This is a genomic window from Shewanella sp. AS1, assembly GCF_021412565.1.
GTDB lineage: Bacteria > Pseudomonadota > Gammaproteobacteria > Enterobacterales > Shewanellaceae > Shewanella.
The window spans coordinates 57,672-115,342 of sequence record NZ_JAKCLJ010000004.1 but is presented as its reverse complement, the minus strand read 5'-3'; the positions used below and the strand labels follow the sequence as shown (position 1 = coordinate 115,342).

Annotated in this window: 50 protein-coding genes and 2 tRNA genes (2 of these 52 cut by a window edge); 5 read left to right on the top strand and 47 right to left on the bottom strand. The window is 49.8% G+C overall.

Going from position 1 to position 57,671, the window contains the following annotated elements; genetic code table 11:
* Positions 1–1,268, bottom strand: the 5' portion of a protein-coding gene (gene pnp / locus LZP69_RS07910; RefSeq protein ID WP_234199706.1) for a polyribonucleotide nucleotidyltransferase. It extends 835 nt beyond the left edge of the window; only the first 1,268 of its 2,103 coding nucleotides appear in the window; its start codon is at positions 1,266–1,268; its stop codon lies off the left edge, out of view.
* 194 nt (positions 1,269–1,462) lie between these two features.
* Between pnp and LZP69_RS07905 the strand changes: the two genes are divergently transcribed.
* Entirely contained in the window at positions 1,463–3,496 is a 2,034-nt protein-coding gene (locus LZP69_RS07905; protein ID WP_234199705.1) for a putative bifunctional diguanylate cyclase/phosphodiesterase, read from the top strand.
* An 81-nt stretch (positions 3,497–3,577) separates the two neighbouring features.
* Here LZP69_RS07905 and rpsO read toward each other — a convergent pair whose 3' ends face one another.
* The 14 genes from rpsO to rlmE all read right to left on the bottom strand — a co-directional run bounded on the left by rpsO (position 3,578) and on the right by rlmE (position 16,957).
* Positions 3,578–3,847 carry a 30S ribosomal protein S15 gene (gene rpsO, locus LZP69_RS07900; RefSeq protein WP_234199704.1) on the bottom strand — a complete coding sequence of 90 codons (270 nt, stop codon included), beginning with the start codon at positions 3,845–3,847 and terminating at the stop codon, positions 3,578–3,580.
* Between the two features lie 100 nt (positions 3,848–3,947).
* The gene (gene truB, locus LZP69_RS07895; RefSeq protein WP_234199703.1) at positions 3,948–4,889 is read right to left on the bottom strand and encodes a tRNA pseudouridine(55) synthase TruB; all 942 of its coding nucleotides are present in this window, start codon (positions 4,887–4,889) and stop codon (positions 3,948–3,950) included.
* The gene (rbfA, locus tag LZP69_RS07890; RefSeq protein WP_234199701.1) at positions 4,889–5,317 is read right to left on the bottom strand and encodes a 30S ribosome-binding factor RbfA; all 429 of its coding nucleotides are present in this window, start codon (positions 5,315–5,317) and stop codon (positions 4,889–4,891) included. The genes truB and rbfA overlap by 1 nt, the downstream gene beginning before the upstream one ends.
* 51 nt (positions 5,318–5,368) lie before the next feature.
* A complete protein-coding gene (infB, locus tag LZP69_RS07885; protein ID WP_234199699.1) occupies positions 5,369–8,047 on the bottom strand; it encodes a translation initiation factor IF-2 in 2,679 nt (892 codons plus the stop codon).
* 26 nt (positions 8,048–8,073) lie between these two features.
* Positions 8,074–9,573, bottom strand: coding sequence for a transcription termination factor NusA (gene nusA / locus LZP69_RS07880; RefSeq protein WP_234199697.1), 1,500 nt, complete (start codon positions 9,571–9,573; stop codon positions 8,074–8,076).
* A 26-nt stretch (positions 9,574–9,599) separates the two neighbouring features.
* On the bottom strand, positions 9,600–10,055 hold the full coding sequence (rimP, locus tag LZP69_RS07875) for a ribosome maturation factor RimP (protein ID WP_234199696.1): 456 nt from the start codon (positions 10,053–10,055) through the stop codon (positions 9,600–9,602).
* 156 nt (positions 10,056–10,211) lie between these two features.
* Positions 10,212–10,288: transfer RNA gene (locus tag LZP69_RS07870), tRNA-Met, on the bottom strand.
* Between the two features lie 104 nt (positions 10,289–10,392).
* Positions 10,393–10,478: transfer RNA gene (locus tag LZP69_RS07865), tRNA-Leu, on the bottom strand.
* A gap of 115 nt (positions 10,479–10,593) precedes the next feature.
* On the bottom strand, positions 10,594–10,938 hold the full coding sequence (gene secG, locus LZP69_RS07860) for a preprotein translocase subunit SecG (protein ID WP_234199695.1): 345 nt from the start codon (positions 10,936–10,938) through the stop codon (positions 10,594–10,596).
* A gap of 1 nt (position 10,939) precedes the next feature.
* The gene (gene tpiA / locus LZP69_RS07855; RefSeq protein WP_234199694.1) at positions 10,940–11,722 is read right to left on the bottom strand and encodes a triose-phosphate isomerase; all 783 of its coding nucleotides are present in this window, start codon (positions 11,720–11,722) and stop codon (positions 10,940–10,942) included.
* A 189-nt stretch (positions 11,723–11,911) separates the two neighbouring features.
* Positions 11,912–13,243, bottom strand: a complete 1,332-nt coding sequence (glmM, locus tag LZP69_RS07850; protein WP_326490254.1) for a phosphoglucosamine mutase — start codon at positions 13,241–13,243, stop codon at positions 11,912–11,914.
* Positions 13,244–13,319: 76 nt separating this feature from the next.
* Positions 13,320–14,105, bottom strand: coding sequence for a dihydropteroate synthase (folP, locus tag LZP69_RS07845; protein ID WP_234199900.1), 786 nt, complete (start codon positions 14,103–14,105; stop codon positions 13,320–13,322).
* A gap of 201 nt (positions 14,106–14,306) precedes the next feature.
* Complete coding sequence (gene ftsH, locus LZP69_RS07840; RefSeq protein WP_234199693.1) at positions 14,307–16,265, bottom strand: ATP-dependent zinc metalloprotease FtsH; 1,959 nt, start codon at positions 16,263–16,265, stop codon at positions 14,307–14,309.
* Positions 16,266–16,327: 62 nt separating this feature from the next.
* Positions 16,328–16,957 (bottom strand): 23S rRNA (uridine(2552)-2'-O)-methyltransferase RlmE, encoded by a 630-nt coding sequence (gene rlmE / locus LZP69_RS07835; protein WP_234199692.1) that lies wholly within the window; start codon positions 16,955–16,957, stop codon positions 16,328–16,330.
* A 91-nt stretch (positions 16,958–17,048) separates the two neighbouring features.
* On the opposite strand from rlmE, the gene yhbY reads away from it, so the two are divergent.
* The gene (gene yhbY, locus LZP69_RS07830) at positions 17,049–17,348 is read left to right on the top strand and encodes a ribosome assembly RNA-binding protein YhbY (protein WP_234199691.1); all 300 of its coding nucleotides are present in this window, start codon (positions 17,049–17,051) and stop codon (positions 17,346–17,348) included.
* Positions 17,349–17,412: 64 nt separating this feature from the next.
* On the opposite strand, the gene greA is transcribed toward yhbY, so the two are convergent.
* From greA to dnaK, 7 genes are all read right to left on the bottom strand, one after another.
* Positions 17,413–17,889, bottom strand: coding sequence for a transcription elongation factor GreA (greA, locus tag LZP69_RS07825; protein WP_234199689.1), 477 nt, complete (start codon positions 17,887–17,889; stop codon positions 17,413–17,415).
* Between the two features lie 327 nt (positions 17,890–18,216).
* On the bottom strand, positions 18,217–21,441 hold the full coding sequence (gene carB, locus LZP69_RS07820; protein WP_234199687.1) for a carbamoyl-phosphate synthase large subunit: 3,225 nt from the start codon (positions 21,439–21,441) through the stop codon (positions 18,217–18,219).
* A 20-nt stretch (positions 21,442–21,461) separates the two neighbouring features.
* The gene (carA, locus tag LZP69_RS07815) at positions 21,462–22,634 is read right to left on the bottom strand and encodes a glutamine-hydrolyzing carbamoyl-phosphate synthase small subunit (protein WP_234199685.1); all 1,173 of its coding nucleotides are present in this window, start codon (positions 22,632–22,634) and stop codon (positions 21,462–21,464) included.
* A gap of 160 nt (positions 22,635–22,794) precedes the next feature.
* The gene (gene dapB / locus LZP69_RS07810) at positions 22,795–23,610 is read right to left on the bottom strand and encodes a 4-hydroxy-tetrahydrodipicolinate reductase (RefSeq protein ID WP_234199684.1); all 816 of its coding nucleotides are present in this window, start codon (positions 23,608–23,610) and stop codon (positions 22,795–22,797) included.
* Between the two features lie 121 nt (positions 23,611–23,731).
* Entirely contained in the window at positions 23,732–24,349 is a 618-nt protein-coding gene (locus LZP69_RS07805; RefSeq protein WP_234199682.1) for an FKBP-type peptidyl-prolyl cis-trans isomerase, read from the bottom strand.
* A 277-nt stretch (positions 24,350–24,626) separates the two neighbouring features.
* Positions 24,627–25,757 carry a molecular chaperone DnaJ gene (gene dnaJ / locus LZP69_RS07800; RefSeq protein WP_234199680.1) on the bottom strand — a complete coding sequence of 377 codons (1,131 nt, stop codon included), beginning with the start codon at positions 25,755–25,757 and terminating at the stop codon, positions 24,627–24,629.
* Between the two features lie 368 nt (positions 25,758–26,125).
* Positions 26,126–28,039, bottom strand: a complete 1,914-nt coding sequence (gene dnaK / locus LZP69_RS07795) for a molecular chaperone DnaK (RefSeq protein WP_234199679.1) — start codon at positions 28,037–28,039, stop codon at positions 26,126–26,128.
* A gap of 360 nt (positions 28,040–28,399) precedes the next feature.
* On the opposite strand from dnaK, the gene LZP69_RS07790 reads away from it, so the two are divergent.
* A complete protein-coding gene (locus LZP69_RS07790) occupies positions 28,400–29,320 on the top strand; it encodes a DMT family transporter (RefSeq protein WP_234199678.1) in 921 nt (306 codons plus the stop codon).
* A 98-nt stretch (positions 29,321–29,418) separates the two neighbouring features.
* Here LZP69_RS07790 and LZP69_RS07785 read toward each other — a convergent pair whose 3' ends face one another.
* The 4 genes from LZP69_RS07785 to LZP69_RS07770 all read right to left on the bottom strand — a co-directional run bounded on the left by LZP69_RS07785 (position 29,419) and on the right by LZP69_RS07770 (position 35,907).
* A complete protein-coding gene (locus LZP69_RS07785) occupies positions 29,419–30,693 on the bottom strand; it encodes a glutamate-5-semialdehyde dehydrogenase (RefSeq protein WP_234199676.1) in 1,275 nt (424 codons plus the stop codon).
* A gap of 125 nt (positions 30,694–30,818) precedes the next feature.
* The gene (gene proB, locus LZP69_RS07780) at positions 30,819–31,937 is read right to left on the bottom strand and encodes a glutamate 5-kinase (RefSeq protein ID WP_234199675.1); all 1,119 of its coding nucleotides are present in this window, start codon (positions 31,935–31,937) and stop codon (positions 30,819–30,821) included.
* 272 nt (positions 31,938–32,209) lie between these two features.
* Complete coding sequence (locus LZP69_RS07775) at positions 32,210–33,499, bottom strand: NCS2 family permease (protein ID WP_234199674.1); 1,290 nt, start codon at positions 33,497–33,499, stop codon at positions 32,210–32,212.
* An 872-nt stretch (positions 33,500–34,371) separates the two neighbouring features.
* A complete protein-coding gene (locus LZP69_RS07770) occupies positions 34,372–35,907 on the bottom strand; it encodes a M17 family metallopeptidase (RefSeq protein ID WP_234199673.1) in 1,536 nt (511 codons plus the stop codon).
* A 226-nt stretch (positions 35,908–36,133) separates the two neighbouring features.
* Here LZP69_RS07770 and LZP69_RS07765 point away from each other — a divergent pair, with 226 nt between their 5' ends.
* Entirely contained in the window at positions 36,134–37,594 is a 1,461-nt protein-coding gene (locus LZP69_RS07765; protein WP_234199672.1) for an aminoacyl-histidine dipeptidase, read from the top strand.
* Between the two features lie 522 nt (positions 37,595–38,116).
* Here the strand turns inward: LZP69_RS07765 and LZP69_RS07760 are convergent.
* From LZP69_RS07760 to rpoE, 16 genes are all read right to left on the bottom strand, one after another.
* The gene (locus LZP69_RS07760) at positions 38,117–38,524 is read right to left on the bottom strand and encodes a hypothetical protein (RefSeq protein ID WP_234199671.1); all 408 of its coding nucleotides are present in this window, start codon (positions 38,522–38,524) and stop codon (positions 38,117–38,119) included.
* A gap of 522 nt (positions 38,525–39,046) precedes the next feature.
* The gene (gene dinB / locus LZP69_RS07755) at positions 39,047–40,126 is read right to left on the bottom strand and encodes a DNA polymerase IV (RefSeq protein WP_234199670.1); all 1,080 of its coding nucleotides are present in this window, start codon (positions 40,124–40,126) and stop codon (positions 39,047–39,049) included.
* A gap of 175 nt (positions 40,127–40,301) precedes the next feature.
* Positions 40,302–42,308, bottom strand: a complete 2,007-nt coding sequence (locus LZP69_RS07750; protein ID WP_234199669.1) for a methyl-accepting chemotaxis protein — start codon at positions 42,306–42,308, stop codon at positions 40,302–40,304.
* A gap of 227 nt (positions 42,309–42,535) precedes the next feature.
* Positions 42,536–43,003, bottom strand: coding sequence for a bacterioferritin (bfr, locus tag LZP69_RS07745; protein ID WP_234199668.1), 468 nt, complete (start codon positions 43,001–43,003; stop codon positions 42,536–42,538).
* 10 nt (positions 43,004–43,013) lie between these two features.
* Positions 43,014–43,487 (bottom strand): bacterioferritin, encoded by a 474-nt coding sequence (gene bfr / locus LZP69_RS07740; protein ID WP_234199666.1) that lies wholly within the window; start codon positions 43,485–43,487, stop codon positions 43,014–43,016.
* A gap of 363 nt (positions 43,488–43,850) precedes the next feature.
* Positions 43,851–44,249, bottom strand: a complete 399-nt coding sequence (acpS, locus tag LZP69_RS07735; RefSeq protein ID WP_234199664.1) for a holo-ACP synthase — start codon at positions 44,247–44,249, stop codon at positions 43,851–43,853.
* A gap of 33 nt (positions 44,250–44,282) precedes the next feature.
* Positions 44,283–45,020 (bottom strand): pyridoxine 5'-phosphate synthase, encoded by a 738-nt coding sequence (pdxJ, locus tag LZP69_RS07730; protein WP_234199663.1) that lies wholly within the window; start codon positions 45,018–45,020, stop codon positions 44,283–44,285.
* 150 nt (positions 45,021–45,170) lie between these two features.
* Complete coding sequence (gene recO, locus LZP69_RS07725; protein ID WP_234199662.1) at positions 45,171–45,860, bottom strand: DNA repair protein RecO; 690 nt, start codon at positions 45,858–45,860, stop codon at positions 45,171–45,173.
* A 118-nt stretch (positions 45,861–45,978) separates the two neighbouring features.
* Positions 45,979–46,962: a GTPase Era gene (gene era, locus LZP69_RS07720; RefSeq protein ID WP_234199661.1), complete on the bottom strand. Its 984-nt coding sequence runs from the start codon at positions 46,960–46,962 to the stop codon at positions 45,979–45,981.
* Positions 46,959–47,636: a ribonuclease III gene (gene rnc, locus LZP69_RS07715; protein WP_234199660.1), complete on the bottom strand. Its 678-nt coding sequence runs from the start codon at positions 47,634–47,636 to the stop codon at positions 46,959–46,961. The genes era and rnc overlap by 4 nt, the downstream gene beginning before the upstream one ends.
* Position 47,637: 1 nt before the next feature.
* Positions 47,638–48,558 (bottom strand): signal peptidase I, encoded by a 921-nt coding sequence (gene lepB / locus LZP69_RS07710; protein ID WP_234199659.1) that lies wholly within the window; start codon positions 48,556–48,558, stop codon positions 47,638–47,640.
* Positions 48,559–48,732: 174 nt separating this feature from the next.
* Positions 48,733–50,523, bottom strand: coding sequence for a translation elongation factor 4 (gene lepA / locus LZP69_RS07705; RefSeq protein ID WP_234199658.1), 1,791 nt, complete (start codon positions 50,521–50,523; stop codon positions 48,733–48,735).
* A 129-nt stretch (positions 50,524–50,652) separates the two neighbouring features.
* Positions 50,653–51,123 (bottom strand): SoxR reducing system RseC family protein, encoded by a 471-nt coding sequence (locus LZP69_RS07700; protein ID WP_234199656.1) that lies wholly within the window; start codon positions 51,121–51,123, stop codon positions 50,653–50,655.
* Between the two features lie 6 nt (positions 51,124–51,129).
* Positions 51,130–52,062, bottom strand: a complete 933-nt coding sequence (locus LZP69_RS07695; protein WP_234199654.1) for a MucB/RseB C-terminal domain-containing protein — start codon at positions 52,060–52,062, stop codon at positions 51,130–51,132.
* A 68-nt stretch (positions 52,063–52,130) separates the two neighbouring features.
* On the bottom strand, positions 52,131–52,733 hold the full coding sequence (locus LZP69_RS07690; protein WP_234199652.1) for a sigma-E factor negative regulatory protein: 603 nt from the start codon (positions 52,731–52,733) through the stop codon (positions 52,131–52,133).
* Positions 52,734–52,771: 38 nt separating this feature from the next.
* A complete protein-coding gene (rpoE, locus tag LZP69_RS07685) occupies positions 52,772–53,350 on the bottom strand; it encodes an RNA polymerase sigma factor RpoE (protein ID WP_234199650.1) in 579 nt (192 codons plus the stop codon).
* 198 nt (positions 53,351–53,548) lie between these two features.
* Here rpoE and nadB point away from each other — a divergent pair, with 198 nt between their 5' ends.
* Complete coding sequence (nadB, locus tag LZP69_RS07680; protein WP_234199649.1) at positions 53,549–55,159, top strand: L-aspartate oxidase; 1,611 nt, start codon at positions 53,549–53,551, stop codon at positions 55,157–55,159.
* A gap of 29 nt (positions 55,160–55,188) precedes the next feature.
* Here nadB and LZP69_RS07675 read toward each other — a convergent pair whose 3' ends face one another.
* The 5 genes from LZP69_RS07675 to nhaA form a co-directional block, all read right to left on the bottom strand.
* Positions 55,189–55,659, bottom strand: coding sequence for a protein YgfX (locus tag LZP69_RS07675; protein WP_326490253.1), 471 nt, complete (start codon positions 55,657–55,659; stop codon positions 55,189–55,191).
* On the bottom strand, positions 55,640–55,879 hold the full coding sequence (locus LZP69_RS07670) for an FAD assembly factor SdhE (RefSeq protein ID WP_234199898.1): 240 nt from the start codon (positions 55,877–55,879) through the stop codon (positions 55,640–55,642). The genes LZP69_RS07675 and LZP69_RS07670 overlap by 20 nt, the downstream gene beginning before the upstream one ends.
* Before the next feature lie 92 nt (positions 55,880–55,971).
* A complete protein-coding gene (nhaR, locus tag LZP69_RS07665) occupies positions 55,972–56,913 on the bottom strand; it encodes a transcriptional activator NhaR (RefSeq protein WP_234199647.1) in 942 nt (313 codons plus the stop codon).
* A 36-nt stretch (positions 56,914–56,949) separates the two neighbouring features.
* Positions 56,950–57,330, bottom strand: a complete 381-nt coding sequence (locus LZP69_RS07660) for a hypothetical protein (RefSeq protein ID WP_234199646.1) — start codon at positions 57,328–57,330, stop codon at positions 56,950–56,952.
* Positions 57,330–57,671: the final stretch of a Na+/H+ antiporter NhaA gene (gene nhaA / locus LZP69_RS07655; RefSeq protein WP_234199645.1), read on the bottom strand. The gene runs 834 nt beyond the window's last position; 342 of the gene's 1,176 nt are visible here — the last part of the coding sequence; the start codon falls outside the window, past its right edge; the stop codon is at positions 57,330–57,332. Before nhaA ends, LZP69_RS07660 begins: the two co-directional genes overlap by 1 nt.

Sequence of the window (57,671 nt, the reverse complement as noted above, 5' to 3'; positions counted from 1 at the left end):
CTGTATGGGAACTCTTCAGCCGTTGGCATAACAGCGTTAATACCACGCCATGCCAGCTTACCGTGACCGATTTCACGACGCTTAGGTGAGCCAACCATACCTGTTTCACCCACTGAGTAAGGTGGGAAGTTGTAATGCAGCATGAAGCGGCTGGTTTGCTCGCCCATGATGCTATCTATCTTCTGTGCATCACGCTCTGTACCTAAGGTACAGGTCACTAATGCCTGAGTTTCACCACGGGTGAACAAGGCACTGCCGTGAGTACGTGGCAGCACACCCGCCATCACGTTCAGGGCACGAACCATATCTGGTTCACGACCATCGATACGTGGGTTGCCGGCTATGATGCGGCTACGCACCACTTTCTTCTCCAGACTACCAAGTAGTCCATCAATTTCGCGTAGATCAGCATCTGGATTTTCAGCCACTAGTGCTTCTTTAGCCGCTGTTTTAACTACGTCTACTTGAGCGTAACGCTCTTGCTTAACTTGAATTTGATAGGCTTCTGTTAGACCAGCTTCGGCCAAATCTTTGATCTTAGCGACAAGCTCTTCGTTGGCTACTGGTGCAGTCCAATCCCATACGGGCTTGTTAACTTCAGCTTGCAGTTCTTTAATCGCCTGAATAACCACTTGCTGCTGTTCATGGCCATATACAACCGCACCAAGCATCACTTCTTCTGGCAATGCTTTTGCTTCAGACTCAACCATAAGTACCGCATTTTCAGTACCAGCAACAGATAACTCAAGTTCACTCTCTTTCAACTGAGAAACCGTTGGGTTAAGGATATATTCACCATCAACATAACCCACTTGAGCCGAGCCCAGTGGACCATTAAATGGAATACCTGAAATAGATAGTGCAGCCGAAGTACCAATCATGGAGATCACTTCTGGGCTGATCTCTGGATCGACAGAAACCACTGTGATGATCACTTGAACTTCGTTCTTAAAGCCATTAGGGAATAAAGGACGAATAGGACGATCGATCAAGCGGGCAGTAAGTGTTTCACCTTCTGAGGGACGACCTTCGCGCTTAAAGAATCCACCTGGGATCTTACCCGCAGCATAGGTTTTCTCTTGATAGTTAACCGTTAACGGGAAAAAATCACGACCCGGCTCTTCAGTTTTCTTACCGACAACAGTAACCAATACCGTTGTGTCACCCATGCTAGCCAGAACGGCGGCATCTGCTTGACGTGCAATCACACCTGTTTCTAGTGTGACTGTGTGTTGACCATATTCAAAACTCTTTACGATTGGATTCACTTGAACCATTCCTTAATTTAATAACCTTATTTTCGCGGCTAAGTATACTGCAACTCACATCAATAGATAAAGGCCGCATTTCAGTGACAAATGTTAATTTTGTGTTTACAGTGGTTGGCTATAAAAAACACCTTTCCTTTTTAGCTTTTTTCCTATGATTAAAAAGTGAAAATCACCATGGAAGAGAACGGAAAATGAGTGTCAAATTCAAATCCCTAACCTGGAAACAAACGACACTTGTCGTCATATCGGCGCTCTTTTTTGCTATCGCCATTTTTATCGTCGAAATTGCATTAGTCGGTACCTCGGCACGTAATCAACTCACGCTCTCACAACAAGAGCTGCTCGACTCTATCGAGCATCCTGCCGCCAACGCCGTCTGGGCATTAGATGACAGTTTAGCCAATCAAACCTTAACCGGCTTATTAAAAATGGAATATGTTGCCTCAGCCATCATTAAGCTCGATGACGGCAGCACCTTTGTTTCCATAGTTCACCCGGGGAACAACGACCCCTTAATCAAGAACATCAGCCAAAAACTCTTTGGCGATCTACAGCAAATCAGCCGCACCCTATACAGACCGTCCTCCTTTAACAATAACAATCAGACTCAGGTGATAGGTACGCTGAGTATCACTTACAATCTCCAGGCGCTGACCAATGCGCTTTTTTCCCAGCTAAGACTAAGCTTCATTGCAACGTTAGCCAGGGCGCTACTGATCACCTTAGTCTTGTCGATTTTATTCCACCGATTTTTAACTAAGCCCATAGCCCAGATCAGTGAAGCTATCGATAAAATTGACCCAGAATCACCCGATGAACACCTTCTCCCCGAGAGCCGATCCCATCAGGACGACGAACTTGGCTTGGTGACATCAAAATTCAATCAGATATTAATTCAATTTAGTCAGACTCAAGACAAGCTACGACGCATGGCCACCCGCGATCCACTGACCGGCCTACCCAACCGTACCCTGTTACTGGAAACCATTGCCGTTTCAATCCAAAAGGCCAAAGCCCACCACAACTCGTTTTACTTGCTATTTATCGATCTCGACCGTTTTAAAAATATCAATGACACCCTAGGGCATACTACGGGAGATCGCTATCTTCAGCGTATTGCACGTATCCTCGAGCGAGTCGTCGGGGATAACGGTACTGTGGCCCGTTTAGGGGGTGATGAATTTGTGATTTTAGCCGATGAGATACACTCGCCGCTCATGATCACCACTTTTGTCGATAAACTTTTACTGCAGCTCAATATGTCGCTGCAACTGAACGAACACAGTATTCATCCGGCGGCCTCAATCGGCATCTCCATCTATCCCGACGATGGACAAAGCGCCGAAGACCTTATCCGTCATGCCGATATCGCCATGTACAGCGCTAAAGCCTCTGGCTCAAATAAGTGGGCATTTTTCAAACAGCAGATGACAGAGAGGGCCGCCGTGCGCCTGCGTACCGAGGCATCACTGCATGACGCGCTAAAAAACAATGAGTTTCAGCTGCATTTTCAGCCCAAGTTTAATATCGAAACTGGAGAGCTTGTCTCCTGTGAAGCGCTAATTCGCTGGGAGAAAGAGGGGCGCCTAATCAGCCCTATGTCATTCATTTCTGTGGCTGAAGAAACAGGTATTATTATCGCCTTAGGTCGTTGGGTGATCGAAGCAGCCTGTAAGACATTAAAAGGTTGGCAAACTCAATATAATTTCAATCTACCAATCGCCGTCAATGTCGCTTCGCAGCAATTCAGTGATAACAGTATGGTGCCCGATATTAAGCAGCTCGCTTTACGTTATCAAATAGCCCCTCACCTGTTGGAAATAGAGATCACTGAAACCTCACTGATGAACGACATCGAGCTGGCAATAAGTAAACTTGAGCAGCTCAGAAGCGCGGGATTTGGTATCGCGGTCGATGATTTCGGCACAGGCTATTCATCACTCTCCTATTTACAACACCTTCCTATTACTACACTTAAAATCGATCGCTGCTTCGTAACAGATCTGCCCCATGACAGCGCCATCGCATCGACTATCCTGCTGTTAGGTAAACAGCTGGATCTGAATATCGTGGCAGAGGGAATAGAAAATGAACAACAGCTCAATTGGTTAAAAGAGAAGAAGTGTCAGGTTGGCCAGGGATTCTATTACAGCAAACCCCTAACTTCACAAGAGTTTGAAAACCTCTATATCAAGCCGAATAACGCCACTATTAAGCGAATTTAACAAGCGAATGTAAGCAGAAGAATGGCAATAAAAAAGGAGGCATATCGCCTCCTTTTCTATTTAACATTCGCTCGCGCAATATTAGCGACGTAGACCTAGCTTTTTGATCAGCTCTTGGTAACGGGCAACATCTTTGCGTTGAAGATAAGCTAAAAGCTTACGACGAGAGCTAACCATACGTAGCAGACCACGACGTGAGTGATGGTCATGGATGTGCTCTTTGAAGTGACCTTGCAGATGGTTAATCTGTGCAGTTAGCAGTGCTACCTGAACTTCAGTAGAACCAGTGTCGTTTTCACCACGGCCAAAATCAGCCAGGATTTGTGCTTTTACTTCTGTACTTAGTGACATTTTTTTCTCCAAAATAAAATAGATGCTTCAGCCGATCACTAACTCAGCCGAAGAGAGCGCGCTATATTACCCAGTTTCACTCTTGCTTGCAAGTAAGAGTTTACTCCTGATGTAGCACAACCAAGCGTTTTGGCGCTAATAAACCATCGTCATTCATGGCGCCGATACCGACAAACTGACGTGACTCACCCAAGGTGATACGTACCAACTCATCCACAGGCAGATTTGCCACCTGCACTGGATTACCATTCATCAGATAATGAGCCAGCTCTTGAGACACGTTGATCTCTTTAAAGTCGGCTACGGCCGTATCCATAGGCAGTAACAGTGGGTCGAGCAGTTCTTTAGGCGAACGCTCATTCTCTTGTGCCTGAGCCAAGAGCGCTCCGAGCTGCTCTAAAGTCACCATCTTCTCATAAGGGTAATGGGCTACTGCGGTGCGGCGCAGCATGATCACATGGGCGCCACAGCCTAACATCTCACCTAAATCGTCGATTATGGTACGAATATAGGTGCCTTTAGAACAGTGAATATCTAAAGTCAGCTCATCCCCTTCCAGCTTAATAAAATTAAGCTCATACACAGTAATGGGACGCGCCTCACGAGGCACCTCTTTCCCTTCACGAGCATATTTATACAGAGGCTGGCCCTGATATTTAAGCGCCGAATACATGGACGGTACTTGTAAGGTATCGCCTCTAAAATGCTCTAAACACTGTTCAAGCTGTTCTTGAGTAAAGGTCAGAGGCCGCGTCTGTACCACTTCACCGTCCGAGTCGCTGGTATCTGTGCGCTCACCTAACTTGGCCGTGACCAGATAACGCTTATCGGCATCAAGCAGATGCTGAGAAAACTTGGTCGCCTCCCCAAGACAGATAGGCAACATGCCGGTCGCCAAGGGATCCAGTGCCCCTGTGTGACCCGCTTTTGCCGCGTTATAGATACGCTTCACCCGCTGCAGCGCAAAATTGGAACTCATGCCCGTGTCTTTATCGAGCAGCACTATACCATCGACAAAGCGCCCCTTAGGTTTACGCGCCATTACTTCTCATCCTGATCGATGTCTTGCTCATCAGCGGGCGTTTCATCTGTGCCATGTTGACGGGCTTTTGCCTTATCGTTGCTGATCACCTGGCTCACCAGGTTAGACATACGCATCCCTTCCACCAGAGAAGCATCGTAAATAAAACGAAGCTCTGGCATCACCCGCAGTTTCATGCGGCCGGCCACTAAAGAGCGGATATAACCCGATGCGCTTTCCAGTGCAGCTAATTTGCCTTCGACCACCTTAGTATCTTCATCAAAAAAGGTGACATACACCTTGGCGTAACTGAGATCACGGGATACGTCGACATCATTCACTGTCACCATACCGACACGGGGATCTTTGATATCACGCTGTAAAACCTGGGCCAACTCCTGCTGTAGTTGCTGACCGATACGACGAGTACGACTAAATTCTTTTGCCATAATAGTGTCATCTCTTAACTAAAAAAGGCGGCTGACGCCGCCTTTTTCGAATTACAATGTTCGTGCGACTTCCACAGTTTCGAAGACCTCAATCTGATCGCCAACTCTGACGTCATTATAGTTCTTCACCCCGATACCACACTCCATACCGTTACGGACTTCGTTAACGTCATCTTTAAAGCGGCGCAGTGATTCCAGCTCGCCTTCATAGATAACCACGTTGTCACGTAGAACACGGATAGGTGCGCTGCGCTTGATAGTACCTTCTGTCACCATACAACCGGCAATCGCGCCAAGCTTAGGTGACTTAAATACATCACGAACTTCTGCAAGACCAATGATCTCTTGCTTAAATTCTGGTGCTAACATGCCGCCCATTGCCGCCTTAACTTCATCGATAAGGTGGTAGATCACGCTGTAGTAGCGTAGATCGACGCTTTCGCTCTCGATTGTCTTACGGGCCTGTGCATCGGCACGCACGTTAAAGCCAACCATGATGGCATTAGAAGCTGCTGCAAGTGACGCATCGGTTTCAGTCAATCCACCTACGCCGCTGGCGATAATGTTCACTTTAACTTCGTCGGTAGACAGCTTGTTCAATGAATCTGAAATCGCTTCCAGTGAGCCTTGTACATCGGCCTTAAGCACTATATTCAGCTCCTGCACTTCACCTTCGGTCATGTTAGCGAACATGTTCTCTAACTTAGACTTCTGCTGACGCGCCAGCTTCACATCACGGAACTTACCTTGACGGTAAAGCGCCACTTCACGGGCCTTACGTTCGTCACGAACAACTGTCGCTTCATCACCGGCTGATGGCACACCAGAAAGACCTAAGATCTCAACAGGGATCGATGGACCGGCTTCGGTGATCGATTTACCGTTCTCATCTTTCATCGCACGAACTTTACCGTACTCAAGACCACAAAGTACGATATCACCTTGCTTAAGCGTGCCTTCCTGAACCAGGATAGTTGCCACAGGACCACGGCCCTTATCCAGCTTAGATTCAACCACAACACCGGCCGCCATGCCTTCACGTACCGCTTTAAGCTCGAGAACTTCGGCTTCAAGCAAGATACCTTCTAGCAGCTCATCAATGCCTTCTCCTGACTTAGCAGAAACATGACAGAACATGTTGCTTCCGCCCCAATCTTCAGACATTACGCCATGCTGAGACAGCTCAGACTTAACGCGATCGGGATCGGCTTCAGGCTTATCCATCTTGTTAACCGCAACAATCAGAGGTACACCACCGGCTTTAGCGTGTTGAATCGCCTCAATGGTTTGTGGCATTACGCCGTCATCGGCAGCAACAACCAAGATAACAATATCGGTCGCCTTCGCACCACGGGCACGCATAGCGGTAAACGCCGCGTGACCTGGAGTATCTAGGAAGGTGATCATGCCGTTTTCGGTTTCAACATGGTACGCACCAATATGCTGGGTAATACCACCGGCCTCACCAGAGGCAACCTTAGCGCGGCGAATGTAATCAAGTAGTGACGTCTTACCGTGGTCAACGTGACCCATGATGGTCACAACTGGCGCACGAGGCTCCACTTTGACGTTACCGTCACGGTCTGCAAGTACTTGATGCTCAAGTTCGTTTTCACGCGTCAGCACCACTTTGTGGCCCATCTCTTCAGCAACCAGTTGCGCAGTTTCCTGATCCAGTACCTGGTTGATGGTGACCATAGAGCCCATCTTCATCATCTGCTTGATGATTTCAGTGGCTTTAACGGCCATCTTCTGTGCCAGTTCGGCAACGGTAACTGTTTCACCAATGCTCACATCACGTGTCACTGCTGCGGCAGGCTTGTTGAAGCCATGGGCCATAGACTCAGGGGCATTGCGCTTGCTGCGACGATCACGACCGCCGCGCTCTTCACGGCCATTGCGTTCTTCACGGCCACCACCGCGTTTCTTGCCGCCCGCCTCTTTTCTGCCAGTACCGGCTGGTTTACGCTGACGACGACCACGTCGCTCATCGTTCATATCCGCGGTATCTTCTGCAGCACGCGCCGCTGAAGAGGTCGTCATATGATGATCGGCGGTTTCAGATTCTTTGCGCTGACGCTCCTCTTCGGCCCAACGCTTTTCATTTTCTTCGGCTAAACGACGCGCCTTCTCGGCAGCCGCTTTGGCTTCTTCATCGGCTTTTTGCTTTGCAGCCGCTTCTTTTGCCGCGAGCAGGCGAGCCTCTTCTATCTTGGCCGCTTTCTCTTCTTCTGTCTCTGGGACAGCAGGTTTGGCTTCGGCCGCTTTTTTGGCTTTTGCCTTGGCTTCTGCTTCTGCCTTGGCTTTCGCTTCAGCTTTAGCCTGAGCTTCTGCTTTCGCCTTCGCTTCAGCTTCGGCCTTCAGCTTAGCTTCTGCTTCAGCCTGAGCTTTCGCTTCTGCCTCAGCTTTTGCCTTGGCTTCTGCTTCTGCCGCTGGGTCGCGCTTTACGAAGGTACGCTTCTTACGCACTTCGACTTTAATGTCTTTAGATTGACCACCGCTGCCTGAGACGCTTAAGGTCGAAACCGACTTGCGTTGCAGTGTCATCTTGGTTGGCGTTGAGTCGCCACCATGTTGTTTCTTCAGGAATTCGAGCAACTGCTGCTTCTCTTGCTCTGACACTGTGTCAGTTTTGCTCTTCTTAATTCCCGCTTCAGAAAATTGCTCAACCAAGCGATCAGCACTTTTTCCTACTTCTTCGGCCAGTTTTGCTACTGTTGTATCTGCCATCTGTAAACTCCCCTCTGTTGATCGACTTATGCTTCTTCGCCAAACCAACAGATATTGCGGGCTGCCATGATGAGCTCACCTGCCTTTTCTTCTGTTAATTCTTCAATCTCGATCAAATCATCAATGCCTTGTTCGGCTAAATCTTCAAGCGTAATTACGCCTTTACTTGCCAACACATACGCCAAATGACGCTCTAAACCTTCAAGGGCAAGTAAATCTTCGCTCGGCTCAGCACCATCCAGTGCTTCTTCGGACGCCAGAGCCCGTGTAGAGATAGCGGCTTTAGCGCGCTCTCTCAATGCAGCAACGATATCTTCATCGAAGCCGTCGATTTCCAACAGCTCAGACTCAGGAACATAAGCCACCTCTTCTAATGAAGTGAAACCTTCATCGGCAAGAACCTGAGCAAAGTCTTCATCGACATCCAGTGCATTAACAAACAAGGTAACCACTTTGGCACTTTCTGCCTGGTGCTTAGCCTGCATATCTTCCACTGTCATCACGTTTAGCTCCCATCCCGATAACTGGGTCGCTAGACGTACGTTCTGGCCATTACGGCCAATGGCTTGCGCCAGTGAGTCGGCTTCAACGGCGATATCCATAGAGTGGTTATCTTCATCGACAACAATTGAAGCCACGTCGGCAGGCGCCATCGCGTTGATAACGAACTGAGCTGGATTATCATCCCACAGCACGATATCAACTCGCTCACCGCCAAGTTCGTTCGAGACTGCCTGAACACGCGCGCCGCGCATGCCCACACAGGCACCGATAGGATCGATACGACGATCATTTGACTTAACCGCAATTTTCGCACGCGAACCTGGATCCCTTGCTGCGCCCATGATTTCGATCATTTCATCAGCAATTTCAGGCACTTCAACTCGGAAAAGCTCAATAAGCATATCAGGCTTGGTACGAGTTAAAAACAGCTGCGCACCACGAGCTTCAGGGCGAACGGCATAAAGCAGCGCACGCACACGGTCACCTGGGCGGAAACTTTCACGCGAGATAAGATCTTCTTTAAAAAGCACTGCATCGGCGTTGTTGCCTAGGTCGACAACCACGCTTTCACGGTTACTCTTCTTCACCACACCCGTGATCAATTCACCCTCTTTTTCGATAAACTGATCGACAATCTGTGCCCGCTCGGCTTCACGTACTTTCTGCACGATAACTTGCTTGGCAGTTTGAGTAGTGATGCGGTCGAAAACCACTGACTCGATCTCGTCTTCGATGTAATCACCCACTTGAATCTCTGGGTTCTCGAAACGAGCCGCTTCTAGGGTGATCTCGCGGAATGGGTTTTCTAAGGCTTCGCCCTGATCCTCAACCACCATCCAGCGACGGAAAGTATCATACTCACCTGTCTTACGGTCGATAGCGACACGCACTTCGATATCGCCTTCATATTTTTTCTTGGTCGCAGTAGCCAGCGCGATCTCTAATGCTTCAAAAATCTTTTCACGTGGTACAGCTTTCTCGTTTGAAACCGCCTCAGCGACTAGCAGAATCTCTTTATTCATTCTCTTGCCTCTTCACCTTGAATCCATCAAAACTTAGCGATTAAGTTGCCTTTGCGGATGTTATCCAAGGCAATAATCAGTTCGTTGCCATCAACGGTAAGAGTCAGCATCTGCCCCTCTACGCCAGTGACGGTACCTTTTAAATTGCGACTACCCGCAACAGGCATAGTCAGTTGCACCTTTACGGTTTCGCCTATGTATTGCGCGTATTGCGCCGCCGTGAATAACGGTCTGTCTACACCGGGCGAAGAAACTTCTAATGTGTATTCGGTTGAAATGGGATCTTCAACATCAAGCACGGCACTGATCTGGCGACTGACGTCGGCACAATCTTCGATAAAAATGCCGTTCTCATTATCTATATATACGCGCAAAACAGAATGCTTGCCTGCATGCACGAACTCAATGCCCCAAAGACTGTGGCCTAATGCTTCAACTGGTGCAATCAGCATCTGTTCCAGTTTACTTTCTAAAGTTGCCAAAATGACCCCCCGAAAAACAAAAAAGGGCTTAAAGCCCCAGTAAGACATCGTCGATGACGATATTTCAAAAGTCCAGATAACAAAAAACCCCGTAATCACGAGGTCATAATCTTCAGAACCTGTAACAGAAATGAACCGAGTTCATCACTGGGAAGTTGGTTGCGGGGGCCGGATTTGAACCGACGACCTTCGGGTTATGAGCCCGACGAGCTACCAAGCTGCTCCACCCCGCGTCAACTGCTGCAATTATATGGATAACGACCCAAATTTGCAATAACAAAGCCAGCTTACAGCAGACTTTATTCGCTCAGTGTTACCCTAGAGTCAACACTGAAATTGGTGCGGATGGAGGGACTTGAACCCTCACGAGCTAGGCTCACCACCCCCTCAAGATGGCGTGTCTACCAATTCCACCACATCCGCATCATTTTGCTTTATTGCTAAAACTTAGAAGAAATAATTGAGGTGTTATTTCAGTTTTAACAAAAGGTCATAGCTTACATATTCACTATCACCTTACCCAAACAGAGTTTGAGTATTAGTCAGGGATCTTATCTTCTGACTTTTGGGCTTCTTTTGCTGCGTCGGTAGCAGGTTGTGTTACCGTTGCAGCATCAGCGCCTAAATCTTTCCAGGTATCTTCCTGTTTGGTGTGGTTCGCACTCAAGTTACCTATGGTAAGACTCAAGGCAAAAAAACCAATCGCTAAAATCGCAGTCGTGCGAGTTAAGAAATTACCTGAACCTGATGATCCAAATAATGTCGCTGAAGCACCGGCGCCAAAAGAGGCTCCCATGTCAGCACCTTTACCTTGCTGGATAAGGATCAGGCCGATTAAAGCCAATGCTACCAACAAGTAAACAACCATTAGAACTTCGTACATATTATGCGCTCATTGCTATCGAACATAAACTTAAAAACTCGGTAGAGTTTAAGCTTGCACCGCCTATCAGTCCACCATCAACATCAGGCTGAGCAAATAGATCTGCTGCATTACTCGGCGTTACGCTGCCACCGTACAAAATCCTGATATTCTCTCCAATAAAGGGAGATACTTCAGAGAGACGCTTGCGTATAAACGCGTGTACTTCTTGCGCCTGCTCCGGCGTAGCGCTCTTACCTGTCCCTACAGCCCACAAGGGTTCGTAGGCGATAATTGCGTTATCAAAAGCCATGGTGCCATTTTTCTCAATGACCACATCCAACTCTTCGGCGATCACCTCGAAGGTACGACGCGCTTCACGAGCTGGGCCAGACTCACCTACACATAAGATAGGGGTTAGACCATGCTTTTGTGCTGCAGCGAATTTCTCCGCTACAATATCACTGGTTTCGCCGTACATGCGACGACGTTCGGAGTGGCCGATAATCACATATCGACATCCTGAATCTTTTAACATCTGTCCAGACACTTCGCCTGTGTAGGCACCAAAGTCATGCTGACTTAAGTTTTGGGCACCCATTCTAACAAGACAGCCATTTAAGGCTTCTTTGTTAGCATCAAGCTGCTGACGGACACTTTCCAGGAATATACTTGGTGGACATAAGACCACTTCCGCAGAATCATTTTGAAGCTTGGTAGCGAATTTAGTAAACAACTCCTGCGCTAACTGCGCCGAGCCGTTCATTTTCCAGTTACCAGCGACCATTGGACGTCTAAGTGCCATCACTGTCTCCTTCTGAAAGCGGCGTGAATAATAGCGAACCACTTATTAACTTACAATACCTAAATCTCGAAATTTTGAGAGAAACGCGCCAGACGGCTACTTTTTACTCTGCATTTAGGTAAATGAAGAGGATTTAACCCACTAAGGGTAAATCCTCTCTGATAGATCAGTAGCTTATTTAGCCCGACATCAAACTAGCACGCGAATCGCCTCAGCAATGGTATCGGCATGACGCTTAACTTCGGCCTCATCATCACCTTCCACCATCACACGGATCAGCGGCTCTGTGCCAGATTTACGCAGCAGCACGCGGCCACGTTCACCCAGTTCTTGCTCCACCTGCAGCTGAGCCGCCTGAACGCTCTGGGCTTTAAGGGGGTCGTGTTTACCCTCGAAACGCACATTAACCAGCACCTGAGGCAGCATAGTGATCCCTTGAGTGATCTCCTCAAGGCTCACCCCTTTACGGCGCATGGCCGCCAGGACCAAGATACCGGCCACTATACCATCGCCAGTCGTGCCGTGATCCAGATGTAGCACATGGCCCGAGTTTTCACCGCCGATACGCCAGTCCCGTTCTTTAAGCAGTTCCATCACATAGCGATCGCCCACTTTCGAGCGAGCAAAAGGAATATTACGTGCCTTGAGAGCCAGCTCCATACCTAGGTTTGACATCAAAGTGCCGACAACACCACCCTGTAACGTGCCTCTATCCTGGGCATCGCAGGCCAAGATGTAGAGTATCACGTCGCCATCGACCACATCGCCGTGACAATTGACCATCATGATACGATCACCATCACCATCTAAGGCGATACCGAGATCGGCATTTTCAGCCACCACGGTTTCGCGAATCTTTGCTAGGGAGGTCGCACCCACCTCATGGTTAATATTAATGCCATTTGGCGATGCGCCTATCACCACAACCTCGGCGCCCAGTTCCCTAAATACATTAGGGGCGATATGGTAGGTCGCGCCATGGGCGCAATCGACTACAATTTTGAGTCCCTGCAGAGTGAATTCGGCGGGGAAGTTGCCCTTACAATATTCGATATATCGCCCGGCTGCATCTTCGATGCGCGAGACCTTGCCCAGCAAGTGGGATTCAACACACTCGAGTGGCTTTTCCAGCTCGGCCTCTATCTCTAACTCGATGGCATCATCGAGCTTGCTGCCATCGCAGGAGAAGAACTTAATGCCGTTATCATAATAGGGGTTATGGGATGCACTGATCACCACCCCGGCTTCGGCTCTAAAAGTTCGAGTCAGATAAGCGACTGCCGGCGTCGGCATAGGGCCCAATAACATCACATTCAATCCCGCCGCCGATAAACCGGCTTCCATGGCAGATTCGAACAGATAACCGGAAATACGCGTATCTTTACCTATAATCACCTTGTTGGTGCCTGCCCGAGATAACACCCGTCCCGCAGCCCAACCTAACTTCAATGCAAGCTCTGGCGTCATCTTACCGGCGCCAACCTTGCCTCGAACACCATCGGTACCAAAAAATTTTCTCACAGAGAACCTCTTAAACAATTGGGAGGATATTTGCCGCTGTCCACTCTATGCTAAAAATGCCCAAACCACTATGGCTTTATAGGGTTTGATAGTTGTGGCAAGCCTGCATCACTTTAATCATATCCACAGTTTCTTTTACATCATGCACCCGCAAAATATGCCCGCCGCGTTGCAGGCTAAGCATGCCCGCCGCCAGGGTGCCTGCTAAACGCTCACTGACATCGGCATTAAGCAGCTGACCTATCATGCTCTTACGCGACAGTCCGATCAACACTGGCAGCTCAAAAAGGTTAAATTCCGCCAGTCGATTTAGCAGCTCAAAGTTATGAGCCAGGGTTTTGCCAAAACCAAATCCCGGATCCAGCACTAAGTGTGAGCGTGCTATTCCCGCCTTCTCGCAGGCACGGATACGCTCATCGAAAAAGGTGGATATATCACTAATAACATCCTGATATTGTGGAGAGTATTGCATAGTACGAGGCTGTCCCTGCATATGCATTAAACACACAGGCACGTTCAGCTTTGCTGCCGTCGCCAAAGCATCAGGCTCCTGCAGGGCTCGCACATCATTAATCAGATGGGCGCCCCGGGCCACCGCCTCAGCCATTACACCGGCTTTGCTGGTATCGACCGAAATCCACACATCATGATTTGCCGCCACATACTCAACCAGCGGAATAACCCGCTCAAGTTCGTGTTCCAGACTCACCTCTGCGGCGCCGGGCCGAGTCGACTCACCGCCAATATCTATGATACTGGCGCCCTGCTTCACCATCTCATCGGCATGGCGACAGGCGCGCGCTAAGTCGGAAAACTGACCGCCATCGGAAAAGGAATCCGGTGTAGTATTTAAGATCCCCATCACCTGAGGCTGGCTCAGGTCTAATCTTTTCTGTCCGCTAACTAACTGCAAAAGTGTCTCCTTAATACTTAGCGACGCTAGCCCTTGTGATTAGCTTGTTTGTACTTTGTTTGTGCTTTGGCCTGGCTAAAACAAGAAAACCCCTCTCGGGGTTTTCTCTCGATCAGCAATCGAAACGAATGACTGAATACTTCAAGCTTATTACTTAGTCACTGGTGACTCGTCGACATCTTTAGGCTCATCCTGAGAGTCTATGTCCTGAGCTTCAACACTCTCTTCTGACTCGGCGGCCGCTGGTTTACCACCGTTTTTTCCGCTATTGTTGCCATTTTCATCCATGTTCCAGTCGGCTGGAGCACGCACTTCACGGCGCGCCATCAAGTCTTCGATCTGCGGCGCATCAATGGTTTCATACTTCATTAGAGCATCCTTCATCGCATGGAGAATGTCCATATTGTCGGTGAGGAACTTATGTGCTCTGTGGTAATTGTTGTCGATGATCATCTTCACTTCATCATCAATGATCTTGGCAGTGTCATCTGACATGTGCTGCGACTTACCCATGCTACGACCTAAGAAGACTTCGTTTTCATCTTCAGCATAAAGCACAGGACCCAGTTTGTCTGAGAAGCCCCATTGAGTCACCATGTTACGGGCGATCGAAGTGGCATATTTAATATCCTGAGACGCACCAGTCGATACTCGCTCGCTGCCGTAAATAAGATCTTCAGCAATACGACCACCATAGGCCACGGAGATCTGACTCTCCAGCTTTCTGCGGCTCTGGCTGATAGCATCGGCCTCAGGCAGGAAGAATGTCACCCCAAGGGCGCGGCCACGAGGAATAATAGTAACCTTATGCACGGGATCGTGCTCAGGTACCAGGCAGCCGACGATAGCGTGACCCGCTTCGTGATAGGCGGTCATCTCTTTCTCTTCTTCAGACATCACCATGGTGCGACGCTCTGCGCCCATCATGATCTTATCTTTAGCACTCTCAAACTCTTCCATACCCACCACGCGGCGGTTACCACGGGCAGCAAACAATGCAGCTTCGTTCACTAGGTTAGCAAGGTCTGCGCCAGAGAAGCCAGGTGTACCACGGGCGATCACGCTGGCTTTAACGTCTTCTGCCAGCGGAACTTTACGCATATGGACTTTAAGGATCTGTTCACGGCCGCGCACATCGGGTAATCCTACCACCACCTGACGGTCAAAACGGCCAGGACGCAATAATGCCGCATCCAGCACATCTGGGCGGTTGGTTGCGGCGATAACGATGATCCCCTCGTTCCCCTCGAAACCATCCATCTCAACCAGCATCTGGTTAAGTGTCTGCTCACGCTCATCGTGACCACCACCGACACCCGCGCCACGCTGACGACCTACGGCATCGATCTCATCGATAAAGATGATACAAGGAGCCGATTTCTTGGCCTGTTCGAACATGTCACGCACACGAGATGCACCAACACCGACAAACATCTCAACGAAGTCTGAACCGGAAATGGTAAAGAATGGCACTTTTGCTTCGCCGGCAATCGCCTTGGCAAGCAGGGTTTTACCTGTTCCTGGAGGGCCGACAAGCAAGACGCCCGTTGGAATACGACCACCCAGTTTTTGGAATTTAGTTGGCTCACGCAGGTAATCCACCAGCTCTTTGACATCTTCCTTGGCTTCATCACAACCAGCAACATCACCAAAGGTGGTCTTGATCTGATCTTCACTCATCAATTTGGCTTTACTCTTACCAAATGACATGGCGCCTTTACCACCGCCACCTTGCATCTGGCGCATGAAGAAGATCCACACCCCGATCAGCAGTAGCATAGGGAACCAGGAGATAAAGATTTGGGTTAAGAAGCCAGACTCTTCGGCCTCCTGACCTTTCATGGTCACGCCTTTACGATCAAGATCGTTAATCAGATCCTGATCATACATAGGCATGATAGTAATGAACTTTTCACCGGTACGCTTAGTACCTTCAATCGTTCTTTGATCGCTCTTAACTTCGACAGTGTTAATCTGCCCGGAACGTACATCGTCCAAGAACGCCGAATAATCCATCTTCAATGAATTCGATGAAGAGGGGGAATAACCCTGAAACACTGACATCAGCACGACGGCGATGACAACCCAGAGAATTAAATTTTTTGCCATATCACTCAAAATTACTAGACCTCTTTAAGTCTTGCAGTTACTGACTTACTAACGCTAGAGTACTACAACTTGTACCCTGTCGCCACAAGATAGACTTCACGCGAACGTGGTCGCGATGAGTCTGGCTTACGTGTTTTGACGGTAGTGAACGCCGCTTTTACCGCCTTCATATACTCATCAAAGCCCTCCCCCTGAAAGACTTTGACAGCAAAACTTCCATTTGGTGCCAATACCTGATGACACATATCCAGCGCAAGCTCCACCAGATACATGGCACGAGGCTGATCGACACCGCCTGTACCACTCATATTAGGTGCCATATCGGAAAGTACAACATCGACTTTAGCATCACCGACCCGCTCGAGCAGGGCATTAAGCACCTTCTCTTCACGAAAATCCCCTTGCAGGAAGTCGACACCGACAATCGGATCCATCGGCAAGATATCACAGGCGATCACCTTACCGTTATCACCGGCCAGTTTCACCGCCACTTGCGACCAACCACCCGGCGCAGCACCGAGATCCACCACTGTCATCCCAGGGCGGATCAGTTTATCTTTCTCTTGTATCTCTTCGATTTTAAACGCCGCCCGCGAGCGAAATCCCCGTTTTTGCGCCAACTTAACATAGTGATCATCAAAATGTTCCTGCATCCATCGGGTGGAACTGGCTGTTCGTTTTTTACCTGACATTTAAAATCCGCGACAAATATAAGTTACACAAAGGCTATATGAGGGTAGAATAGCGGTTTTTCAACAGTAACTCAGCATAAAGTTGGTAGAAATGAACTTAACCACCAAACAAAAACAGCACTTAAAGGGCTTAGCACATAACCTAAAGCCTGTTGTACAGCTTGGTTCTAATGGTCTGACTGAAGGTGTACTGGCTGAAATTGATAATGCACTCTCTCATCATGAATTAATCAAAGTGAAAGTAGCCTCTGGAGACAGAGAGCTAAAAAATGCAGTCGTTGACGCCATAGTACGCGAAACTCAAGCGAGCAAAGTACAGCTTATCGGTCACGTATTGGTCCTGTTCCGTCAGTCTCCAGAAATGAAGATTGCCCTCCCTCGGGCAAAATAATCCTGTTTTGCTTAACAAAAAGCCGCTAACTGTTAGCGGCTTTTTTGTGACTTGCTAGTTAAGCCTAAATATATTCAACCGCGGTAATTTCAAAATCAGTTAACCCGCCTGGCGTCGAGATGCTCACCTCATCTCCCTCCATCTTACCGATAAGTCCACGGGCGATGGGCGATGTTACTGAGATCAGATTAGCCTTAATATCGGCCTCATCCTCGCCTACGATACGGTAGGTCGACTCCGCCTCGGTATCTAGGTTTAAGATAGTCACTGTAGTGCCAAAAATCACCTTTCCGCTGTTTTCCATCTTGGTCACATCGATGATCTGCACATTCGACAGCTTACCTTCGATGTCGCGAATACGCGCCTCACAAATCCCCTGCTCTTCACGAGCAGCGTGATACTCGGCGTTCTCCTTCAGATCGCCAAGTTCCCTTGCTTCACCTATGGCTTCAGCAATTTGTGGGCGTTTTTCATATTTTAAAAAATCTAACTCTTTACGTAGTTGTTCTGCACCAACAACTGTCATAGGAACCTTATTCATAGAAACGACTGTCTCCTTAGCACAAAAGCACCCTAGCCGGCCTGACCCATTTGAGGACACCGGCTAAGTATAAAAACGGTATGGAATGATCCAATTCTATACTGGGATAAACACAGAAGCCATGGCTTCCCATTGAGATAATCACAAAACTGCAGAATTATTTAATTGTCCGGTGCTTCATCTTACAGACGGTAGGCAAATCCAGACACAATTCCTCCATACCTAACAGGATATCAACACCTACAAGTAAAGCGACTAAATGGCATAAATGAAAGCTCCGCAATAAAAAAGGCCGCTTTCGCGGCCTTTTTCCAGTAGAGACTACGACTATTTAGCCAGCACTCGCTGATGCAGCTCCTGCACCGAAGTCACGTTGCTGCGATCATCGGCTGCGTGAGCCATACAGGTCGCGAAGGCAGCGTTCAAGGTCGTAGTGTAATTCACCTTATAACGCAGCGCACCGCGGCGCAGCTGACGCGAGTCTTCAATCGCCTGACGCCCCTCTGTGGTGTTCACTATATAGGTGTACTCATCGTTCTTGATGCGGTCAAGAATGTGAGGACGACCTTCATGTACCTTGTTAACCAGACGTGGATTGATCCCTGCTTCCCCAAGCACAACCGCAGTGCCGTGAGTCGCATCTATCTCATAACCCAACTCAATCAACTTAGCCGCTAAGTCTGCCACACGCTTCTTATCGCTGTTACGCACAGACAATAAGGCGCGGCCTGACTTAGGCACCTCGGAGGTGGCACCCAGCTGAGCCTTGGCATAGGCTTCAGCGAAGGTATCACCCACACCCATCACCTCACCGGTTGAGCGCATTTCAGGGCCTAACAGCGGATCAACACCCGGGAACTTGTTGAATGGCAGCACCACTTCTTTCACCGAGTAGAAAGGTGGGATCACCTCCTCAGTGAAGCCCAGCTCTTCCAGCGACTGACCAGCCATGACACGCGCGGCGATCTTGGCCAGCGGCACACCGGTTGCCTTAGACACAAATGGTACGGTACGGGCTGCGCGAGGGTTTACCTCAATCATATAGATGGTGTTGTCCTGCACAGCGAACTGCACGTTCATCAGACCCACAACCCCAAGTTCCATCGCCAGCTTACGCACCTGCTCGCGCATCTCATCCTGAATCGCTTGGCTCAGAGTATAAGGTGGCAGTGAACAACCTGAGTCACCCGAGTGAACACCCGCTTGCTCGATATGCTCCATGATGGCGCCAACCACCACAGTCTTACCGTCACACACGGCATCAATATCTACCTCAGTGGCGTTATCGAGGAAGTGATCCAGCAGTACTGGCGAGGCGTTCGATACGCTTACCGCTTCGTTAAAGTAACGACGCAGATCCTGCTCGTCGTACACTATCTCCATGGCGCGACCACCCAATACGTAGGATGGACGAACCACCAGAGGGTATCCTATACGCTCGGCAGAGATCACCGCACCTTCCACTGTTGTCACAGTATCGTTTTCAGGCTGCTTCATCTCTAAACGTTGAATCGCCTGCTGGAAACGCTCACGGTCTTCGGCGCGGTCAATGGCGTCTGGGCTGGTACCGATAATAGGCACACCAGCGGCCTCTAAGTCACGAGCCAGTTTCAGTGGTGTCTGACCACCGTAGTGCACAATCACACCTTTTGGCTTTTCAATACGTACAATCTCAAGCACATCTTCAAGGGTAATAGGCTCGAAGTAGAGTCTGTCTGAGGTATCGTAATCGGTCGATACTGTCTCAGGGTTACAGTTAACCATAATGGTTTCGTAACCATCTTCACGCAGTGCCAGCGCCGCATGAACACAGCAGTAATCGAATTCGATACCCTGGCCGATACGGTTAGGGCCACCACCAATCACCATGATTTTCTCACGCTCTGATGGATTAGCTTCACACTCTTCTTCATAGGTTGAGTACATGTAAGCAGTATCGGTCGAGAACTCGGCCGCGCAGGTATCCACGCGCTTATAGACAGGGTAGATCTCATGGCGGTAACGCAGTTTACGCATCTCAGACTCGCTGATCCCAAGCAGGACAGCAAGACGAGAATCGGCAAAACCTTTACGCTTTAACTTGAAGAGGAAATCTTTATCCAGGGTAGACATGCCACCCTCTTTCACCTGAGTCTCAAGCTCAAGCAGCTCCTCAATCTGTACTAGGAACCAAGGGTCGATATTGGTCAGTTTGAAGATGTCTTCTAAACTTTGGCCGGCACGGAAAGCATCGGCAATATAGCGAATACGCTCGGCGCCCGGCTCTTTGAGCTCATGACGGATGCGGGAAATGGCATCGCTCTCTTCGATATCGACAATAGGATCTAAACCGCTAATCCCCACTTCCAGACCGCGCAGGGCTTTTTGCAGAGATTCTTGGAAGGTACGGCCGATTGCCATCACCTCGCCCACTGACTTCATCTGAGTCGTCAGACGGTCATTTGAACCGGCAAACTTCTCGAAGTTAAAGCGTGGCACCTTAGTCACAACGTAATCGATTGCAGGCTCGAACGACGCAGGTGTTGCGCCACCTGTGATGTCGTTGCTCAGTTCATCAAGAGTGAAGCCCACCGCCAGCTTAGCGGCGATTTTGGCGATAGGGAAACCTGTCGCTTTTGATGCCAGCGCAGATGAGCGCGATACACGCGGGTTCATCTCGATGATCACCATACGGCCATCTTTAGGGTTGATACCAAACTGAACGTTTGAACCACCGGTTTCGACGCCAATTTCACGCAGTACCGCCAGCGATGCGTTACGCATCAACTGATACTCTTTATCTGTCAGAGTCTGGGCAGGTGCTACGGTAATTGAGTCACCAGTGTGGACGCCCATAGGATCGAAGTTTTCGATAGAACAGACGATAATGCAGTTATCGTTGCGGTCACGGACCACTTCCATCTCATACTCTTTCCAACCGATCAAAGATTCATCAATCAGCAGCTCGTTGGTCGGAGACAGATCTAGACCCTGAGAGCAGATCTCTTCGAACTCCTCTTTGTTGTAAGCGATACCACCGCCGCTGCCACCCATGGTGAAAGAGGGACGGATAATACAAGGGAAGCCTACTTCATCGAGCACTTTATAAGCATCGTCCATGCTGTGGGCGATACCCGCACGTGGACACTCAAGACCGATGCTCTTCATCGCTGCATCGAAACGGCTACGATCTTCGGCCTTATCGATGGCATCGGCGGTCGCACCTATCATCTCGACGTTAAATTCTGCCAGTACCCCTTCGCTTTCAAGCTTAAGGGCACAGTTCAGTGCAGTCTGCCCCCCCATGGTAGGCAGAATCGCATCGGGGCGCTCTTTGGCAATAATGTTGCGTACCACTTCCCAGTGAATCGGCTCGATGTAAGTGGCATCGGCCATTTCAGGGTCAGTCATGATGGTCGCAGGGTTTGAGTTAACCAGAATGACTCGGTAACCCTCTTCACGCAGCGCTTTACACGCCTGAGCTCCTGAGTAATCAAACTCACAGGCTTGACCTATCACGATAGGGCCCGCGCCCAGGATTAGAATACTTTTTATGTCTGTACGTTTTGGCATTGCTGAAACCTTCTCCCGAACTACTTAGCGTTGTGACGATACTGTTCAATCAACTCGATAAAGTGATCAAACAATGGGGCCGCATCATGGGGGCCTGGACTCGCTTCGGGGTGACCCTGGAAGCTAAAGGCAGGCTTATCGGTAAGATGAATACCCTGCAACGAGCCATCAAACAGCGACTTGTGGGTCACCTTGATATTGGCTGGCAGACTCGCTTCATCGGCAGCGAAACCATGGTTCTGACTGGTGATCATCACATTACCTAGGGCAATGTTGCTCACAGGATGGTTGGCACCGTGGTGACCAAACTTCATCTTGAGTGTTTTCGCACCAGAGGCCAATGCCAGCAGCTGATGGCCCAGACAGATACCAAATACCGGAATATCGGTTTTTAGAATTTCTTGAATCGCCTCGATGGCGTAATCGCAGGGCTCTGGGTCGCCAGGGCCATTTGACAGGAACACCCCATCAGGATTCATCGCCAGCACTTCTGTAGCCGGAGTCTTTGCAGGCACCACAGTCACATCGCAACCACGGTCAACCAGCATACGCAGTATGTTGCGCTTAACGCCGTAATCGTAGGCCACAACCTTAAATTTGAGGTCTGACTCAGGGGTATCATCGGGCAGGCCACCCACCAGACGCCAGCTGCCGCTGCGCCATTGATATTGCTTATCTGTGGTAACCTCTTTGGCCAAGTCCATGCCTTTCAATCCAGGGAAAGCTTTCGCGGCGGCAAGCGCCTTAGCTTCATCCATATCACCGACTAAAATAGCGCCAGCCTGTGCCCCTTTCTCCCTTAAGATACGCGTCAGTTTACGGGTATCTATATCAGCAATACCGACGACATTATTCGCTTTTAAATAATCGCTGAGGGTTTGTTGATTTCTAAAGTTACTTGCTACCAGCGGCAGATCTCGGATGATAAGACCACATGCATGCACTGCATCTGATTCCACATCTTCACTGTTAGTACCGGTATTACCGATATGAGGGTAAGTTAAAGTAACGATTTGACGAGAATAGGAAGGATCCGTGAGGATCTCTTGGTAACCAGTCATTGAAGTGTTAAAAACAACTTCACCGACTGCAAGTCCATCGGCACCAATTGCTGTGCCAGAGAATACGGTTCCATCTTCGAGTACGAGTAAGGCAGACTTTGTCAACGCGACCTCCGAAAAGAGCCAAGCCATTGTATAATAGGGTTTTATTTTAAGTTTAAGATACCAACTTCCGCTTTAATACGAAATTTTGACAAATTCCGTCAATTCTATAGGTGAAACTGTATTTCGTCTATAGTAAAGCAAGGGTATTTCTCAAAAAAAAAACGCCAAAATTTGGCGTTTTTTAAGATCAAGGTTTCAGGCCCAACACCTGCTGCATGTCATACAATCCGGACGGCTGTTCGCCTAACCAGAATGCCGCACGCATTGCACCATTAGCAAAGGTCATTCTGCTCGATGCTTTGTGGGTGATCTCCAGGCGCTCACCAATATCGGCAAACATAGCCGTGTGCTCACCGACAAGATCACCGGCGCGAATGGTCGAGAAACCTATGGTATCGCGACTGCGCTCTTCGGTGATCCCTTCGCGACCATAAATGGCGCATTTTTCCAAATCACGTCCCAAGACCTCGGCGATCACCTCGCCCATCTTGAGTGCCGTGCCTGATGGCGCATCCTTCTTATATCTGTGATGGCCTTCGATGATCTCGATATCGGTATAATCGCCCATCACCTCGGCAGCCACTTCCAGCAGGCGCCACATCAAGTTCACGCCCACAGACATGTTCGGTGCCAACACGATTGGTGTTTTTTCCGCGTAGGCCGCGATCTGCTCTTTCTGAGCATGATTGAAGCCTGTCGTCCCAATCACGATCGCCTTGCCATTGCGGGCACACCAATCGGTATGAAATACGCTGGCCTCTGGCGAAGTGAAATCGATTAAGACATCGAAATCATCTACGACAAGATCTAGGTTATCGGTAATAGCAACATCTATCGAACCAACGCCGGCCAGTTCACCCGCATCAACCCCAATTAATGTCGAACCCGCACGCTCAATCACAGCACCTAACAAGATGTTGCTGTTGAGCTTGGCCGATTCAATAAGAGTTCGGCCCATGCGACCACTGCCACCGGTAATAGCGACTCTTACTTGCTCTGTCATCCAATTATCCCCGTTTTGACCTGACGTTCACTTTAGGTATTGCTACCTAAATACACCTGTTTAATTTTGTCTATACACAGTATTTACAAAAAAAAGCCTAAGCTGAGCTTAGGCTATTTGATTATAAAATATCGAGTAATTCTACTTCAAATACTAAAGCGGAATAAGGCGGGATCGCCGCACCGGCACCACGCTCGCCATAGGCTAAGTGATGAGGCACATAGAGTTTCCACTTAGAGCCTACAGGCATTAATTGCAGGGCTTCTGTCCAACCGGCAATCACACCAGACACTGGGAACTCGGCAGGCTGGTCGCGCAGCACTGAACTATCGAACACATCACCAGTAATGAAAGTACCGTGATAGTGAGTACGTACGGTCGAGTCGTAGCTTGGCTTGTCACCATTACCTTCAGTGATGATCTCATACTGCAGGCCTGAATCTAAGGTGATAACGCCTTCACGCTGTTTGTTCTCAGCTAGGAAAGACTCGCCTTCTGCAGATGCTGCAGCGGCCGCTTCCTCTTGAACTTTCTGGATACGCTGACTGATCTCAGTGAACGCTGTTTGAAGATCTTGCATAGATACGGCGCTTTCTTTGCCTTCAAACGCATCAGATAAACCTGCCTGTACAGCAGAAATATCGATACCTTCAAAAGAGTTTGCGGCTAGTTGCTCACCGAGTTGGCGACCTACGCCATAGCTGGCATGCTGTTCAATGCTTGTGAACTTGTCAGACATAATAATACGACTCTCGTTTTGCAATTAAATTTCGCGGCGGATTCTATCATAGAAAGTGACAAAAAACTCATAAATCCCATAATTAGTCACACTCTTTTTGCTTTCAATGGCATGCTGATCCCCACACGCCCTGAAGCTCAGCAGTTAGGCCAAATTCGCCCCACTGCATAATCGTGCAGCTAAGCCCATGAATAAAAACCTAAGCTATAAATCCAATGGGGCACCTTGAGTCTGCGCCATAAAAAACCTCGCGATGCGAGGTTTTTTTTAAACTGACTTAGCTGTTTAAATCTTGGAAGAACTTCTTCACACCATCGAAGAAACCTTCAGCCTTAGGGCTGTGCTTTTTCGATGAGCCCGTTAAGGTGTTATCAAACTCCCGCAGCAACTCTTTCTGCTTTTCGCTTAAGTTCACAGGCGTTTCCATCACCACCTTGCAGAGCAAGTCACCTACGGCATGGCTGCGAACCGACTTCACTCCTTTGCCCCGCAGACGGAACATGCGTCCGGTTTGGGTTTCCGATGGGATCTTAAGATTCACTTTACCATCTAAAGTAGGCACCTCAATTTCACCGCCAAGGGCAGCCGTGCTAAATGAGATAGGCACTTCACAGTAGAGGTTATTGCCGTCACGCACAAAAATAGCGTGTTCACGGACGGTTACCTGCACATAGAGATCGCCGGGGGGCGCACCAAACTCGCCCGCTTCCCCTTCACCGGAAAGACGAATACGATCGCCCGTATCCACACCGGCAGGGATCTTCACCGACAGTGTCTTGCTCTTCTCTACGCGGCCTTCGCCATGACACTTTCCGCAAGGATCTTTGATGATCTTACCGCGGCCATGACAGGTAGGACAGGCTTGCTGCACAGCGAAGAAGCCCTGGCGCATCTGCACCTGGCCTTGACCATGACAGGTGCCACAAGTGGTTGGCGAGGTGCCTTTTTTGGCGCCGCTACCATCACACAGATCACAGGTGGCTAAGGTCGGAATACGCAGCTCTTTGGTCAGGCCACGCACCGCTTCTTCCAATGACAGCTCTAAGTTATAGCGAAGATCGCTTCCTCGTGCTGCCTGACGCTGACCACCACGGCGTCCACCGCCGAAGATATCACCGAATACGTCACCGAATACGTCGCCAAAGTCAGCGCCGCCACCGAAACCACCGCCACCGCGATTAGGATCGACACCCGCATGACCAAACTGATCATAAGCGGCCTTCTTATCGCTATCGGTTAAAATTTCGTAAGCTTCTTTGACTTCTTTAAAATTGGCTTCGGCCGTCTTGTCACCCGGATTGCGATCTGGATGCAATTTCATGGCTAACCGCTTGTAAGCCTTCTTAATTTCACGTTCGCTGGCGTCGCGGCCTACGCCCAATACTTCGTAATAATCTCGCTTTGACATAGTCTCATACTTTCTGCGCTAGGGTCTGTTGACCTTTTAGGTTTACTTTTTGTTCAATCTAAACGCGTTGTGCCCAAGGCACGCGCTGCGCAGCATAGTTATTCTATGTAAGCCGCAAGTAACGCAGGGCAAGGCGCGTTTAGATGAATCCTTTGGACAGTGTTTGTTGGCCATTTCTACGGCGTTATCGCCTGTTTATGTGACTCTGGTTTATAAGAACACCACACCGCACAGGCTCTGCCTTGTATAACTGACCAACAAATGACTGCAAAAACAAACAGCAAAGGTCAACTGACCCTAAAGTTGTACAAACGGGCGTTAGAGTTTCCCCATAACGCCCGCTGGAAATAATCTAGGTCAGGCCCGGATTATTTTTTGTCGTCTTTCACTTCTTCAAATTCAGCATCGACAACATCATCAGCTGGCGCTTCTTTGCCTTGCTCTGCTTGACCACCTTGGGCAGCCTGAGCGTTAGCTTGAGCAATTTCCATCAACTTGGCAGACGCTTCGATCAAGGCTTGAGTCGCAGTGTCGATCGCGTCTTTGTCTTTGCCCTTAGATGCTGTTTCTACTTCAGCCATCGCAGCTTCGATCTTCTCTTTGTCTTCGCTTGGCAGTGCTTCACCGGCTTCTTCAATCTGCTTCTTAGTCGCATGAACTAGGCCATCAGCTTGGTTACGTGCCGTTGCCAGCTCTTCGAACTTAGCATCTTCATCGGCGTGCGCCTCGGCGTCACGCACCATAGCTTCCACTTCTTCATCGCTCAGACCAGAAGAGGCCTTGATGGTGATGTTCTGTGCCTTACCTGTCTTCTTGTCGGTCGCAGAAACATGCAAGATACCATCTGCGTCGATATCGAAGGCCACTTCAATCTGTGGCATGCCGCGTGGTGCAGGCTCGATACCTTCAAGGTTAAATTGACCCAGAGACTTGTTGGCACTTGACTGCTTACGCTCACCTTGCAGCACGTGAATAGTTACGGCGCTTTGGTTGTCATCGGCAGTTGAGAAGGTTTGACTCGCCTTAGTTGGGATAGTGGTGTTCTTCTCAATCAGCTTAGTCATCACGCTACCCATGGTTTCGATACCTAGAGAAAGCGGGGTTACGTCAAGCAGCAGTACGTCTTTCACGTCACCAGCCAGTACACCGGCCTGAACCGCAGCACCGATAGCAACCGCTTCGTCTGGGTTCACGTCTTGACGTAGCTCTTTACCGAAGAAGGCAGCAACTTCAGCACGTACTTTAGGCATACGTGTCTGACCACCCACAAGAATCACTTCGTTGATGTCTGATACAGACAGATCCGCATCGGCCAGGGCAACTTTTAGTGGCTCAAGTGAACGGGCGATCAAGTCTTCTACCAAAGACTCCAGCTTGGCACGGGTGATCTTAACCACTAAGTGCTTAGGACCTGTCGCATCGGCTGTGATGTATGGCAGGTTAACTTCTGTCTGGGTGGTGCTTGAAAGTTCGATCTTGGCTTTCTCAGCCGCTTCTTTTAAGCGTTGCATTGCTAGCGGATCGTTACGTAGATCCAAAGATTGCTCTTTCTTGAACTCATCAGCCAGATAGTTGATCAGACGGTTATCGAAATCTTCACCACCTAGGTGAGTGTCACCATTGGTGGCCAAAACTTCGAAGGTTTGTTCGCCATCAACGCTGTCGATTTCGATGATAGAGATATCGAATGTACCACCACCTAAATCGTATACCGCAACGATATTGTCGCCTTGCTTCTTGTCAATACCATAAGCTAGTGCAGCAGCCGTTGGCTCGTTGATAATACGCTTAACATCAAGACCTGCGATGCGGCCGGCATCTTTAGTGGCTTGACGTTGTGAATCGTTAAAGTAAGCAGGAACGGTAATAACCGCTTCTGTTACTGGCTCACCTAAGAAGTCTTCGGCTGTTTTCTTCATCTTTTTCAAGATTTCAGCAGATACTTGTGGCGGTGCCATCTTCTTGTCGTGCGCTTCTACCCATGCATCACCATTGTCTGCACCGATAATTTTGAATGGCATGATGTTAACATCGCGCTGCACTTCGTCGTCTTTAAAACGACGACCGATAAGACGCTTAATCGCGAAGAAAGTGTTCTTTGGGTTAGTCACAGCTTGGCGTTTCGCAGGCTGACCAACCAGAACTTCTTCACCTGTGTAAGCTATGATTGAAGGAGTAGTACGATCGCCTTCAGCATTCTCAATCACACGCGCTTTACCGCCGTCTAACACAGCAACACAAGAGTTGGTTGTACCTAAGTCGATACCAATAATTTTACCCATGGGGTCCTCCGAAAAAACGTTTCACTAACGCTAAATTTGTCATCTGTTGCAGATATGGGGATAGGCGAAATGGATTTCAAGCCCGATTTTGAAACTTACGTATCATCCCGATATCTTTCCTTAACACCCTATATTGGGACGTGAGAAATGATTACAAGGGGAAATTGAGAAAAATTTTCCATAAGCGCGATCATGCACCTACTTAAGGGGCATTAAGCAGAGATTTTCCAAATCACAAAACAGATGTAAAAACGGCGTTCACTAAAGAAACAACATATAATAAACTCAGCTCACCCGGCCATAGACCCTATGTGATGGCTCAATCGGCGCCTTAGCCCTCTTTATTTGCGAGTAACAGCAGTGACATCAAACCATCAAGCCTACCTGTTTGCCGGTGCCGCCATCTTTTTCTGGTCGACCGTTGCCACCGCATTTAAATTGGCCCTGAGTCATTTCACGCCGCTGCAGCTACTTTTTATTGCCGTATCCACCTCGATAGTCGCCCTGACGTTGATATTGGCTATGATGGGTAAACTCTCCCTGATAAAGACCCAGCTGCTTGAGCGCCCCTGGTTTTACCTGCAAACCGGCCTGCTCAACCCTTTTCTCTATTATCTGGTGCTGTTTAAGGCCTACGACCTTTTGCCTGCCCAGCAGGCGATGTCGCTCAACTACACCTGGGCGATTTTACTGCCCTTGCTGGCTGTGCCCCTACTTAAACAGGGCCTGCGTAAGAGCGACCTTCTCTCAGCCCTTATCGCCTACTGCGGCGTATTTGTGATCGCCACTAAGGGCGATATCGGCAGTTTTCAGGTAGATAGTCCAACAGGCGTGTTGTTTGCCCTGGCCAGCACCCTGTTCTGGGCGCTTTACTGGATTATCAATACTAAGGATAAGGGCGATCCCGTGGTCAGTCTGCTGCTTAGCTTCCTGCTTGGCCTGCCCTTTATTGTGCTAACACTTTTGATGACACAGAGTCTGCCCAGCTGGGATCTAAAAGCCTTCGGCGCCGCTGTCTATGTTGGCCTGTTTGAGATGGGGGTGACTTTCGTGCTCTGGCTGCTGGCGCTGAAAAAAACCGACCGCACCGCCAATATCACCACGCTAGTGTTTATCACGCCTGTGCTGTCCGTCGGCTTTATCGCCTGGATTTTGCAAGAGGCGATCACCTCCTCGACCCTGATTGGCCTCGGCCTTATTATCTCGGCGCTGCTGTTGCAGCAACTGCTGCCCAAGCTAAAACGCCTGTCGCCCAAACCCGATCTTCCCTCTGGGCTGTAACAGGCTCAAAAGAGACAAAAATGCCAGCCACTGCATTGAATTACTAAAATGAAATGGCTGGCATCTTGCTATGGCTCTCGAATTTATGGCTCTCGTCTTTATGGCCTGGCGGTATAATCGCCTATTCCGATCCACTTATAAGTAGTTAACGCCTCCAACCCCATAGGGCCACGGGCGTGGAGCTTCTGGGTCGATACAGCAACCTCGGCGCCCAGGCCAAACTGCGCGCCATCGGTAAAGCGGGTGCTGGCATTGACATACACGGCCGCCGCATCCACCTGGTTAACGAAACGGCTCGATGCGTGCAAGTTATCAGTTAAGATCCCCTCGGAATGACCACTGGAGAAACGGCGAATATGGCTGATAGCGCCCTCCATCTCATCGACCACCTTAAGACCTAAGGTGAGTGATAACCACTCCTGGGCATAGGTTTCATCGTCGGCTGGCATCACCTCAAGCCCAATGCCCTTTGCAATTTGTTTTGTACGCTCACAGCCATAAAACTTCACCTTCAGCTCGTGCAGCCGTGGCAGCAGTTTTGCGAGTAACGCCTCGGCAACCGCGCTGTGAACCAGCAATGTATCGAGCGCATTACAGACGGTTGGCCGCTGCACCTTGGCATTGATGATCACCTCGATGGCGCACGCTATATCCAGTTCTTTATCGCAATAGAGATGACAGACACCAATGCCTCCTAAGATGACCGGAATGGTCGCCTGCTCGGCGCACAACCGCTGCAGATGCTGGCCACCGCGGGGCACTATCATATCGATATACTTATCCAGCTTTAATAAGCCGCTAACCAGCTCCCGGTCGGCACTCTGAATCAGTTGCACCCCATCGGCCGGCAGGCCCTGCTCGGTTATCGCCTCGCGTATCGCCTCACTTAAGGCCAGATTTGAATTGAGTGTCTCCTTGCCGCCGCGCAGGATCACCGCATTGCCTGTCTTTAATGCCAGCACGGCAATGTCCACAGTCACATTGGGGCGCGCCTCGTAGATAACGCCTATCACCCCCAAGGGTACGCGCCGACGCGACAGTCGCAGGCCGTTATCCAGCAGCTGACTCTCTATCTCTGAACCGACGGGATCGGCAAGGGCTATCACATTGTCGATATCCTTAATCACGCCATCGAGACGGGATTTGTCCAGCAGCAGACGATCTATCATCGCTTCGCTTAAGCCCTGCTCTCTTGCCCTGGCCACATCCAGTTGGTTGGCGGCGATAATCGATGCGCTCGATGCGCTCAGCTTATTGGCGATGGCGCTTAAGAGTTGCTGTTTCTGCACTCCAGTCAGGCTCGCCAAGGCATAACTGGCCTGTTTGGCCTGTTGACCTAACTGTTCTAAATAGGCTTGATGATTTGTTGTCATTCTCTCCCCCAAGCACTGCCAATATGAGCACTACCCTATATGAGCACTGCCAATATGAGCACTGCCCACTACCTCACCTCAGCGAATCTTTATCACACTTCATACTTCACACTGCAAAACGTATGCTAAAGCACGACCATATCGTTACGATGCACCACGGCATCACCATAGTCATAACCTAATATTGGCTCAATCTCGGTCGAATGTTTACCTGCAATATGTTTAAGTTCTTTCGCGCTGTAACGGCACATGCCCCTGGCATATTCGCGGCCGGTCTCATCCACCAGCTGCAGGGTTGCGCCGCGATCAAATTCACCGCTGACACTTAAGATCCCCTTAGATAGCAGGCTGCGGCCCTTCTCTGTCACCGCAACAATCGCGCCCCTGTCCAGCACCAACTGGCCTCGTGTAGCAGGTCCAGCAAGGATCCACTGCTTACGGCTCTCTAGGGGATTATCTAGGGCGGTAAAATGGGTGCCGACCGCCTGTTTACACACAGCCTGCAGTATCACCTGAGGGTGGTGGCCTGAGGCGATCACCACTTCGATACCGGCGCGGCGGGCAATATCTGCCGCCTGCAACTTAGTCGCCATTCCGCCTGTACCCAGACCAGAAACGGCGCCGCCTGCCAGACGACGTAGACTGTCATCGATATTAACCACTTGTTTGATCAACTTGGCATCGGGATTACTGCGGGGATCGGCATCGAACAAGCCTTTCTGATCTGTCAGCAGGATAAGCAGATCCGCATCGCACAGCAGGGCTGCACGTGCCGACAGGTTATCATTGTCGCCCACCTTGATCTCATTGGTGGCCACAGCATCATTCTCGTTGATGATGGGCACTATGCCATTATCGAGCAGAGCATTGAGTGAGTCTCGGGCGTTAAGGTAACGCTCTCTGTCATGGAGATCTGCCCGGGTCAACAGCAACTGTCCCACATGCAGACCATAAATACTGAAAAGCTGTGACCAGGCGAGGATCAACTGACTCTGACCCACAGCCGCCAACAGCTGTTTATTGGCGACGGTATCGGCGAGCGCCGGGTAACCTAGATGTTCGCGGCCGGCAGCAATGGCGCCCGAGGTACAAAGCACCACCTCAACACCGGATTTCATCAGGCTTGCCATCTGCCGGGCAAGCTCCACCATGTGCGCCTTATCCAGGCTACGCTCACCTGAGGTCAACACACTGGTACCGAGTTTTACCACCACGCGGCGATAACCAATCTCACTTAAGTTCATCTGCATTATTGAAAGAAAATTACCGGATCTAGATTTATACCCAATCTCAGAGGAAATTGGTAGTTGTGTTGCAACAAGCTGAGATGAGAATAGCAGAAAACAAAAAGGGCCATATTCCTATAGCCCTTTATTAAAGCGAATCTTGCTAAAGTTGATCTAATAAAGCTGAGCTAATACAGCTAAGCCAATACAGCTGAGCTATGAGTCAGATGTTCTAGCTAGCTTATTTAGCCCTGATTCATTTAACTCTAGATCATTTAGCCCTAGTTTATTTAACCATAGATAAATTTCGCAAGGAACAGCAGTGCCAGCGCCGCGACGCCCAGACTCAGTTCCTTATAACGGCCGCTCAACACCTTAATGACCGCATAGGCAATAAAGCCCATGGCGATACCTGTCGCGATAGAGAAAGTTAACGGCATCAGGATACAGACCACGACCACAGGAGCAGCTTCGGTGAGATCTTCCCACTCCACATGCACCAGACCCGACATCATAAGAATGGCCACATAAAACAGGGTTCCTGCGGTGGCGTAGGCTGGCACCATGCCCGCCAATGGCGATAGGAACAGCGCCAGCAGGAACAAAATTCCCACCACAACCGCAGTTAAGCCGGTGCGCCCGCCTACACTCACACCCGCCGTACTCTCGACATAGCTTGTGGTGGTGGATGTACCTAACATGGCGCCCGCAATGGTTGCTGTGCTGTCGGCAGTCAAAGCGCGGCCTAGCCTTGGCAGACGTCCCCGCTCATCGAGGAAACCGCCGCGCTGAGCGACAGCCACTAAGGTACCCGAGGTATCGAACAGATCCACAAACAGGAAGGCGAACACCACAGACAACATACTGATCTCCAGCACGCTGGAGAGATCCATCTGCATAAAGGTGGGCGCGATTGAGGGCGGCACGGAAACGATCCCGCCATATTGCACATCGCCGGTTATCAGACCAATCACTGTCACAGATAAAATGCTGACGATCACCGCCGATTTCATGCCATGATGCACCATGGCGATAATCAGGAAGAAACCCAGAACCGCCATGGCGGCAGGAAAGGCAGTGATATCGCCCATGGTGACGAGCGTTGCTGGACTTGCCACCACAATACCGGCGCTTTTCAGGCCAATCAGAGCTAAGAAGAGACCAATACCGGCCGCGATCCCCAGACGAAGCGACATGGGGATGGTATTAACTACCCACTCACGGATCTTCACCAGAGAGAGAACCAGGAAACAGACACCGGAGAGGAAGACAGCGCCCAGTGCCGTTTCCCAGGTGTAGCCCATCTCACCGACTACAGTGTAAGTGAAAAAGGCGTTCAGCCCCATCCCGGGCGCCAGTGCGATAGGATAGTTCGCGATCAGCCCCATGATTAAACAGCCTATGGCCGCCGCCAGACAGGTGGCAACGAAGACAGCACCATGATCCATCCCCGCATCAGCCAGCATCATAGGGTTTACAAAAATAATGTACGCCATGGTCAAGAAGGTCGTGATACCGGCGACCACTTCTTGCTTGAGCGTTGTTTGATGTTCTGTCAATTTAAAAAGTTTTTCTAACATGGAACCGGGTTCCTTGAATTTAAAATTATGAGTTATCGTGTAGGGATAAGGTGGGCATGCGCCCGATTTAACCAAAGGCGGATTATATAGGCTGGCGATCCAAAGGCGAATCGTTAACATTGATAACTTAGAGGTAACATCAAATTTTTGGCAAAAAAAAAGCCTACTCAAAGAGTAGGCGAGACATATATCAAGTTTTCCAAGCGGAAATGTTATCGCAATTGCGAGTCACACTATGCTTACCGTCCATATCCTAACGGACCATAAACGACTTGAGTCTGAAAGAACCCAAACTGGGATAAGGTTGATGGATGATGCAACTACTTGGTATCAATTAAAATTGGGGGCTTAATTGATACAAGGGGTAGTTAACCCTTAACATTCATGGCGAATAAACCGCCACGTAAAGCTTGAGTACAAACCCAAGATTTTTGCCAATAAACGAATTGGACACCTGTATAAGACATAGTCAACACTCCTAAACAAAGTTGTAAAATACTCTAATCAAACTCGGTCTGAGGCTTATCGCCCGTCTGACCCAAGAGTCAACTTGTCACTCGGTTCCCTGGAGAGTTATTCATCCTGGATAGACTAGAGATGGAAGACATAATGCCTAACCAATGAGTGCCATTATACGTATTCGTAATTTTATTACAAGCGTTTTTATGTGATTTTCTCAAAAAAAGCCATTTTTGTTGTTTTATAACCACAGTTAGGGTTTTTAGTCTAAAAATTAGCTCGTTCGTACAAAAGTACAGCAGAAAAATAATGCAAAAAAGGGCAGAATACTCAGCCCTTTCAATCTGCCCTTTCAATCCGCCTTTTAAAAATCCACTCAGCGACTCAGATAAAAGTCAGCTGATTTTTTTAGCTTATGTATTGCTTATATATTGATACAGGGCAACCAAAGGCGCGGCAGTGGGTTTGCCATAGAGAGGGTCACCCTCGGTTGCACTGCCGGCAATATCCACATGGGTATAGGCCAGCGGACACGCACTCTTGCTGTTGTGCGCCTCCAGCCCCGAGGCCTTAAGCAGAAACGCCGCCGGATATTGGTGTCCTCTGGCTGTAACCGACGAGGGGGCATTATTTGAAGAGATAATATCCCCCGCCCCTGAAGGGTCGACTATCTTCAAGTAATCTTCCCGGCGCAGACGGGAGATCTCCAGCGGCTCGCCCCAGGCTTCGCCCCACTGCTGTAGCTGCTCGCCCACCTGACTGTCTCGCGCGACGCTGTTTTCCACCACTGCGGTATAACCGCCATAGGCGCGCACCACATGGCCTGTCAGGGTCGCCACCGAAAACAGCTGCGCCTCTGGTGCATTCACCGCTTTAAGACGCAGGTGCGACAAGAGATCCGCCAGCACCAGACGCCCTTCGGCATCGGTATTGCCTATGCGAACCCGCACGCCAGCATGGCTGGTGATGATCTCATCTGTGACAAAAGCCTCACTGCCTATGCTGTTACGCACCAGCCCAAGCTCGGCCACTACACGCACGCCCTTAGGCTTGAGCAAGGATAAGGTTTTCATCAATCCGGCAACGGCAGCTGCGCCGCCTTTATCTCGGCTCATGCCCGCCATACCGCCGGAAATTTTGATATCGGCGCCGCCTGTGTCATACACCACGCCTTTACCGGCAAAGAAGTAGCTGCGCTCAATCTCACCCTCGGCGCAATATTCCAGTTTAACCACGCGAGGCTGATGGCGCGGCACGCCGAAGGATGCCCGGCCAACGGCGCTGAGCAGAGGATAATCCCGCTCCAGCACATCTCTGTCTTCAATCACTGACAAAGCTAGGCCTGAATCGGCGAAGGCCTGCTGACAATACTGGGCAAACATAGGCGCCGACATGCGCTCTGGCTCGGTGCCGCATAGATCCCGCGCCAGATGCCGCCCCGCCTCGATAGCGTTGAGCACCTTGGCTTGATCCTCACTCACCAACAAACCTATGGATTCAATTTTATTCTGCTCAGGGGTCGCCTCGCGGCGCTCTAGGGCCTGCCACAGCTCATGGCCACAGGCCAGTGCCGCCACCGACTGTGATTGAGCATATTTGGCCTCATCGCTTGGCGCGATAACCAGTAGCGGCTTGCGGGCACCGGCATCCTGAGCCAGCGCAATCGCCTTTCGCGCCGCATCGCTGTAGCCACGCACATCCTGAATATCGCTGTCATGTTGCAGCACAGGCGAAATGATAAGCCTTCCCCCAGCAAGACCCGGAGCAAACAGCAAGGTGGGAGCGCGTCCCACGCGGGCATCGATATTCACCCCGTGCTCGGCAAGAATGCGAACTTCATCGAGGTTTATCGCCGCGAGATTAGCCGTCACGACTATCACAGCATCCCAACCGCTGCCCTCAAAAATGCTGTCACTCTCTTTTACATCAACAAAATTCATCGCCTTCATATCCATTCCTATGCTGGTCATTTAATCCCGATCTGCAGCCAACATTATTCACTTTCTTCGCCAGCAAAGCCAACCTCCCCTCAGTACAAGTGTGAACTCAGATGGCAACCTGAGATGACAATGCGATGACATTCTTACACTTAAAACCCACCTCATCCTTTGAAGCAGTGTGATAAACTAGGCCCAACTTTGAACGCTACGACCTTACAAGCAAAGGAGTTAGTCCGTGAGCACATTAAATCAGCTACAACCTCAAGCACTTTGGCAATGGTTCGAACAGATCTGCGCAATTCCCCATCCTTCAAAACATGAGCAGGCCCTGAGCCAACACATCCAAAACTGGGCCAAAGATAAGGGCCTGAGTGTCGTTGAAGACAAAGTCGGTAACCTGATTATTAAAAAGCCAGCGACTCCTGGCATGGAAAACCGCAAAGTGGTCGCCCTGCAGGCACATATCGACATGGTGCCCCAGAAAAACGCCGATAAAGAACATGATTTTGAGAAAGACCCAATTCAAGCCTATGTCGATGGCGAGTGGGTAAAAGCCACAGGCACCACATTAGGTGCCGATAACGGCATCGGCATGGCATCAGCATTGGCGATCCTGGGCAGCGATGATATTGCTCATGGCCCACTGGAAGTGCTGCTGACAATCGATGAAGAAGCGGGCATGACAGGCGCCTTCGGTCTGGAAGCCGGATATCTGGACGCCGAGATCCTGATCAATACCGACTCAGAGCAGGAAGGCGAGATCTACATGGGCTGCGCCGGTGGCGTGGATGCCAAGATTGAACTGCCTATCGTCTGGCAGTCCAGCGAGCCAAGCCACTCCACTTTCAAACTGTCACTTTCAGGCCTTAAAGGCGGTCACTCTGGTGTTAACATTCACCTTGGCCGCGGCAATGCCAACAAACTGCTGGCCCGCTTCCTGTTTAACCACGCCGATGACTTAGCTCTGGAACTGACCAACTTCACAGGCGGCTCGCTGCGTAATGCCATCCCCCGCGAGGCCAGTGTCGAGTTTATGATGCCGAGTGAAAATCTTGCTCAGCTCAACAGCTTAATTGAAGAGTACACAGCCTTAATCCGTCAGGAGCTAGCCATTGCCGATCCCGGTATGCTGCTCAGCTTAAGCGAAATCCCTGCGGCCACTCAGGTGATGAGCGAGGCCACCCAAAACACCCTTATCGATCTGCTGCATGCCAGCCCTAACGGGGTGATCCGCATGAGCGATGAAGTTGAGGGTGTTACCGAGACTTCACTCAACGTGGGCGTTATTGCCACCCAAGGCGAGTCTGTCTCTATCCTGTGCTTAATTCGTTCGCTTATCGACTCGGGTCGTGAAGAAGTTGAAGGCAAGCTGGCGGCGCTGTGCAACCTGGCCGGAGCCGATATCGAATTCAGCGGTGCCTACCCTGGCTGGAAGCCAGACAGCAGCTCACCTGTGATGGCGATTGTGAAAGACACCTACGAGTCTATCTACAATAAAGAGCCGACCATCATGGTGATCCACGCCGGTCTGGAATGTGGCCTGTTCAAGAAGCCTTACCCAGAAATGGACATGGTCTCCATCGGCCCCACCATCCGCTTCCCTCACAGCCCAGATGAGATGGTGTTAATCGAAACCGTCGATCAATACTGGAAGCTGCTGCTGGCCGTACTGGAACGCATTCCAGCAAAAGCCTAATGGGTTACTTGCCACAAAGATAGGAACAGAAACGCCGATGAACAACCATCGGCGTTTTTATTAGCTTTGAATTGTTTTTATTGGTTTTTAAATAAGTTTAATCACACCGCCATCGACTGCTTCGGTAGACTTACGCAAACCGCTCAAGACATCCCTGTTCGCTTTATATGAGTGCTCCACTCTACCCAAGCAGCCTCCTCAAAATTATGTGGTTTATCGGCGATGAATATATTTACAGGGAGCTTTTGGACAAAAGCAGTTTTGAACTTTAACTTGATGGTGAGCTCATAACCTGTGGTGAGCTTAGGTGTAGTTACTTCTGAGGCACGCTGTAAACCCATCCCTGGGCGCTCCACGATTTCATCCCTGAAATCGAAGGCCTCAGCCGCACCTACACTCAGCTATCCATCACTCCGATTAAGCCTTACGAGTATACTCCGATAATCAGAAGCAAAAGAATTTATGGACATAAGCTTGACGTCCCAGCGGCCATAGGCCGCGAGTGATACGTATTGTTAGCCATTATTTGTTTACACCGGCGATGTACTCTTTATTTATTCTGGAGTAAGCATCTAAATCTATCAGACTTATTAAGAGGTTATCGATTACAGCTGTGCCATTGCGGTCAATATTGATTGACTCATCGTCAACATAAACTTTTACGATTGGCAGCTTGGTCTTATCATCAATTGATGTATTAAATTTGACATCAATCTCTTTCCCGTCTGAAAGCTGATATGTCCTTGCAGCGCTTCCGTGAAAACTTTCAAAATCCTCAGATAGCTGAGACCTTATTTCGTATACATAAAAGGAAATATCCTTTTGCTCTAGACTGTTTAATTTAGGGCCACTATCGCCAATGTAATTAAGGGCATAGCCTATGGAAATTCCTGCTATCAATACCACTGAATGTAAAATGAACTTCTTCATTGCATTTCTCCTTGTGAATGGCTAACGTTTTATTCGTGCGCATGTGCGTTTACCTCGCTAGACCATTGAAAACGCGCACACTTGACTATCTGTATGCAAAGAACCTATCAGCTTTCTATCCAATTCACCATCAGGAAAACCCCGCATGCGCGTTTTCCAAACTTATTACCTACTTAGCGAATGCGATAAGCATCTTATTTTAATATTATTTATTTAAAAACGCGCACAGTGATGAGCTAAAAACCGCCCTAATAAACTGTATGCCAAATGAGTTCGCTTTTACAGAACACAGGTCTTGAATATAGATTAACCGCAGAAATTGAATGGCAAGTGCAGATGCGACTGAGACCTTCCGTGACATGGATGTCACGGCAGAGCTTACAAGGATGTACTTGCAGCGTGTCGAAGCAGCGTCTGCACATTAGGTCGTTTTTCACATCTGCTACATAGGGATATGGGGAAATGTCATTACGATGCCGGCAACATCATTGAAGCCTAATCACCGGTGAGATGGCAGTAAGTCTAAAAGCCGAGATCCAGCTGTGCCACTTGAGCCTCTGCCTCTAAAGCAGGTTTAACGGCATCACTCTCTAGTCCGACAGAAACACCCAGCAGCCGTATGCCGCGTCCCTCGCGGCGGCTTAATGCCTGGGACAGGAGTTCATAAAACAGCTTCACCGACACCTCGTTACTGCGATGCTCGATTGTGGTCTGTTTAAAATCATCAAACTTGAGTTTCACCACCTGCTTATGGATGCGGCGAGTTTTGGCACTGCGATGAATACGGCCATCCAGCTCCTGAATTAACTGAGGCAATACCGCCTGACACTGCTCAAAGGTATAGATATCTTGGGCTAAAGTGGTTTCGACGCCGACCGACTTGCGCTCCCTGTGGGGCGAGATCCCGCGGGGGTCTATGCCATGGGCGCGCTCATAGAGCACCAAGCCGAATTTACCGAATCGCTCGATAAGGCGGGATTGGGAAAACTGCTGCACATCGGCGCAGGTGTTCAGTCCCATTTGTTCGAGCTTAGCCGCGGTCACCGTGCCGACACCGGGGATTTTAATTAAGGGCAAGCCTTTGACAAAGTCGCTCACCTTATTAGGGGTGATCACATACTGGCCGTTGGGCTTGTTGAGATCCGAAGCGATTTTAGCGAGAAACTTGATGGGGGCGATACCGGCCGAGGCGGTCAGGCCGGTCAGCTCGAAGATCTCCTGGCGAATGGCCTCTGCAATAAGGGTCGCCGAGCCCTGATGGGCCTCACAGCGACTCACATCCAGATAGGCTTCATCCAAGGAGAGCGGCTCGATTAATTCCGTATAACGTGCAAAGACCGAATGGATCTGCCTTGAAACCGACTTGTACACCTCCATGCGCCCCGGCACCAGGATAAGGTTGGGACAGAGTTTCAGGGCATGAGCCGATGCCATAGCCGAGCGCACGCCGTATTTGCGCGCCTCATAATTACAGGTACTGATCACCCCGCGGCGATCGCTACGCCCACCAACCGCTATGGGCTTACCCCGCAGCTCGGGAAAATCGCGCATCTCGACGGCGGCGTAAAAACAATCCATATCCACATGGATGATCTTTTTCATCGGCTGTTACCTCCATCGATAAGAATACTGTACATTTAAACAGTGCTCAAGCGATATTAACCAGAGGGTTCGCGCAGTAACCAGAAGTGCTCAGCATGCAGACAAAAAAGTAGCCTTGCGGCTACTTTTCATTTTTTACTGAAAGGGATTTACTGAAAGGGATTGATTGAAGCGATTAAATCTTAAACTGCTGAATGTTTTCCGACAGCTGCGCTGTGAGCTGCTGGAACTGACGCAGATTATCGGTCAGGGCTTCACTCACCGAGAGGGAGTCATCGGACAGGGTGCGCACATTCTCAATATTACAGGCAACCTCTTCGCTGGCGACCGCCTGCTGACCTATAGCGGTGGTGATCTCCATGGTCTGCTGCTGAATCGCCGAAATCGCGTTGGAGATACTGCTCAGTGCCCCTTCAACTTGTGTGGTCAGCCCCTGACTGATGTTGGCCTGCTCGACACCGGATTCCATCACCTGCTCCGCTTCCATCGCATTTTGTTGCAAGGTCTGGATGATCTCCTGAATATTGGCGGTCGAGTCCTGAGTACGCGATGCCAAGGTTCTGACCTCATCGGCCACCACGGCAAAACCACGTCCCTGCTCACCGGCGCGGGCCGCCTCGATTGCCGCGTTAAGGGCCAGCAAGTTGGTCTGCTCGGCGATACCGCGGATCACGCTCAATACTTCGCCTATCTGCTCCGAGCTGGTTCTCAGATGACGCACCACGCCCGCCGCCTCAATAACCTGCTTGGACAGTGATGCCATGCCTTGGGTTGCCTGAGCCACAATCGCCGTTCCCGCCACCGATTCTGACTCCGCCTGCTCGGCAAACTCGCTGGCACGCTGTGCACTCCGTGCCATCTCCTGGGAGGTTTGCGCCATCTCGGTCGCCGCGGTCGCAACAGAGGCGATCTCCTGTTTCTGCTTGCTCACATTACTCAGCGCCTTCTCACATACAGACACGGCATTATCCACCCCAGTATCGACTTTGAGCGTCAAGCCTCGGGTCTGCTTAAGCATGGCCTGTACCTTCATGGCAAACTGATTAAAGGCATCACCAAGTTGTCCAAGCTCATCCTCTCTGTCCATATGGATACGCTTAGAAAGATCGCTGTCCCCTTCGGCGATATCTTTCATGGCCGAGAGCAGTTTGTTCACTTGAGTTCTGAAAGGAAGCAGCATGAGCCAGACGGTGAGCCCCACCAGCAGGATAATGCCAATCGCCAGCACCGTGGCACTCCAGGCCGCTTCATTGACCGGCGCTTCAATCACCTCGGTTGGCAGCATAAAGCCAAGATACCAACGCTGCTGCGGATAATCGCCGCCAACTGTGACATAACTGACTCGCTGCTCGACTCCGTTAAAGGTAACAGTACCGAAACCTGAGTTTTCCCCCTGACCTGTGATCTGCTTGCTTAGCACCGCAAAACCTTGGGTCTGTTTAAATTGGCTGTCAACCTTGGCAGCCGGACTGCCGGGCGGGAAAGCCTCGGTAAAGCCAGGGAAGTAAACCAGTAATCCGCCTTCGGTGATCAGAAAAGCCTGTCCCTTGCCCTGATACTTAATCGAGGCCAGTAGCTCCTTGCCTATGGTATCGATGAGGATATCCATACCGCCTATCCCGATGAATTTACCCTCATCATTGCGGATCACAGATTTCACTGTGGCAGAGATAGAACCATCGTTGGCATCCACAGCGGGATCGGTGACATACATGCCGTTCTTATTTACCCCCTCCTGCCACCAAGGACGCTTATTGGTGTAGTAATTGGCATCGTTATAGCGGCCATTGAGATCGAAATATTCGAAGGTGTTGGCCGAACCGAAGAAGACAGACTTGATATCTGAGTCAGTATCGGAAAAGTGGCGGAAGTATTTAATCAGATCCTGATACTTAGGGTCATTATCGATATCGCTTAAACGTTGGTTGTAATTTGAAAACCAATCGACCACAGCCGGAGAGGAGAATATCGCATCCACCATTCTGGCCTTGGCGACAAAATAGCTGCCGATCTCCTGGGATTTTAATGTCACCAGGCCAGTTAAATCCCTGTCTATCTGCGCCCGAGTACGGTCACTCTCCTTATTCACCAGATAGACAGAAACCAGCACCAAGAGCAGCGCAAGCGCCCCGACCAGAGTCACCACTAGCTGTAAACTCAACGAGCGTTTTATCTTCCCCATTACAAACCCTTTTCTTTTTATCTTTATTTTTAATATCTGCTTAATAATCTAACAGATTTTTGGGCAGATGAAATGGGGAAATCCGCCTTGAATTCAAAAAGAGTGTTTAGAAATATTATCAAGGATTTTGACTATCTTACTCTCACTTAAACCCCCTAACGCAAACGCTCCCTTTAGCGGGAGCGTCGCAAATAAAAACTATGGAAAGTGGCAAACGGGAAGCTGACTTACATCTTAGATTGCAGGTAATTTTCCAGACCCACTTTATTAATCAAGCCAAGCTGCTTCTCTAACCAGTACATGTGGTCACTCTCAGTCTCTTCCAGCAGCACTTCAAGTATTTCACGGGAGGCGTAATCTTTCTTGGATTCGCACAGAGCGATGGCTTTACGAAGATTGGCCGCCACCTGATACTCATAGTTAAGATCGTTTTGCAGCATCTCCTTTGGATCGGCGCCGATATGCAGTGCCTCGCGACTGGCCACATCCGGCTTACCTTCGAGGAACAAAATCCGCTCCACCAACTTGCGGGCATGGCCGCGCTCATCTTCCGACTCATGGAAGATACGCTCATGCAGTTCGGTCAGTCCCCAGTCGTCATACATCAAACCATGTACAAAATATTGATCCATCGCCGATAGTTCGCCCGTCAGCAGTTGGTTAAGTGTGTCGATAACCTCTTTATCGCCTTTCATCTTAGTCTCCTTAATCTGACTCTATCTGTGCCTGCAGGTAATTTTGAATACCTGTCATCCTGATCAGATCCTGCTGCGCCTCGATCCAATCTAAATACTCCTCTTCATCCTCAAGCAGATCTTGTAAAATCTCGCGGCTGATATAATCCTGCTCGGTTTCACACAGCAAGATCACTTCGCGCAGTTCAAGGAGCTCCTCTTCGAGCATGGTCTTATCGCACTGCAACATCTCCTCTGGATTTTCACCGATGCGCAATTTTTCCAGTTGCTGCAGATTGGGTAATCCCTCGAGAAACAGCACTCGTTCGATCAGCTTGTCGGCATGTTTCATATCCTGGATCGATTTCTTGTAGCACTTCTCGTTGAGCTCCTCGAGCCCCCAGTTTTTATACATGCGCGCATGCAAAAAATACTGATTGATGGCCGTCAGCTCATAGGTGAGGATTTTGTTCAGCTGGCGGATGACGCTTGGATGACCTTTCATATCATCTCCCTAGTATGAAAATTGATCTGAGTCAATTTTCATACTAAGACAAGAATCACAGAATTACAAATTTACAATATATATCAACTATTTAGTAATGAAAATCATTGTTATTTGCAATAAGGTTGAAGGGGTTTTGAGTGGGGAAAAGTTCAATAGGCTCAGCCAGATAAGCTGGAGTATTCCGGCTGCAATCCAGGAAAAGCTCTGCCTCGCTTATCTCAGAGAGGCTTAGTATTTATCTAGTAATGCACAAATAATCTAAGCGGGCTCACTAAGCCGGCAAACTAATTCGGCAAGCTAAGCCGCCAAGCTGGGCGGGCAAGCTAATCAGGCAAGATAAGCGAGCAAGCTAAGCGGGGCTCAAGACTCTAAGATGACAGTCGCGGTGGCGTAGTGTTTCTCGTCGGCAATCGACAGATGCGCTCGCTTGCCACCAAGAAACGCCAAACGATCGGCGGCGCCCAGGGTTAACTTTAGCTGCGGCGCGCCATCCTCGTTATTGCTGATCTCGATATGCTGAAACGATACGCCGCGCCCTATGCCTGTCCCTAAGGCCTTAGCCGCCGCCTCTTTAGCCGCGAAACGCTTGGCAAGATAGCGCGCCGGCTGAGTTGAGGCGATAAAGAGTTTAAGCTCACTGGGCACCAGCACACGTTTTGCCAGTGCACATTTGGCCAAGGCCTCAAGATCCCCAGCCTGTGGCACCCTCTGCTCGATGCGGGCTATCTCAACTATGTCTGTGCCTAATCCGACTATCATGGGCTCTCCTGCCAAAGAGGGTGAACAGAGAAGTTACTGGCCATTGCGTCCTTCAACCATCAGGCGCTTCATGTCACGCACCGCAGTATCTAAGCCATCGATGGCGGCGCGGGCAATGATCGCATGGCCGATATTGAGCTCATACAACTCAGGGATGGCGGCAATCGCTTTTACATTGTGATAATGCAGGCCATGCCCCGCATTGACCACCAGACCTTGACTGTGGGCGTAAGTGGCCATTTCGCTGATCCTGGCAAGCTCAGCTGATTGCTCCGCATCGGTTTTGGCATCGGCATAACAGCCTGTATGCAGCTCAATCACAGGTGCGCCGACTGCGACTGTGGCTTCAATTTGCGCCTTATCGGCATCGATAAATAAAGAGACCTTGATCCCCTCAGCCTTTAGACGCTCGACCGCGGCGCGGATCTTATCCTGCTGTCCGGCCACATCCAGACCGCCCTCTGTGGTCAGCTCTTCACGCTTCTCAGGCACTAGGCAGACATAGGCAGGTTTCACCTCACAGGCGATCTTGAGCATCTCCTCGGTGACCGCCATCTCAAAGTTCATCCGCGTCTTGATGGTCTTGGCCAGCAGATAGATATCCCTGTCGCAGATATGACGGCGATCTTCGCGTAAATGAACCGTGATCCCTTCGGCGCCAGCATGTTCGGCAACCGCCGCAGCGTGAACAGGATCGGGATAATCAGTACCGCGTGCCTGACGTAAAGTTGCGATGTGATCGATATTAACGCCTAAATAGAGACGGCCCATGGGATATCCTTAAATCTTTAAAATAGAGAAAATTCATATGGCTTATTGTACTAAAGCCTTAGTTAATGCCACAAGCTAAAGCCACAAGCATTAAGCCTTAAAAGAGGCGGGATGCGATGCACTAGCGATTGTGCTCATACCCATTTCCGCTTACACAGAAGAGTGCAGCGTCTTCTTGGCAAACAGGGCGCGGGATTTTAGCGGTTTATCCCCCAGCACAGCCGTCATCAGCTGGCGCATCAGCAGCTTGGCCTGAAGAAAATCTGTCTCCTGCAGCGTCCCCTCATCCAAATCCCGCAGCAGCTGCCCCGAGAAGTGATTGGATTTTGGCCCCAGCGCAGGTGCAAACCCCTCTTCTTGCAGCAGACGATAATAACCACCTGGCTCGATAGCCTCTTGCGTGGTATCAAACTCAAGAGAGGGCATGACCCCGAGTTCTTTGAGCAGGGCCAGCTCGAAATAGCGCAGCTGCGCCTGGGAAAACTGAGCCGCCATCGCCATCAGGGTCTTGTGATAGGTAAAGAAGAGTTGCTCGGCGCCATGCTCGACATCCAGACAGCGCACCAGAATTTCATTGAGGTAGAAGCCTGCGAAACTCACCTCACCACTAAGCGGAATAGCCGGGCTGGCCGCCTCCACCTGATACAGACTCTTAAGAGAGCTGCGCCCACCAAGCTGAAACAGCAGGGGCTGAAATGGCTGCAGGATACTCTTTATCGAGGACTTGCCACTGCCGGTGCGCGCGACACAGTCAACCCGCCCCTGACCGTCGACCAAGAGGTTGACCAGTACGCTCGATTCACGATATGGCCGCGTATGGAGAACATAGCCCCGCTGCATCTGCTCGCTCACTAGAAAAGGATCTGAAGAAAATAAAGGCCAAGATAATCGATTTGAGTAAAATTATCTCGGCCTTTCATTTAACAGCTTATATTTAACGGCTTAAGCGGTGAAGGGCTTAATCTTCGCCATAGCCTAAGGATCGCAGGGCACGCTCATCATCGGCCCAGCCAGATTTCACTTTGACCCAGACCTCGAGGAAGACCTTGTTATCGAACAAGACTTCCATATCCATGCGCGCCTGTGTGGCAATGGTGCGAATGCGCTCGCCCTTATTGCCTATCACCATACGCTTCTGGGTTTCCCGCTCGACCAGAATCAAGGCATTGATCTGATAGACGCCGTTTTCCATCATCTTAAACTGCTCTATCTCCACGGTGGCATCGTAGGGCAGTTCATCCCCCAGAAAACGCATCAGTTTTTCACGCACTATCTCGGATGCCATGAATTTTTGCGACCTGTCGGTCACATAATCTTCCGGGAAGTAATGGGGGGACTCGGGCACAGAGGCCAGCGCCATCTCCATGATACGCGCAATGTTAGTGCCCTGGGTGGCCGAAATAGGCAGGATCTCATCGAAATCAAACTTGGCCGCCAGGGTTTGCAGGTGCGGAAACAGCGCCTCCTTATCCTTGATATTGTCGACCTTGTTGACCGCCAGTACTGTCTTGCGGCCATCATCTCGGCTCTGCAGCTTCTTCAGCACCAGCTCATCGTCGGCGGTCCAGTTAAGGCCGTCGACCACGAACACCACCAGGCTTACCTCGGCGAGGGAGCTGGCCGCCGCGCGGTTCATCAGACGGTTGATGGCGCGCTTCTCCTCGATATGCAGGCCAGGGGTGTCGATAAACACCACCTGACGCGGCCCCTCGGTATGGATCCCCATGATGCGATGGCGGGTAGTCTGCGGCTTCTTCGAGGTAATAGAGATCTTCTGTCCCAGCAGCTTGTTCAGCAGGGTTGACTTGCCCACATTGGGGCGGCCAACGATGGCGACCATACCACAGTAAGTCACCTCATATTGGCTGCTACTGTTGCCACTGTTCATCCGAGCCAGCAGCTCGTCTAAACTGGGATCTTGTGGCTTGTCAGGGGTACTCATCGTTTAATCTGCTCCAATACTTTCGCCGCGGCAAGTTGCTCGGCTTTACGGCGTGAGCTGGCAATGCCAACCATAGCCTCATCTAATTGTTCAACTCTACACTCGACGGTAAAGGTTTGCGCGTGGGCCTCGCCGCTGATGTTCACCACCTTGTATTCCGGCAGCGGCCGCTTAAATCCCTGTAGGTGCTCCTGCAGTAAGGTCTTAGGATCTTTCTGATTGACCGGCTCTATGGTCGCTAGACGGCTCTGATACCACTTGAGGATCAGCTCGCGGCAGATATCGAGGGATGCATCCAGGTAGATGGCGCCTATGATGGCTTCCACCGCATCGGCCAGTATCGACTCGCGGCGGAAACCGCCACTTTTGAGCTCGCCAGGACCCAGCTTAAGATAATCGCCTAATGTAAACTCTTTGGCGATCTCCGCCAGCATCTTGCCGCACACTAAGGTGGCGCGCATCCGGCTCAGGTCGCCCTCGGTCGCCTTGGGAAACTGATGGTACAGGGCATCGGAGATCACGATCGACAGGATTGAATCCCCAAGAAACTCCAGGCGCTCATTGTGCTGACTGGCGGCGCTTCTGTGGGTCAGCGCCTGCTCCAGTAGTTTAAGGCTGTTAAACTCATGACCTAAGATGCGGCACAGGCGCGGCAGATTTTTTATCGGTTCCATCTTAGATTATTCCGCCGACACGGTTAAAGCGCACGCCTGTCGGTACCCAGGAGGGGAGGAAATCGTTAGGGGTGCGATCAAACTCGAAACTTATCCAAATCGCTACCGCCTTACCCACTAAATTGGCTTCTGGCACAAAGCCCCAAAAGCGTGAGTCTGTGCTGTTATCACGGTTATCACCCATCATAAAATACTGGCCTTCAGGCACGATAAATTCGCCCACCTGCAGATCGCCCTGGTTGTAATAATAAGAGCTCGGCTCGCGGCGACCTGGGTTGATTAAGATGTCGTGGCTGACATCCCCAAGCTGCTCGTTATAGCGGATTAGCGGAATATTATCCTGGCTGAACTCGCCCTGATTGACACCGGCGCGGGCCACTTTTTCCAGTTTATTGTCGCACTCACTTTGGCCATCTGGACAGGCCTTTTGAATATAGAGATCTTTATTGCGATAAACGATGCGATCCCCCGGCAGACCTATCACACGCTTGATGTAATCAATCTGGGGATTTTCCGGGTATTTAAACACGGCCACATCGCCACGCTCTGGCTTGCCGGTTTCTACCATTTGGCTGCGCCAGACAGGATCTTTTAGGCCATAACTGAATTTTTCCACCAGAATAAAATCGCCAACCAACAAGGTGGGCATCATAGAGCCTGAGGGGATCTGGAATGGCTCATAGAGGAATGAGCGTAAGATCAACACAAAAGCGATGACCGGAAAAATGGAACGTGAGGTTTCAACAATCGCAGATTCACGAACAATTTTTTCGGCGCTTTCCTCTGTGATCTCAGTGCCAGAGGCCTGGGCGGTCGCCAGCTTCTGCTGCCGCTTAGGGGCCAGCACCAGGGCATCGAACAACCAGATCAAGCCACTGCCCAGGGTGACTAAGACTAAAATGAGGGAAAAATACGCTGCCATAGCTGCACTAACTCCTGAAAAACCTTACTGACAACCGGCCCCTGCCGATATCATAGATGATGTTTATACTGAGACTCTTCTTACTAAGACTCTTTTATACTGAAAGAATGAAAGCGCCGCAAACCGCGGCGCTTAAATATCTTTCACTATTAACAATTATTAACCCAAACGGGATTATTCGTTAAGCTTAAGTACCGCGAGGAAGGCCTCTTGTGGTACTTCAACGTTACCGACCTGCTTCATGCGTTTCTTACCCTCTTTCTGCTTGTTGAGCAGCTTCTTCTTACGGGAGACGTCGCCGCCGTAACATTTCGCGGTCACGTCTTTACGCAGCGCCTTCACCGATGAACGGGCGATGATCTGGCTGCCCACTGCCGCCTGGATCGCAATATCAAACATCTGTCTAGGGATAAGCTCTTTCATCTTATTCACCAGCGCCAGACCGTGATAACGCACATTCGATTTATGGATGATCATCGCCAAGGCATCGACGCGATCGCCGTTGATCAAGACATCCAGACGCACCATGTCCGCCGCTTCGAAACGCTTGAAGTTGTACTCCAGTGACGCATAGCCACGGCTGGTTGATTTAAGGCGATCGAAGAAGTCCATCACCACCTCGGCCATAGGCAACTCATAGGTAATGGCCACCTGATTGCCGTGGTACACCATGTTAGTCTGTACGCCACGCTTCTCTACACAGAGGGTGATCACATTACCCAGATACTCTTTAGGCACCAGAATATTGGTTTCTACAATCGGCTCACGCATCTCTTCTATGTTATTGAGCGGCGGTAGATCCGATGGATTGGCCACATAGATGGTTTCACCTTTGGTGGTCACCACTTCATAGACTACCGTAGGCGCCGTGGTGATAAGATCAAGATCATATTCACGCTCGAGACGCTCCTGAATGATCTCCATGTGCAGCAGGCCCAAGTAACCAATACGGAAACCAAAGCCAAGGGCAGAAGAGGTTTCCGGCTCGAAGAACAGCGAGGCATCGTTGAGGCTCAACTTATTGAGCGCATCACGGAAACTCTCGTAGTCATCGGTAGAGATAGGGAACACACCGGCGTAAACCTGAGGTTTTACCTTCTTAAAACCGGGTAATGGCTTTTCGGCGCCATGTTTAGCCAAGGTTAAGGTATCCCCCACTGGCGCGCCGTGGATCTCTTTAATACCTGCGATAACATAACCCACTTCACCGGTTTTCAGTTCGGCTTTGTCGGTTTGCTTAGGCGTGAAGATACCCACGCGATCGGCAGTATGGTTCTGACCGGTCGACATCACCTTGAACTTATCGCCCTTTTTCAGGGTGCCATTCTTGATACGCACCAAGGAGACGACGCCTAAATAGCTGTCGAACCAGGAGTCGATAATAAGCGCCTGCAGTGGAGCCTCTGGGTCACCTTCTGGCGGCGGAATTTGTGCCACTATGGTTTCGAGCACATCGTCGATACCAATACCGGTTTTCGCCGAGCAGCGCACCGCATCGGTCGCTTCGATACCTACGATATCTTCAATCTCTTCTGCAACACGTTCAGGGTCGGCCTGAGGCAGGTCAATCTTGTTTAGGATAGGCACTACGTCCAGATCCATTTCAAGCGCGGTATAACAGTTCGCTAATGTCTGGGCTTCCACCCCTTGACCAGCGTCAACCACCAGCAGCGCACCCTCACAGGCAGCTAACGAGCGTGAAACTTCATAGGAGAAGTCCACGTGGCCTGGGGTATCAATAAAGTTCAGCTGATAGGTTTCACCATCTTTCGCTTGATAATTGAGCGTCACACTCTGAGCCTTGATGGTAATACCACGCTCGCGCTCCAGGTCCATAGAATCTAAGACTTGCGCCGCCATTTCACGGTCGGTCAAGCCACCGCACACTTGGATAAGACGGTCTGAAAGGGTGGATTTGCCGTGGTCAATATGGGCAATAATCGAAAAGTTTCTAATGTGCTTCATTATGCGAAATGACTAAACTCAAAGTTGAAAAAGAATATAAAAGTGCCGAATTGTACCCGATCGGCGCCCTAATACCAATTGGAATCGGCCGCGGATAACAAATATTACCAGAAGAGTTTTAATCGCTGATCACGGGGTCGAAGTGACGATTGGCTGGCCCAAACGCGAAATGATCACAGGTAAACTGTTTTGCTCTAGACGACGCGCCCAGGCTTTACCGAAAAACCAAGCAGTTACCGCGCCCAGTAGCGCAAATGCCATAGTGCCTAGATCGGCCGAGGCCACACCTATCAGCCCCATGAGAAAATGCCCAAACCCGGCGCCGATAAACAGCCCCAGCAAAGGCAGAAGATAAACCAATGCGGCCGCCTTCAAGATCACGCTCTCAGGCAGCCCGAGTTTTAGCATCTCCCCCTCCTGGAATTCTCCATCGGCGGGGATAGCAAATCTTTGTACCTTTGGGGAGAAGGCCTTAGATACTGCAGAGGTGCCGCAGCTCTCATTGCTGTCGCAATGATTACAGGCATTTTTGACTTTCACCTCGACTGTGATCCAGCCGTTATCGTTACAACGAATAACGGTGGCGACCTCTTCCATCATTGGCTATTACTCAATTGTTATGCTCTTGGCGATGCGCGACAGGGTTTCAACCGGCACCTTGCCCACGGCCACCACTTCAGCGTTACCCACCCGCTCACTGGCAAGGGACAGGCCATTACGTGTCATCAGTTCATTGGGCAGCGCAGTATCGCTGGCACGGGCGACATAGACAGAAATATTTACCAAGCCGTCGCTTAAGGCAATGTATTCGACCGATTCATGACTGCCAATCAATCTGTGATTGTCTTTGAGTAAGATCTTAAACCCCTCTGGCAACCAGGTAAACTGCCAGTTATCGCTCTGCTCACGATCGGGCTGAGGCATTACTGCCGGCCACTCCTGTTTATAGGCTTCGCGCAAAATGGCCGGGGCATCATCGAGCACCAGCAGCTCCACCACTAAGATCTGCTCTAGCAGCTGTTTGTCCTGGTTGATCATGTCGTAACGAAGCGGCAAGAAGGTATCCATATCCAGCCATACCTGATAGCCGTATCGGTTATCATCGATTGGGATAATACGCACCAGTTGACTGGGTCGACCGGCAAGACGCGAGCGACCACCCAGCACAAATTGGTAGCCGGACTCTAAGGCAGAGATATCGCCAGCAAAGGCGGCAGGCAGCAGACCTTGAATACGATCGGCATGCACGCTGTAAGCGGGCTGATCATGTTCGATAAAAGTGACTGTATTGCCGACACGCACCACGTTCTTTGGTGGGCCGTTGAGGTGTTCTAGAAAGGCGACGTCCTGATTCTCAATCTGGCCATGTATGTAGACCAGAGGACGGATATGATCCGACTGCAGGTGGATCAAAGACATTTTAAACTCTTGCGTCTGCAAGGCCTGGCTCATATTTTCCAGCCAAGCCTTAGCCGTCATGTCTGCCCGGGCACTGGCGGGAAGAGAAAAAACAATCAAAGCCAACCAAATCAGACGCAAGATCACTCCTTAAAAAATACTCATCACTTGCTCAATTGCATCAAGAGTGACCAGTACCAATAGCCGTATTACTTCACCGAGTTAGGTGATATCTCACTATTGTCGTCTATATCGGCACCATTATTCAATCTTTGTTGCAACATGTGATCTTGGATGTAAGTGTTGATACGGTAACGTTGTTCCATCACACGCTCATTGTTCATCGCCTGACTCTGTTGCTGTACAGGGCCGGTTTGCAGACTCACGGGGGATGCACTGCCAACTAAAGGACGGGTATTAAGCACAGGCATAGGCGATGCGTCCAGCTCAGGCATCTGGTTATAGTTTTGCACACCGATAACCGCAAATAGCGCCACACTGGCAGCAATAGCATACTGGCCAAACTGTTTGAACATAGGGATGACGTTTGACACCTTGGCTGTAGAGGTCGCTTTGCTCTCTTCACGCTTTGGCGCAATCATGGTTGGCTCGTTTTCTATGGCCGCTGCGATATTGGCGCTGAGATCCAAGTTGATCATCTCAGGCAGTTCACCGCGCATAGCATCACCGATCATGTGATAATCACGCCACTCTTGATGCGAATCCGTATCGGCTGCTAATTCAGCCAAGGTCTGCTCATCGACTTCACCGTCAACGGCTGCGGATACCCATTCCTGACCTAATTTATCCATTTATCACCCATAATAAATTAATGTTGTAGATAACCTTTTTAGCTCTGCAACAAGGGTTGCAGTTGCTTATCAATGGCTTCCCGTGCCCGGAAGATACGCGATCTTACCGTTCCCACAGGACACTCCATCACATTGGCAATCTCTTCATAACTCATTCCATCAAGCTCACGCAGAGAGATAGCCATCTTTAATTCGTCTGGCAGGCCTTCTAATGTATCAAACACCACTTTGCGGATCTCATCGGATAACATCAGACGCTCCGGAGAAGCAAACTCCTTGAGCGCATCACTACCGTCATAATATTCCGCCTCTTCAGCATCGACATCGTTGGCTGGCGTCCGGCGCCCCTGTGCCACTAAATGATTTTTTGCAGTATTGACTGCAATGCGATAAAGCCAAGTATAAAACGCACTTTCACCTCGAAAGTTTGGCAGGGCCCGATAAGCTTTAATAAAGGCTTCTTGCGCTACATCTGCCACGTCCGCCTGATTACGCACATAGCGCGCAATCAAGTTGACCACTTTACTCTGGTATTTTTGTACCAGCAGGTTAAAAGCGCTTTTATCTCCTTGCTGAACTCGCTCAACTAACTGTTGATCACTTATTTGTCCACTCATCCGAGCCGACTACTCCTAAATCTAACATGCTGATTTCTCAGTCGCTCGAATCATATGCGTATATGTAGACTAGCGCTTACAAAAAAAGTTCTGAAGAAATTGGCAAAATATGAATTTATTTTCTACAAGCATACTTGTATCCATAATTCCTGTCTTGGTTTACCATAGACAACAACCACATACTTAACATGATACCTGATGAAACAAGTAGTTGAACACCATTCTGACGTTTTGGTTATCGGCAGCGGTGCTGCCGGTCTGACTTTAGCTTTACATCTAGCTGAAAAAGCAAAAGTTATCTTACTTTCTAAGGGCCCATTGAGCGAAGGTTCAACGTATTATGCTCAGGGTGGCATCGCCTCTGTGTTCGATGAAGAGGATACCATCGAATCCCATGTAGCCGATACTCTGGTTGCTGGGGCAGGATTATGTGATGAGCAAGTGGTCACTTTCACTGCAGAAAACGCCAAGAGCGCAATGGAGTGGTTAATACAGTGTGGTGTCGCTTTCGATAAAGAGGAGAGCGAAGATGGCGATGACAGCAAAGCGCCCTATCACCTCACCCGCGAAGGCGGTCACAGCCACAGACGCATTTTGCACTCCGCAGATGCCACAGGAAAAGCTGTTCAGGTTACTTTACAAGAGAGAGTGATTAACCACCCGAATATCGAGGTGCTCGAACGCTATAACGCCATCGACCTCATCACCAGTCGCAAGCTCAAGCGCTCTGGCAACCGAGTGCTCGGTGCCTATGTCTGGAATCGTGTTGAAGAACATGTGGAAACCATCAAAGCGCGTTTTGTGGCGTTAGCAACAGGCGGATCATCCAAGGTCTACCAGTATACGTCCAATCCCGATATCGCCTCAGGCGATGGTGTCGCCATGGCCTGGCGCTCGGGTTGCCGTGTGGCAAATATGGAATTTAATCAGTTCCACCCCACCTGCTTGTACCACTCAGATGCGCGCAATTTCCTGCTAACCGAAGCCCTGCGCGGTGAAGGAGCCTATCTGCTTCGCCCTGATGGTTCACGCTTTATGCCCGATTTCGATAAACGTGCCGAACTCGCGCCCCGTGATATCGTCGCCCGCGCCATCGACTATGAGATGAAACGCCTCGGCGCCGATTGTGTCTACCTAGATATCTCCCACAAACCGGCAGACTTTGTCATTAAACACTTCCCAACCATATACAAACGCTGTCTGGAACTAGGAATAGATATCACTAAAGATCGTATTCCTGTGGTTCCTGCTGCCCACTATACCTGTGGCGGCGTAATGACAGATCTTCACGGGCAAACCGATCTTAATGGTCTCTATGCCATAGGCGAAGTGGCCTATACTGGCCTGCATGGTGCCAACCGTTTAGCCAGTAACTCACTGTTAGAGTGTCTGGTTTTTGCCAGAGCCGCCGCCGAAGATATTGCCTGTCAACTGAGCAACATTCCTATGCCGGGCGATATCCCAGCCTGGGACGAGAGTAAGGTATCAAACTCGGATGAAGAGGTGGTAATTGCCCATAACTGGCATGAACTGCGCCTGTTTATGTGGGACTATGTGGGCATAGTGCGATCAGATAAGCGATTGGAGCGCGCGCTGCGGCGCTGCGTCATGTTGCAGCAGGAGATACAGGAATATTACAGTAACTTCAGAGTCAGTAATAACTTACTGGAGCTAAGGAACCTGGTGCAGGTGGCAGAGCTTATCATACGCTGCGCCATGGCGCGTAAAGACAGCCGTGGCCTGCATTATAATATTGACCACCCGGATAAATCGGATAACCCCCACCCCACTATCTTGCAGCCAGAATAAGCTAGGGCTATCTCAAAGCGCTGCAGCAGTTAACCAAAGCGTAATAGCAGACGACACAAGTGACGATAACTTGTGTCGTCAAGCATATCCCGCCACACCAAGATCAGATGTTTTCTCGGCTCACGAGTATTTTCTCCGCTATTTGCCTTAACATTGAGATGAAATACCACTAGCCAAGGGCTCACCCAAAGCGTCTTTAAGGCGTTGGCAGAACCGTTATCAGGCTCAGTCACAAGTTCAATGGTTCTACTTGGGATAAAAGCGCAACGCCCCGCCTCATCTACCCAGAAAGCTAAAGACCAGGCGTATAACTTGCGCCACTGCACAATAAACAGCAGTAACACCAGCAGCGCAATAAGCCACTTCACTAACTGAAAATAAAAATGCTCGATAGTTGGCCAAGCCAGAAAAGAACTTAAGCAAATGGCAGCAAAGATGACCAACGACAGGCGTTGGTCGAAAGAGGATGTAAGTGAAAAACTATGGCGCTGGGCGTCCACGAACTTGAACTACCATCTTGGCCAGCTCGGCTTCGGGGCAAGACTCATGACCCATAAACCAGGCAAACAACTCAGGATCTTCACACTCTAAGAGTCGAACAAAAATCGCTTTATCTTCACTGGACAAGGACTCATATTGCGTTTCAACGAAGGGTTGAAACAAGACATCAAGCTCCAGCATACCGCGGCGACACGCCCATTTTACGCGTGAAATGTTCATAGGCTCTGACACACTATTTCTCCCTTAAAACCCTTAGCGTCATATTATGACCAACAAAAAATCCGGCGGACAAAAAATCCGGCGTTAGTGTATCAGTTCGCCTCGAGACTAACATCCTTTAACGCAACAAATCCGGCAACCTGCTGATCTATACCGTTAAAAATATCACTAAAATCGGTCGCCAACAGGCGTTTGACTGCCGGATGCTGGATCATACGCTCGGCAAACATCACATGATATACCTCTTTGATATCCATGGTTTCCCCTAACAGGTGAATGCCATGGTCCAAAATATCTTGCTTATAAATCGCCGGAGCCACGAAGATCCCTTGCTTAAAATAGCCAAAGGCTTTCATCATAGCCGCATCATCAAATTCGCCTAGTATAGTCACATCCAGACCATTCTCATCGAACCAATGATAGAGCTGCTGCCCTAAAGAAGTACGCTTACCCGGAATAAGCAATTTACCTTGCTCTAAGCACTCGGGGAAAGGCTTTGAATAACGTTCAAAAGAGAAGAAGCCGACGCCACATTCACCCAGCTTTTTCGATAAGATCTCAGGGTACTTCAATGACTCACCAGCACAATCTGAGAGGATCATATCCAGCTTATGTGCCCGCAAACGCTCCATTAAACTTTCGTGGGTCGCCTCATAACAGGCCAGCTGCATCGAACCATCGCCCGGCATAACAGAAAGCAGCACACGGCTTGCTAAGGCTTTAGAGAGCGCATCGGCAATCCCCACTTCAAAAAGAATATTATTATCTTTTTGATAGTTAAGAATATCGAGCATCTCATAGCTGAGGCTGAACATCTTATCGGCATAACGAAAGACGAGTTCGCCAAGCTCTGTGGGCTCTAAAGAACGCCCAACACGCTTGAACAGACAGCCTTTTAAACGTGTCTCTAACACGCGTATCTGCCCGGTGACGGTCTGGGGGGCTAAACAAAGTGTCTCAGCCGCTTTCGCGACTGAGCCTTTTTTATGCACCATCCAGAAATAGTAGAGATGGTTATAGTTGAGATGAGACATCAATCCACAAATTTACCCGTTAACTAGTCGGCCATTTTACTTCAGCCGCTGACAATCCATCAAACTGAAAACCACGTCGGTGAGCGCCTCTGTCGACTTAATATCCCCAGCGACGAAGGCCTCACTGACTCCTTTCACCAGATCGTCTCTGTTTGGAATTCTACTTTCGCAATAGGTACGATTCGCCTGTTGAAACCGCTTACCGCTACGATATTTTAAGGCGCGAGACGCATAGCCGCTGGACTCAAGTCTATTGTCCACAGCATAGGGCTTATACATCAAGGCGCCATCGACAACTCCTTCCAGATAGTAATGACAAATATCACTATCAACATCTTGGTTGCAGGCCTCGATTGGCAACGCTTGAGCATTGGCCACCAATCCGAAAGCGAATATCAGCGAAAGCAGAGGTTTCATTAGGCGTTTTCTCCTTTTTCCGGAAGTACTTTCGATAACCAAAAGTAACCAATTAAGGCCGACAAAATAGAGCCGGTTAAGATCCCAAGACGTGCCACATCGGCGTATCCATAACTCTCACCCATAAACGCCAACGAAGAGATAAACATGGACATGGTAAAACCGATACCACACATCACGGCAACAGGAGCGACCTGTCTCCAGCCTATTCCTTCCGGTAGTGCGGCCCATTTCAGCTTGACGGCAACATAGCTAAATAACATCACACCAATGGGTTTACCCAGAAAGAGACCCAAGGCAATTCCGACCGGTACGGGAGACATAAGATCGCCAATACTCAT

Excerpts from the sequence above, each read along its gene's own strand:
- LZP69_RS07905 (WP_234199705.1), top strand. The coding sequence starts at position 1,463 with ATGAGTGTCAAATTCAAATCCCTAACCTGGAAACAAACGACACTTGTC.
- rpsO (WP_234199704.1), bottom strand. The coding sequence starts at position 3,847 with ATGTCACTAAGTACAGAAGTAAAAGCACAAATCCTGGCTGATTTTGGC.
- truB (WP_234199703.1), bottom strand. The coding sequence starts at position 4,889 with ATGGCGCGTAAACCTAAGGGGCGCTTTGTCGATGGTATAGTGCTGCTC.
- rbfA (WP_234199701.1), bottom strand. The coding sequence starts at position 5,317 with ATGGCAAAAGAATTTAGTCGTACTCGTCGTATCGGTCAGCAACTACAG.
- infB (WP_234199699.1), bottom strand. The coding sequence starts at position 8,047 with ATGGCAGATACAACAGTAGCAAAACTGGCCGAAGAAGTAGGAAAAAGT.
- nusA (WP_234199697.1), bottom strand. The coding sequence starts at position 9,573 with ATGAATAAAGAGATTCTGCTAGTCGCTGAGGCGGTTTCAAACGAGAAA.
- secG (WP_234199695.1), bottom strand. The coding sequence starts at position 10,938 with ATGTACGAAGTTCTAATGGTTGTTTACTTGTTGGTAGCATTGGCTTTA.
- tpiA (WP_234199694.1), bottom strand. The coding sequence starts at position 11,722 with ATGGCACTTAGACGTCCAATGGTCGCTGGTAACTGGAAAATGAACGGC.
- folP (WP_234199900.1), bottom strand. The coding sequence starts at position 14,105 with ATGGGGATCTTAAATACTACACCGGATTCCTTTTCCGATGGCGGTCAG.
- ftsH (WP_234199693.1), bottom strand. The coding sequence starts at position 16,265 with ATGGCAAAAAATTTAATTCTCTGGGTTGTCATCGCCGTCGTGCTGATG.
- rlmE (WP_234199692.1), bottom strand. The coding sequence starts at position 16,957 with ATGTCAGGTAAAAAACGAACAGCCAGTTCCACCCGATGGATGCAGGAA.
- yhbY (WP_234199691.1), top strand. The coding sequence starts at position 17,049 with ATGAACTTAACCACCAAACAAAAACAGCACTTAAAGGGCTTAGCACAT.
- greA (WP_234199689.1), bottom strand. The coding sequence starts at position 17,889 with ATGAATAAGGTTCCTATGACAGTTGTTGGTGCAGAACAACTACGTAAA.
- carB (WP_234199687.1), bottom strand. The coding sequence starts at position 21,441 with ATGCCAAAACGTACAGACATAAAAAGTATTCTAATCCTGGGCGCGGGC.
- carA (WP_234199685.1), bottom strand. The coding sequence starts at position 22,634 with ATGGCTTGGCTCTTTTCGGAGGTCGCGTTGACAAAGTCTGCCTTACTC.
- dapB (WP_234199684.1), bottom strand. The coding sequence starts at position 23,610 with ATGACAGAGCAAGTAAGAGTCGCTATTACCGGTGGCAGTGGTCGCATG.
- LZP69_RS07805 (WP_234199682.1), bottom strand. The coding sequence starts at position 24,349 with ATGTCTGACAAGTTCACAAGCATTGAACAGCATGCCAGCTATGGCGTA.
- dnaJ (WP_234199680.1), bottom strand. The coding sequence starts at position 25,757 with ATGTCAAAGCGAGATTATTACGAAGTATTGGGCGTAGGCCGCGACGCC.
- dnaK (WP_234199679.1), bottom strand. The coding sequence starts at position 28,039 with ATGGGTAAAATTATTGGTATCGACTTAGGTACAACCAACTCTTGTGTT.
- LZP69_RS07785 (WP_234199676.1), bottom strand. The coding sequence starts at position 30,693 with ATGACAACAAATCATCAAGCCTATTTAGAACAGTTAGGTCAACAGGCC.
- proB (WP_234199675.1), bottom strand. The coding sequence starts at position 31,937 with ATGAACTTAAGTGAGATTGGTTATCGCCGCGTGGTGGTAAAACTCGGT.
- LZP69_RS07775 (WP_234199674.1), bottom strand. The coding sequence starts at position 33,499 with ATGTTAGAAAAACTTTTTAAATTGACAGAACATCAAACAACGCTCAAG.
- LZP69_RS07770 (WP_234199673.1), bottom strand. The coding sequence starts at position 35,907 with ATGAAGGCGATGAATTTTGTTGATGTAAAAGAGAGTGACAGCATTTTT.
- LZP69_RS07760 (WP_234199671.1), bottom strand. The coding sequence starts at position 38,524 with ATGAAGAAGTTCATTTTACATTCAGTGGTATTGATAGCAGGAATTTCC.
- dinB (WP_234199670.1), bottom strand. The coding sequence starts at position 40,126 with ATGAAAAAGATCATCCATGTGGATATGGATTGTTTTTACGCCGCCGTC.
- LZP69_RS07750 (WP_234199669.1), bottom strand. The coding sequence starts at position 42,308 with ATGGGGAAGATAAAACGCTCGTTGAGTTTACAGCTAGTGGTGACTCTG.
- bfr (WP_234199668.1), bottom strand. The coding sequence starts at position 43,003 with ATGAAAGGCGATAAAGAGGTTATCGACACACTTAACCAACTGCTGACG.
- bfr (WP_234199666.1), bottom strand. The coding sequence starts at position 43,487 with ATGAAAGGTCATCCAAGCGTCATCCGCCAGCTGAACAAAATCCTCACC.
- acpS (WP_234199664.1), bottom strand. The coding sequence starts at position 44,249 with ATGATAGTCGGATTAGGCACAGACATAGTTGAGATAGCCCGCATCGAG.
- pdxJ (WP_234199663.1), bottom strand. The coding sequence starts at position 45,020 with ATGGGCCGTCTCTATTTAGGCGTTAATATCGATCACATCGCAACTTTA.
- recO (WP_234199662.1), bottom strand. The coding sequence starts at position 45,860 with ATGCAGCGGGGCTATGTTCTCCATACGCGGCCATATCGTGAATCGAGC.
- era (WP_234199661.1), bottom strand. The coding sequence starts at position 46,962 with ATGAGTACCCCTGACAAGCCACAAGATCCCAGTTTAGACGAGCTGCTG.
- rnc (WP_234199660.1), bottom strand. The coding sequence starts at position 47,636 with ATGGAACCGATAAAAAATCTGCCGCGCCTGTGCCGCATCTTAGGTCAT.
- lepB (WP_234199659.1), bottom strand. The coding sequence starts at position 48,558 with ATGGCAGCGTATTTTTCCCTCATTTTAGTCTTAGTCACCCTGGGCAGT.
- lepA (WP_234199658.1), bottom strand. The coding sequence starts at position 50,523 with ATGAAGCACATTAGAAACTTTTCGATTATTGCCCATATTGACCACGGC.
- LZP69_RS07700 (WP_234199656.1), bottom strand. The coding sequence starts at position 51,123 with ATGATGGAAGAGGTCGCCACCGTTATTCGTTGTAACGATAACGGCTGG.
- LZP69_RS07690 (WP_234199652.1), bottom strand. The coding sequence starts at position 52,733 with ATGGATAAATTAGGTCAGGAATGGGTATCCGCAGCCGTTGACGGTGAA.
- rpoE (WP_234199650.1), bottom strand. The coding sequence starts at position 53,350 with ATGAGTGGACAAATAAGTGATCAACAGTTAGTTGAGCGAGTTCAGCAA.
- nadB (WP_234199649.1), top strand. The coding sequence starts at position 53,549 with ATGAAACAAGTAGTTGAACACCATTCTGACGTTTTGGTTATCGGCAGC.
- LZP69_RS07670 (WP_234199898.1), bottom strand. The coding sequence starts at position 55,879 with ATGAACATTTCACGCGTAAAATGGGCGTGTCGCCGCGGTATGCTGGAG.
- nhaR (WP_234199647.1), bottom strand. The coding sequence starts at position 56,913 with ATGTCTCATCTCAACTATAACCATCTCTACTATTTCTGGATGGTGCAT.
- LZP69_RS07660 (WP_234199646.1), bottom strand. The coding sequence starts at position 57,330 with ATGAAACCTCTGCTTTCGCTGATATTCGCTTTCGGATTGGTGGCCAAT.